The 56184-nt window shown below is 66.9% G+C and carries 54 protein-coding genes (2 of these 54 running past the window's edge); 33 read left to right on the forward strand and 21 right to left on the reverse strand.

The window, feature by feature from the left end; genetic code table 11:
- Positions 1-79: the start of a putative bifunctional diguanylate cyclase/phosphodiesterase gene (locus ACT2B0_RS20755; protein ID WP_473460147.1), read on the reverse strand. The gene continues 1262 nt to the left of window position 1, outside the view; 79 of the gene's 1341 nt are visible here — the first part of the coding sequence; its start codon is at positions 77-79; its stop codon lies beyond the left edge, outside the window.
- Positions 80-261: 182 nt separating this feature from the next.
- Between ACT2B0_RS20755 and gshB the strand changes: the two genes are divergently transcribed.
- The 3 genes from gshB (at position 262) to ACT2B0_RS20770 (ending at position 4223) form a co-directional block, all read left to right on the forward strand.
- The gene (gene gshB, locus ACT2B0_RS20760) at positions 262-1203 is read left to right on the forward strand and encodes a glutathione synthase (protein ID WP_473466150.1); all 942 of its coding nucleotides are present in this window, start codon (positions 262-264) and stop codon (positions 1201-1203) included.
- Between the two features lie 184 nt (positions 1204-1387).
- Entirely contained in the window at positions 1388-2920 is a 1533-nt protein-coding gene (locus tag ACT2B0_RS20765) for a YifB family Mg chelatase-like AAA ATPase (RefSeq protein WP_473460148.1), read from the forward strand.
- 226 nt (positions 2921-3146) lie between these two features.
- A complete protein-coding gene (locus ACT2B0_RS20770; RefSeq protein WP_473460149.1) occupies positions 3147-4223 on the forward strand; it encodes a D-alanine--D-alanine ligase family protein in 1077 nt (358 codons plus the stop codon).
- A 183-nt stretch (positions 4224-4406) separates the two neighbouring features.
- On the opposite strand, the gene ACT2B0_RS20775 is transcribed toward ACT2B0_RS20770, so the two are convergent.
- From ACT2B0_RS20775 to ACT2B0_RS20805, 7 genes are all read right to left on the reverse strand, one after another.
- On the reverse strand, positions 4407-4553 hold the full coding sequence (locus ACT2B0_RS20775; protein WP_473460150.1) for a hypothetical protein: 147 nt from the start codon (positions 4551-4553) through the stop codon (positions 4407-4409).
- A gap of 43 nt (positions 4554-4596) precedes the next feature.
- Positions 4597-5052 carry a DUF411 domain-containing protein gene (locus ACT2B0_RS20780; protein WP_473460151.1) on the reverse strand — a complete coding sequence of 152 codons (456 nt, stop codon included), beginning with the start codon at positions 5050-5052 and terminating at the stop codon, positions 4597-4599.
- 30 nt (positions 5053-5082) lie between these two features.
- Positions 5083-6558 carry a multicopper oxidase family protein gene (locus tag ACT2B0_RS20785; RefSeq protein ID WP_473460152.1) on the reverse strand — a complete coding sequence of 492 codons (1476 nt, stop codon included), beginning with the start codon at positions 6556-6558 and terminating at the stop codon, positions 5083-5085.
- 141 nt (positions 6559-6699) lie between these two features.
- Entirely contained in the window at positions 6700-7014 is a 315-nt protein-coding gene (locus ACT2B0_RS20790; protein ID WP_481658430.1) for a hypothetical protein, read from the reverse strand.
- 60 nt (positions 7015-7074) lie between these two features.
- Complete coding sequence (pmtA, locus tag ACT2B0_RS20795; RefSeq protein ID WP_473460154.1) at positions 7075-7683, reverse strand: phospholipid N-methyltransferase PmtA; 609 nt, start codon at positions 7681-7683, stop codon at positions 7075-7077.
- Positions 7684-7800: 117 nt separating this feature from the next.
- The gene (dnaJ, locus tag ACT2B0_RS20800; RefSeq protein WP_473460155.1) at positions 7801-8934 is read right to left on the reverse strand and encodes a molecular chaperone DnaJ; all 1134 of its coding nucleotides are present in this window, start codon (positions 8932-8934) and stop codon (positions 7801-7803) included.
- 226 nt (positions 8935-9160) lie between these two features.
- Positions 9161-10189 carry a S1 family serine peptidase gene (locus ACT2B0_RS20805; protein WP_473460156.1) on the reverse strand — a complete coding sequence of 343 codons (1029 nt, stop codon included), beginning with the start codon at positions 10187-10189 and terminating at the stop codon, positions 9161-9163.
- Positions 10190-10453: 264 nt separating this feature from the next.
- Between ACT2B0_RS20805 and ACT2B0_RS20810 the strand changes: the two genes are divergently transcribed.
- Positions 10454-11536, forward strand: a complete 1083-nt coding sequence (locus ACT2B0_RS20810; protein WP_473460157.1) for a trypsin-like serine peptidase — start codon at positions 10454-10456, stop codon at positions 11534-11536.
- A gap of 161 nt (positions 11537-11697) precedes the next feature.
- Entirely contained in the window at positions 11698-13509 is a 1812-nt protein-coding gene (locus ACT2B0_RS20815) for an MORN repeat-containing protein (RefSeq protein WP_473460158.1), read from the forward strand.
- On the opposite strand, the gene amrB is transcribed toward ACT2B0_RS20815, so the two are convergent.
- The 5 genes from amrB to ACT2B0_RS20840 form a co-directional block, all read right to left on the reverse strand.
- The gene (gene amrB, locus ACT2B0_RS20820; protein ID WP_473460159.1) at positions 13476-15260 is read right to left on the reverse strand and encodes an AmmeMemoRadiSam system protein B; all 1785 of its coding nucleotides are present in this window, start codon (positions 15258-15260) and stop codon (positions 13476-13478) included. The two genes, ACT2B0_RS20815 and amrB, sit on opposite strands and share 34 nt — an antisense overlap.
- Positions 15257-18256 carry a caspase family protein gene (locus tag ACT2B0_RS20825; RefSeq protein WP_473466152.1) on the reverse strand — a complete coding sequence of 1000 codons (3000 nt, stop codon included), beginning with the start codon at positions 18254-18256 and terminating at the stop codon, positions 15257-15259. The genes amrB and ACT2B0_RS20825 overlap by 4 nt, the downstream gene beginning before the upstream one ends.
- A gap of 114 nt (positions 18257-18370) precedes the next feature.
- A complete protein-coding gene (locus ACT2B0_RS20830) occupies positions 18371-19033 on the reverse strand; it encodes a DUF4760 domain-containing protein (RefSeq protein ID WP_473460160.1) in 663 nt (220 codons plus the stop codon).
- Positions 19030-19440 carry a hypothetical protein gene (locus ACT2B0_RS20835; RefSeq protein WP_473460161.1) on the reverse strand — a complete coding sequence of 137 codons (411 nt, stop codon included), beginning with the start codon at positions 19438-19440 and terminating at the stop codon, positions 19030-19032. Before ACT2B0_RS20835 ends, ACT2B0_RS20830 begins: the two co-directional genes overlap by 4 nt.
- A 32-nt stretch (positions 19441-19472) precedes the next feature.
- Complete coding sequence (locus tag ACT2B0_RS20840; RefSeq protein WP_473460162.1) at positions 19473-21707, reverse strand: caspase family protein; 2235 nt, start codon at positions 21705-21707, stop codon at positions 19473-19475.
- Between the two features lie 224 nt (positions 21708-21931).
- Here ACT2B0_RS20840 and rpe point away from each other — a divergent pair, with 224 nt between their 5' ends.
- The 4 genes from rpe (at position 21932) to ACT2B0_RS20860 (ending at position 24588) form a co-directional block, all read left to right on the forward strand.
- The gene (rpe, locus tag ACT2B0_RS20845; protein ID WP_473460163.1) at positions 21932-22618 is read left to right on the forward strand and encodes a ribulose-phosphate 3-epimerase; all 687 of its coding nucleotides are present in this window, start codon (positions 21932-21934) and stop codon (positions 22616-22618) included.
- Positions 22619-22751: 133 nt separating this feature from the next.
- The gene (locus ACT2B0_RS20850; RefSeq protein WP_473460164.1) at positions 22752-23309 is read left to right on the forward strand and encodes a thioredoxin family protein; all 558 of its coding nucleotides are present in this window, start codon (positions 22752-22754) and stop codon (positions 23307-23309) included.
- Complete coding sequence (locus tag ACT2B0_RS20855) at positions 23306-24010, forward strand: HAD-IA family hydrolase (protein WP_473460165.1); 705 nt, start codon at positions 23306-23308, stop codon at positions 24008-24010. The genes ACT2B0_RS20850 and ACT2B0_RS20855 overlap by 4 nt, the downstream gene beginning before the upstream one ends.
- A gap of 146 nt (positions 24011-24156) precedes the next feature.
- A complete protein-coding gene (locus ACT2B0_RS20860; RefSeq protein WP_473460166.1) occupies positions 24157-24588 on the forward strand; it encodes a Fur family transcriptional regulator in 432 nt (143 codons plus the stop codon).
- Positions 24589-24695: 107 nt separating this feature from the next.
- Here the strand turns inward: ACT2B0_RS20860 and ACT2B0_RS20865 are convergent, their stop codons facing one another.
- Both ACT2B0_RS20865 and polA read right to left on the reverse strand, forming a co-directional pair.
- Positions 24696-25331, reverse strand: coding sequence for a LysE family translocator (locus tag ACT2B0_RS20865; RefSeq protein ID WP_473460167.1), 636 nt, complete (start codon positions 25329-25331; stop codon positions 24696-24698).
- The gene (polA, locus tag ACT2B0_RS20870; protein ID WP_473460168.1) at positions 25332-28265 is read right to left on the reverse strand and encodes a DNA polymerase I; all 2934 of its coding nucleotides are present in this window, start codon (positions 28263-28265) and stop codon (positions 25332-25334) included.
- 478 nt (positions 28266-28743) lie between these two features.
- On the opposite strand from polA, the gene ACT2B0_RS20875 reads away from it, so the two are divergent.
- The 3 genes from ACT2B0_RS20875 to ACT2B0_RS20885 all read left to right on the forward strand — a co-directional run bounded on the left by ACT2B0_RS20875 (position 28744) and on the right by ACT2B0_RS20885 (position 33073).
- A complete protein-coding gene (locus ACT2B0_RS20875) occupies positions 28744-30132 on the forward strand; it encodes a M20/M25/M40 family metallo-hydrolase (protein WP_473460169.1) in 1389 nt (462 codons plus the stop codon).
- Between the two features lie 16 nt (positions 30133-30148).
- On the forward strand, positions 30149-30766 hold the full coding sequence (locus ACT2B0_RS20880; protein WP_473460170.1) for a ribonuclease D: 618 nt from the start codon (positions 30149-30151) through the stop codon (positions 30764-30766).
- Between the two features lie 123 nt (positions 30767-30889).
- Positions 30890-33073 (forward strand): transglycosylase domain-containing protein, encoded by a 2184-nt coding sequence (locus ACT2B0_RS20885; protein ID WP_473460171.1) that lies wholly within the window; start codon positions 30890-30892, stop codon positions 33071-33073.
- Between the two features lie 52 nt (positions 33074-33125).
- On the opposite strand, the gene ACT2B0_RS20890 is transcribed toward ACT2B0_RS20885, so the two are convergent.
- On the reverse strand, positions 33126-33683 hold the full coding sequence (locus ACT2B0_RS20890; protein WP_106570452.1) for a LuxR C-terminal-related transcriptional regulator: 558 nt from the start codon (positions 33681-33683) through the stop codon (positions 33126-33128).
- A 120-nt stretch (positions 33684-33803) separates the two neighbouring features.
- Here ACT2B0_RS20890 and ACT2B0_RS20895 point away from each other — a divergent pair, with 120 nt between their 5' ends.
- The 7 genes from ACT2B0_RS20895 to ACT2B0_RS20925 all read left to right on the forward strand — a co-directional run bounded on the left by ACT2B0_RS20895 (position 33804) and on the right by ACT2B0_RS20925 (position 39836).
- Positions 33804-33992, forward strand: coding sequence for a hypothetical protein (locus ACT2B0_RS20895; RefSeq protein ID WP_473460172.1), 189 nt, complete (start codon positions 33804-33806; stop codon positions 33990-33992).
- 38 nt (positions 33993-34030) lie between these two features.
- A complete protein-coding gene (locus ACT2B0_RS20900) occupies positions 34031-35239 on the forward strand; it encodes a substrate-binding domain-containing protein (protein WP_473460173.1) in 1209 nt (402 codons plus the stop codon).
- Positions 35240-35374: 135 nt separating this feature from the next.
- Positions 35375-36154: an ABC transporter ATP-binding protein gene (locus ACT2B0_RS20905; protein WP_473460174.1), complete on the forward strand. Its 780-nt coding sequence runs from the start codon at positions 35375-35377 to the stop codon at positions 36152-36154.
- Complete coding sequence (locus tag ACT2B0_RS20910) at positions 36154-36876, forward strand: ABC transporter ATP-binding protein (RefSeq protein ID WP_473460175.1); 723 nt, start codon at positions 36154-36156, stop codon at positions 36874-36876. Before ACT2B0_RS20905 ends, ACT2B0_RS20910 begins: the two co-directional genes overlap by 1 nt.
- 7 nt (positions 36877-36883) lie before the next feature.
- Positions 36884-37879: a branched-chain amino acid ABC transporter permease gene (locus tag ACT2B0_RS20915; RefSeq protein WP_473460176.1), complete on the forward strand. Its 996-nt coding sequence runs from the start codon at positions 36884-36886 to the stop codon at positions 37877-37879.
- Between the two features lie 5 nt (positions 37880-37884).
- Entirely contained in the window at positions 37885-39000 is a 1116-nt protein-coding gene (locus ACT2B0_RS20920; RefSeq protein ID WP_473460177.1) for a branched-chain amino acid ABC transporter permease, read from the forward strand.
- A complete protein-coding gene (locus ACT2B0_RS20925) occupies positions 38997-39836 on the forward strand; it encodes an alpha/beta fold hydrolase (protein WP_473460178.1) in 840 nt (279 codons plus the stop codon). The genes ACT2B0_RS20920 and ACT2B0_RS20925 overlap by 4 nt, the downstream gene beginning before the upstream one ends.
- A 6-nt stretch (positions 39837-39842) precedes the next feature.
- Here the strand turns inward: ACT2B0_RS20925 and ACT2B0_RS20930 are convergent, their stop codons facing one another.
- On the reverse strand, positions 39843-40292 hold the full coding sequence (locus ACT2B0_RS20930) for a baeRF12 domain-containing protein (protein WP_473460179.1): 450 nt from the start codon (positions 40290-40292) through the stop codon (positions 39843-39845).
- A 272-nt stretch (positions 40293-40564) separates the two neighbouring features.
- Between ACT2B0_RS20930 and cysG the strand changes: the two genes are divergently transcribed.
- The 6 genes from cysG (at position 40565) to ACT2B0_RS20960 (ending at position 46985) form a co-directional block, all read left to right on the forward strand.
- On the forward strand, positions 40565-41992 hold the full coding sequence (cysG, locus tag ACT2B0_RS20935; RefSeq protein ID WP_473460180.1) for a siroheme synthase CysG: 1428 nt from the start codon (positions 40565-40567) through the stop codon (positions 41990-41992).
- 22 nt (positions 41993-42014) lie between these two features.
- Positions 42015-42323, forward strand: a complete 309-nt coding sequence (locus tag ACT2B0_RS20940) for a DUF2849 domain-containing protein (RefSeq protein WP_473460181.1) — start codon at positions 42015-42017, stop codon at positions 42321-42323.
- A 33-nt stretch (positions 42324-42356) separates the two neighbouring features.
- Positions 42357-44027: a nitrite/sulfite reductase gene (locus tag ACT2B0_RS20945; RefSeq protein ID WP_473460182.1), complete on the forward strand. Its 1671-nt coding sequence runs from the start codon at positions 42357-42359 to the stop codon at positions 44025-44027.
- Positions 44002-44748 (forward strand): phosphoadenylyl-sulfate reductase, encoded by a 747-nt coding sequence (locus ACT2B0_RS20950; RefSeq protein WP_473460183.1) that lies wholly within the window; start codon positions 44002-44004, stop codon positions 44746-44748. The genes ACT2B0_RS20945 and ACT2B0_RS20950 overlap by 26 nt, the downstream gene beginning before the upstream one ends.
- A 2-nt stretch (positions 44749-44750) precedes the next feature.
- Positions 44751-45290 (forward strand): DUF934 domain-containing protein, encoded by a 540-nt coding sequence (locus tag ACT2B0_RS20955; protein ID WP_473460184.1) that lies wholly within the window; start codon positions 44751-44753, stop codon positions 45288-45290.
- Between the two features lie 84 nt (positions 45291-45374).
- Positions 45375-46985, forward strand: coding sequence for a GMC family oxidoreductase (locus ACT2B0_RS20960; protein WP_473460185.1), 1611 nt, complete (start codon positions 45375-45377; stop codon positions 46983-46985).
- 15 nt (positions 46986-47000) lie between these two features.
- Here the strand turns inward: ACT2B0_RS20960 and ACT2B0_RS20965 are convergent, their stop codons facing one another.
- A complete protein-coding gene (locus ACT2B0_RS20965) occupies positions 47001-47705 on the reverse strand; it encodes a sulfate transporter family protein (protein WP_473460186.1) in 705 nt (234 codons plus the stop codon).
- 147 nt (positions 47706-47852) lie between these two features.
- Between ACT2B0_RS20965 and ACT2B0_RS20970 the strand changes: the two genes are divergently transcribed.
- Complete coding sequence (locus ACT2B0_RS20970; RefSeq protein ID WP_473460187.1) at positions 47853-48854, forward strand: adenosine kinase; 1002 nt, start codon at positions 47853-47855, stop codon at positions 48852-48854.
- A 16-nt stretch (positions 48855-48870) separates the two neighbouring features.
- On the opposite strand, the gene ACT2B0_RS20975 is transcribed toward ACT2B0_RS20970, so the two are convergent.
- The 3 genes from ACT2B0_RS20975 to hrcA all read right to left on the reverse strand — a co-directional run bounded on the left by ACT2B0_RS20975 (position 48871) and on the right by hrcA (position 51569).
- Positions 48871-49506, reverse strand: a complete 636-nt coding sequence (locus tag ACT2B0_RS20975; RefSeq protein WP_473460188.1) for a trimeric intracellular cation channel family protein — start codon at positions 49504-49506, stop codon at positions 48871-48873.
- Positions 49507-49684: 178 nt separating this feature from the next.
- Complete coding sequence (gene grpE / locus ACT2B0_RS20980) at positions 49685-50371, reverse strand: nucleotide exchange factor GrpE (protein WP_473460189.1); 687 nt, start codon at positions 50369-50371, stop codon at positions 49685-49687.
- A 127-nt stretch (positions 50372-50498) separates the two neighbouring features.
- The gene (hrcA, locus tag ACT2B0_RS20985) at positions 50499-51569 is read right to left on the reverse strand and encodes a heat-inducible transcriptional repressor HrcA (protein ID WP_473460190.1); all 1071 of its coding nucleotides are present in this window, start codon (positions 51567-51569) and stop codon (positions 50499-50501) included.
- Positions 51570-51750: 181 nt separating this feature from the next.
- Between hrcA and rph the strand changes: the two genes are divergently transcribed.
- The 7 genes from rph to ACT2B0_RS21020 form a co-directional block, all read left to right on the forward strand.
- Positions 51751-52467, forward strand: a complete 717-nt coding sequence (rph, locus tag ACT2B0_RS20990; RefSeq protein WP_473460191.1) for a ribonuclease PH — start codon at positions 51751-51753, stop codon at positions 52465-52467.
- Positions 52468-52479: 12 nt separating this feature from the next.
- A complete protein-coding gene (locus tag ACT2B0_RS20995) occupies positions 52480-52890 on the forward strand; it encodes a VOC family protein (RefSeq protein WP_473460192.1) in 411 nt (136 codons plus the stop codon).
- Positions 52891-53544, forward strand: coding sequence for a non-canonical purine NTP pyrophosphatase (locus ACT2B0_RS21000; protein WP_473460193.1), 654 nt, complete (start codon positions 52891-52893; stop codon positions 53542-53544). It abuts the gene before it with no gap.
- A complete protein-coding gene (gene hemW / locus ACT2B0_RS21005) occupies positions 53541-54701 on the forward strand; it encodes a radical SAM family heme chaperone HemW (RefSeq protein ID WP_473460194.1) in 1161 nt (386 codons plus the stop codon). The genes ACT2B0_RS21000 and hemW overlap by 4 nt, the downstream gene beginning before the upstream one ends.
- A gap of 79 nt (positions 54702-54780) precedes the next feature.
- The gene (gene rsmI, locus ACT2B0_RS21010; RefSeq protein ID WP_473460195.1) at positions 54781-55692 is read left to right on the forward strand and encodes a 16S rRNA (cytidine(1402)-2'-O)-methyltransferase; all 912 of its coding nucleotides are present in this window, start codon (positions 54781-54783) and stop codon (positions 55690-55692) included.
- Positions 55682-56062, forward strand: a complete 381-nt coding sequence (locus ACT2B0_RS21015) for a YraN family protein (RefSeq protein WP_473460196.1) — start codon at positions 55682-55684, stop codon at positions 56060-56062. Before rsmI ends, ACT2B0_RS21015 begins: the two co-directional genes overlap by 11 nt.
- Before the next feature lie 113 nt (positions 56063-56175).
- A protein-coding gene (locus tag ACT2B0_RS21020) for a cyclase family protein (RefSeq protein WP_473466155.1) crosses the window boundary here: on the forward strand, positions 56176-56184 show its 5' end (the start). Its footprint extends 819 nt past the window's final position; the window shows 9 of its 828 coding nt (coding positions 1-9); its start codon is at positions 56176-56178; its stop codon lies beyond the right edge, outside the window.

The raw sequence follows: 56184 nt of genomic DNA on the forward strand, positions 1-56184 counted from the left end.
CGAGCCCGGTCAGGGGATCGGTGTATGCCAGATCACCGCCGTCCCTGTTTTCGTTGATGCGTGGCATAGGCCCGTTCATGAAATTTTCTAGCTTTAGGTATGCCTGTTTGAGCGTATTCTTGCGTAAAACCGTTTAGGAAGCGTATCGCCTGCATGGCCCGGCCACAATCAAGGCGCGTGAACCGGCGGATTGGCATTCGCGCCGGAATTGGATAGATGGCTTCACCCCTTGTCACCTCGGGGCCAGACGCGGAGTTGTCGATGTCCTTGAAAATCGCCTTCCAGATGGACCACGTTTCCACCGTCACGATCGCGGGGGATACGAGCTTCGCCCTGGCCCTGGAGGCGCAGCGGCGCGGCCATCAGCTTTTCCACTACACGCCCGACAGTCTGTCGATGCGCGACGGCAAGGTGTTCGCCTGGGCCGAGACGATGACGGTGCGCGACGTCGCCGGCGATCATTTTTCGCTCGGCGAACCGCAGCGCCTCGACCTTTCCGAGGTCGACGTCGTGCTTCTGCGCCAGGACCCTCCGTTCGACATGAACTACATCACCACCACCCACATCCTGGAGCGCATCCATCCCGCCACCCTTGTGGTCAACGATCCGGCCTGGGTGCGCAACAGCCCGGAAAAGATATTCGTCACCGATTTCCCCGACCTGATGCCCGAAACGCTGATCACCAAGGATCCGCGCGAGGTCGCCGCGTTCCGGCGCGACCATGGCGACATCATCGTCAAGCCGCTCTACGGCAATGGCGGCGCCGGCATCTTCCACCTGCACGAAGCCGACCGCAATCTTGCCGCGCTGCTGGAAATGTTCGGCCAGATGTTTCGCGAACCCTATATCGTCCAGCGCTACCTCAAGGCGGTGCGCGCCGGCGACAAGCGCATCATCCTGATCGACGGCGAGCCGGTCGGCGCCATAAACCGGGTGCCGGCCGAACACGATTCGCGTTCCAACATGCATGTCGGCGGCCGGGCCGAACATGCCGAGCTGAGCGAGCGCGAGCGTGAGATCTGCGCGCGGATCGGACCGGCGCTGAAGGAACGCGGCTTCATCCTCGTCGGCATCGACGTGATCGGCGGCCTGCTGACGGAAATCAACGTCACCTCGCCGACCGGCGTGCGCGAGGTCAAGAATTTCGGCGGCGCCGACATCGCCGCCCTGTTCTGGGACGCGGTCGAGACGCGACGGACCTAGGCGGTCGTGTTGCCGTTCCGTTCAGGGCGATGCAACCGTATGCAACCCCTATACACGCAGAACGCTAGTTCGTTCTTGTAATGTTCTTGCGAGCCATGGCCAATTGTGCTTAATTTGGCGCGAGGGCGGCACCCGGGCAAACGTACCGGTTGCATGCCGCTCCCGTGGTCGGGGAGAAGCGGAGATGGTTTCGCGGGTCAGCACCGTCGCCTTTCAGGGCATCGAAGCGGTTCCGGTCGACGTTCAGGTGATGATCGCGCCGGGCAAGATCAACATGCAGATCGTCGGCCTGCCCGACAAGGCGGTGGCCGAGAGCCGGGAACGGGTACAGGCCGCGCTTCATGCCTCCGGCCTGTCGATGCCGCCCAAGAGGGTGACGATCAATCTCGCGCCCGCCGATCTGCCGAAGGAGGGCAGCCATTACGATCTGCCGATCGCGCTCGGCCTGATGGCCGCGCTCGGCGCGGTGCCGGCCGACGCGCTGCAAGGGTTCGTCGTGCTCGGCGAATTGTCGCTCGACGGCACGATCGCGCATGTGCACGGCGCGTTGCCGGCCGCGATCGGCGCCAACGCCCTGGGCAAGGGGCTGATCTGCCCCCACGCCGCCGGCGCGGAAGCCGCCTGGGCCGACAGCGAGATGGAAATCCTGGCTCCGCGCAGCCTGATCGCGATCGCCAATCATTTTCGTGGCTCCCAGGTCCTGTCGCGTCCCGTCGCCGAAATCCGGTCCATTTCGGGGACGCTGCCGGACCTTGCCGACATCAAGGGCCAGGAGACGGCAAAACGCGCGCTCGAGGTCGCCGCGGCCGGCGGCCATCATCTCTTGATGTGCGGACCGCCGGGTGCCGGCAAGTCGATGCTGGCCCAGCGCCTGCCCTCGATCCTGCCGCCGCTGGCGCCACGCGAATTGCTGGAGGTCTCGATGATCCAGTCGATCGCCGGCGAACTGGCCGAGGGACGCCTGTCGGATCGCCGGCCGTTTCGCGCGCCGCACCATTCCGCCTCGATGGCGGCGATGGTCGGCGGCGGCCTGCGGGTGCGCCCGGGCGAGGTGTCGCTTGCCCATAACGGCGTACTTTTCCTCGATGAACTGCCCGAATTCACGCCCGCCGTGCTGGATTCGCTGCGCCAGCCGATCGAATCGGGCGCGGCGGTGATCGCGCGCGCCAACAGCCGCGTCTCCTATCCCGCGCGCGCCCAGCTTGTGGCGGCGATGAATCCGTGCCGGTGCGGGCGCGCTGGCGAGCCGGGCTATCGCTGCGCGCGCGGGCCGCGTTGCCGCAGCGACTATCAGGCGCGGATTTCCGGGCCGCTTCTCGACCGGATCGATCTGCGGATCGAGGTGCCGGCGGTGTCGCCGCAGGAGCTGTTCCACATCAGCGGCGGCGAGACGAGCAAGACCGTCGCCACCCGTGTCGCTGCCGCGCGCGCGATCCAGCGCGAGAGGTTTGCCCGCCTCGGTACGAAGGATATCGCGACAAACGCCCTGTGCTCGACCCGGCTTGTGGAGGAGATCGCGCGGCCGGACGAGGCCGGCGCGGCGCTCTTGCGCGACGCGAGCGAAAAGCTCGGCTTTTCGGCGCGCGCCTATCACCGCGTCTTAAAGGTCGCGCGGACCCTGGCCGACCTCGACGGCAAGGACGCGGTCGGCCGCATCCACCTGGCAGAGGCGATCTCGTACCGGATGGGCGCGGAAAGCCTGGCCCATGCGGCCTAGAGCCGCCGACCTCGGCAATGCGGCCGGGCCAAACGGCGGAACAGACCGCAAGGCGGCTTGAATCCCACCGGGACGGACCCGGCAGGCCCACATCAACGCGTGCTGCCCCCCCTCGACCGGGTGGGGCCTATCACGGCAGGCAAAAACGCTCTTTCGGCCGGACGTCGCCCGCGCTATCGCAGGAGGCTCGTTGACCCGTCAACTCAGATCATTCCTGGAGCGTTTCGTGACCCCATCCTCAAGCAGACTACGCATCGCCGTCTTATTCGGCGGACGTTCCGCCGAGCATGACGTGTCGGTGCTTTCGGCGACCAATGTCATGCGTGCGCTCGCGCCGGCGCGCTACGACGTGGTGCCGGTCTTCATCACCCGCGCGGGGCGGTGGCTGCTGAGCCGTCTCGAGGATGGCGCGCTGGCGCGGCCGTCGCGCGGCACGCAGCTTTGCCTGGTGGCTGGCGGAGAAGGACAGATGCTGGCGATCCCGGCCGAGGGCGCGCCCTACGCTTTGCCGAAGATCGACATGCTGTTTCCCGTGCTGCACGGGCTTCATGGCGAGGACGGCTCGGTGCAGGGGCTGGCGGCGGTGGCGCGGGTGCCGCTTGCCGGCTGCGATATTCTGGGATCCGCGGTCGCGCTCGACAAGGACATCGCCAAGCGCCTGCTCGCCGAGGCCGGCGTGCCGACCGCGCGCTCCGTTACGATCGCACTCGACGACGTGCCGGCATTCGCCGCGCTGCAGCGCGATCTCGGGCTGCCGTTCTTCGTCAAACCGGCGCGCCAGGGGTCCTCGGTCGGAGTGAGCAAGGTGGCGAGCGCGCAAGACTATCAGGCCGCGCTCGCCGAGGGCTTCGACAACGACCGCAAGCTGCTTGCCGAAGAGTTCATCGACGGCCGCGAGATCGAATGCAGCGTGCTGGAGGACGCCCAGGGCGGCCTGTTCGTCTCGCGTCCCGGCGAGATCGCCACGGCGCAAAGCCACGGCTTCTACAGCTACGAGGCCAAATATGTCGACGAGGACGGCGCGACGCTGACCGTGCCGGCGGTGCTGCCGGAGGCGGTCGAAAGCGAGCTGCGCGCGATGGCGGCCAGGGCCTTCCGCGCCGTCGGCTGCGACGGCATGGCGCGGGTGGATTTTTTCCTGACCGCAGACGAGCGCTTGTTGGTCAACGAGCTCAACACCATTCCAGGCTTCACCGACATCAGCATGTATGCCAAGGCGATGGCGGCGAGCGGCGTGAGCTATCCCGAGATACTGGACCGGCTGGTGGCGCACGGGCTGGCGCGGGCCGGCCGCGCGACGTAGAGCGGCGGAGGCGCGCACGAACCCGAGGCGCCGGACGTTCCGATCCGGCACCGGTCTTAGGACCTCGATGCCCAGACAGCATGGCGTTCCGGAAGCGGGATCGAGCGCCCGCCCTTCAGGACATGCCGGCGGTTGACCGCGCTGACATGCCGGGCCGACGCGTCGCGCCGGCCCGGCGGCAGGTCATCTATTGTTGGGAGAAAAGAGATATTTCACCAGCGCGGCGGCGCCCAGCACCAGGACGACGATGACCAGAAGCCACACCAGGCCCATGCCCCACATCGCCATTCCGCCCATGCCGTCCCACATATAGTCCTGACCATTCATCATCGTTTCACTCCTTTATCCGTGTGATTGTCGACGCTTGCGCGCCCTATCGACGGGCATAGACGCCGGTGACGACGCCGGATTGCGAGACTTGGAGAATCTCGAATGGCGCCGCCTTCGTCCCGCCCATGCCCGGAGAGCCCCGCGGCATGCCGGGCAGGGTCAATGCCTTGATGTCGGGACGTACGCCGAGCAGGCGCCTGATCACGTCGACCGGCACATGGCCGCTGACGGCATAGGTCTCGATCATCGACAGATGGCACCCCTGCACATCGTCGGCCAGGCCGACGCCGCGGCTCATGGCGGCGAGGTCGTGGGTCGGTTTCACGGTCACGATGAAGCCGTATCGCCGCAGATAGTCGGCATAGGCCTCGCAGCAGCCGCATTGCGGGTTCTTGTAGAGCATGACGGCCTGTGCCGCGGCCGGGCGCGGCAAAAACAGATAGGCCGCCACGCCGATAATCACGGCGGTCGCCGCCAAGGCGTGGATCGATCTGCGCATGGTTGCTTCTCCTTTCGGTTCGATCCGGCATCAGGCGACGCGAATGACGCCCATCATTCCCGACATCTGGTGTTCGAGAATGTGGCAATGGAACATCCAGTCGCCGGGATTGTCGGCCACCAGGGCGATCTCCACGATCTCGCGCGGCGCCATCAGCACCGTGTCCTGCCATTCCCGATAGGGCGTGGGGTCGCCGTTGCGGGAGACGACGCGGAAGGAATGTCCGTGCAAATGGATGGGATGGGGCCAGGCGGTGGCGTTGGTCATCGCCAGGACATGGCTGCGGCCGCGCTTTAGCGTCAGCATCGGCTCGAGCACGGGCCCCTTGGCCGCGACGCCGTTGATCAGCCAGATGCCGTCGCCATGCATCATGCCCATCATAGAGCGCATCCGGCCCATCATGCCGCCGCCGGGACCGTCGCCTCCGGCGCGGCCGGCCATTTCCTCCATCACCATGCGGCCCATCATGCCGCCGGTAAAGAGCACCTCGTGACGGGTGGCGGCGGCGATGTCGGGCTCGGCGAGCGGATTGGCGGGAAGCGCCACCGGCCACTCGGGCGCGGCGTCGCGCAACGGCTCGGCACCGTAGGCAAGTTCGACCAGGTCGTATTCCAACCCGTCATAGAAGCGGTCGACGACCCTGGCGCGGCTCCCGACGGGGCCGGTGCAGTCGAGCACGAGGTCGGCGCGCATGGCCGGACCGAGCACGACCCGCCCGCTGGCGGGCCGATGCGGCGTCACCGGCTGGCCGTCCAGCGCGACGACGAGTGGCGCGTGGTCGGTGAAATCGAGCGCGAAAATCCTGGCGTTGGCGGCATTGATCAGCCGCAGCCTGATGCGCTCGCCCCTGCGGACCGCGAAATCGTCCGCCACGCGGCCGTTGATGGTGACGACGTTGCCGATCCGGCCGGCATGCATCATATCGGACCGGCTGCCGAAATCGTCAACGATCGCCGCGTCCTCGCCAAGGCGCCAATCGTCCAGCACCCAGGTGACGTCCCGGTCGACGCTAGGCGGTTCGGCCTCCTCGACGATCAAGGGGCCGTAGAGGCCGCGGCCCACCTGTTCAAAGCTGCGCTGGTGGGGATGGTACCAGAAGGTTCCGGCATCGACCGCGTCGAACTCGTAGAGGAATGTTTCGCCCGGGGCGATCGGCGGCTGGGTCAGATCGGGCACCCCGTCCATGGCGTTGGGCGTGCGCACGCCGTGCCAATGGACCGTGGTGCCCTCATCAAGGCCGTTTTCGACCGCAATGCGCAGGCGCTCACCCTGCCGCACGCGGATTTCCGGGCCGGGAACGGCGTCGTTATAGCTCCACACCGGCGTTGGATCGCGGGGAGCGGGCAGCAGCGGCGACCGGCCCGGGGCGGGGCGCAAGGCGAAATCGCGAACGACCGGCGCCCCGGCCAGGCCGTGCCGGACCGGCAGAAGCGTGGTCGCGACGGTTCCCGCCATGCCGGCGAGCAGGTTCCGACGCGTCAGCGTCGGTGCAAGAAAATTGGACATGTCCATATCCCGAAACGTGATTGAGATCGCGCACATGGCGGCGAAACGGTCGCCCGTGCGCCTCGACCATCCGCGGCGCTGACGCCGTCGATGGCCGTTCCGGCGGGGCCGGATCAGATCCGGCCCGTCAGAGCGGGATATTTATTGCGGCGGCTGCTGTTCGGGCGGACCGGCGCGGCCGGTGATGACGCGCGCGAGCGGGCGGGCGATCTTGCCGGCCAGTCCATCGGAGAACGCAGCATCCAGCGGCGGCAGCGCCGTCAACGGCTGGACGCAGGCCTGATCGCAATCCATGGCGGCGGCATCCACATCGACGCAGCAATCGGCCGCGGCTTCATCGATGCCGGCCATCGGCATGCCGACGGACATTCCGGTCGTTGCAGACGCATTCGCCACACTGCCGGCCACGAAAGCGGCGAGCAGGAAAAACGTGAGCATACGCAGGACGTTTGGCATCGCAACAAGGCTAATCCCGCCGAAGGGCGCTGTCTACGGCTCGATTGCCGCAGGTGCGCCTCATGCCTTCAACGGACGCCGATAGAGCCACAACTGCGCCGGCGGCAGGTTACGAACGATGAAATCCAGATGCTTGACCGTGTAGTTGCCGCGGCGCGGCGGCACCGGCGACAGCGGGCCATAGGTGATCTGCACCATCGGCCGGCCGTCGGGAAGCCTGTCCAGCACCTGCTCGACAAAATCGATGCGCTGCTGGACAGGGAAATTCAAAAGAGGAACGCCGGAGACGACCGCGTCGAACATCATGCCCGGATAGGGCGACAGCACGGTGTCGAGATCGAAGGCGTCGCCATGCAGGATGTTGACGGCGGGAAATCGCGTGCGCAGATGATCGACGAAATCGGCGGCGTATTCGACCGAGAACAGATCCTGCGGCTTGACGCCGTGGTCGATGATCGCCTTGGTGATGACGCCGGTGCCGGCGCCGAGTTCGAGAACCGGCAGGCCAGAGCCGCAGTCGATGACGGAGGCCATCTTGCGCGCGGTGACGGAACTGGTCGGCACCACCGATCCGACGGCCTTCGGCTTGTCGATCCAGCCTTTGAAGAAGCGGATTTCCTCGTCGAACCGTTCCGTCAGCGCCCTGCGCTTGTCTGTACCGCGCATCATCTCTCCAATTCCCGGGCGCATCGGCCGCGCCCCAGCCATTGATAGAATAGAATAAACCGAGACCGTAGTCGAAACCTCACCGTGGTCGGGGACGGAAATGCCCGGCAGCGGGCGTGCCTAGTCGCTGAAGGATTCGAAGAAATCCTTCATGCGCGCAAAAAAGCCGCTCGACTGCGGACTGTTGTCCTTGGAGGAAAGCTTTTCGAATTCCTCGAGCAATTCGCGCTGTTTCTTGTTCAAATTCTGGGGCGTCTCCACGGACACCTGGATGATGAGATCGCCCATGGCGGGCTGGCGCAGCACCGGCATGCCCTTGCCACGCAGGCGGAAGCGGCGGCCGTTCTGGGTGCCCTCGCCCACCTTGACCCGGGCCTGGGACCCGTCGAGCGTGGTGACCTCGAAAGCGCCGCCAAGCGCGGCCGTGGTCATCGAGATCGGCACGCTGCAATAAAGGTTCTCGCCGTCACGCTGAAAAAATTCGTGCGGCGTCACCGACAGGAAAATATAGAGGTCGCCGGACGGGCCGCCGCGCAGGCCGGCCTCACCCTCTCCGGCAAGCCGGATGCGGGTTCCGTCCTCGATGCCGGCGGGAATGTTGACCGACAGCGAGCGCTCTTCCACCACCCGGCCCTGGCCCGAGCATTTCTTGCAGGGATCGGCGATGGTCTGGCCGCGGCCCTGACAGGTCGGACAGGTCCGTTCGATCGAAAAGAAGCCCTGCGCGGCGCGCACCCGGCCCGACCCCGAGCACATGGTGCAGGTGACGGGTTGGGTTCCCGGCTCGGCGCCGGAGCCCGAACACTCGTCGCAGGCCACCGAAGAGGGCACGCGGATCTGGGCCGTCTTGCCGCTGAAGGCCTCCTCGAGCGAGATCTCCATATTGTAGCGCAGATCGGCGCCGCGATCGCGGCCGCCGGACGAGCGCCGCTGACGACCGCCCATCATCTCGCCGAAGATGTCCTCGAATATGTCCGAAAACCCACCCCCGCCAAAGCCGCCGAAACCGGGCCCACCGCCGGCGCCGCCATTTTCGAAGGCGGCATGGCCGAAGCGATCGTAGGCGGCCCGCTTCTGCGGGTCCTTCAGAACCTCGTAGGCCTCGTTGATCTCCTTGAAGCGACGCTCCGCCTCGCTGTCGTCCGGATTGCGGTCGGGATGGCACTGCATGGCCAGCTTGCGAAAGGCCGCCTTGAGGTCCTTTTCGTTGGCCTCTTTGCTGACTCCGAGGGTCTCGTAAAAATCGGCCTTCATTTCGTCCCGCAATTAATCCTGCTGACAAGCGTCGTGCGATGCTGCTGGTGTGACGGCATGCCTCCGATTTAGGGAGGCCCGGCCGGCAGCGCCATAGCATGTCTGGCCTTGCATGCAAATTTTTCGCCGGTCTTTGCCGGCGCGCGCGGCGAAACGCGATGGCGCAGACAGCAAAAACCCCCGAACCGGCGGCCCGGGGGTCTGATGATACGGCCGGCGGAAAAACCTACCGCGCGCCCGTCTTCTCGGCCACCCAGCCGTGGAACTCGGACAAGCGGGTATAGACGCCATAGGCGTTTTCATGCCCGCAGGCGATGTTGGAGCTCAGCGGGCCTTCGCCCCAGCTCACGATACCGACCTGAACCGGGCCGGCATCGCCGGTGGTGAAAAGCGGGCCGCCACTGTCGCCGTTGCAGGCATCGCGGGCGCCGCTCGGCACGCCGGCGCAGATCATGTTGCCGGTCAGCGGATCGGCCATGGTCTCGGCGATCAGCGAGGTCGCCCGCTCGATCCCGTCCTGCGAAATGCGCATGCGCCGGCCATAGTCGCTCAGCACGAGCTTCAGATCGCGCGCATAGATATCCTTGATGCCGGCATTGCAGGCATCGTTGGGAAACAGCTCGACATCGGCCTGCATCAGCGTGTCGGGAAAGCCGCCATTTTCCATCTTGCCCCAGCCGATCACCCGCGCAGCGCCGGTATCGAGGTTCTCGCTCGTCATGCGGATCGGCGTCTGACTCGCCGGCCGCGCCAGACGGATCAGGCCGACATCATTGTCGAAAGCCTGCGGATCGTAATTTTCGTGCGCGATGATTTCGGCAACCTCGATGCGCTCGCCCTCGACCAGATCGGTCGCGCCGACCAGCGCGGTGACGCTGTCGGGTTTGACGAGCTCGCCGAACTGGAACAGGCAGTGCGCCGCCGTCAAAACCCACTCCGGCGCGACCAGGCTGCCGCCGCAGAACTGGGCGTCGAGTTGCGTCCGCGGGTCGGGGTCGAGCAGGCCGCTGCTCAGCAGCGCGACCTGGAACGGATAGGCGTCTTTTTCGGCCGCGGTTCCGCCGATCACCCGCGAATCCTCGCCGCTTTCGCGCTGGGCCTTGCGCAGCTCCGGCACCCGGCCGAGCGGCGAGGTTTCGGCTTTCGCACCCGCCCGCGCGCCATCCTGTGCCAAAGCCGGCCCCGCCGGCGACAGTGCGGACAGGCTCAGCACCGTGGCCGCTGCGAAAGCGAAAAATCCCTTGTCGCGTTTCATTTCAATCTCCCGAGACGATCCGGCGCGCGGCCGGCAAATTTCTTCCAAGCCCGTCCACATCTAATGCGCGGGCCGGGCCAAACAAAAGCGATTTCTTGGCCCGATCAGGGAAATATTGCGGCGACACGAACCCGCGCCATCGCCGCCCGGCGGATACGGAACGCCCGAAACCGCCAGCCGGCCGATCGCGGCGCGCCGACCACGATATAGACATTTTTTGTCTGTTGTGTTCGATTTCTCATTGGGCTTGGGAGCTTACTCAACATGACAAAGAACTTTATCGCAATTCTTGCCGGAACCTTCCTGGTGACGGCGGGTCTACCAGCCACCGCCTTTGCCGACAGCGTATCAGGCGGCCAGGGCAGCGGCGAATCCGCCCGCGGCGCGCTCGACGAGATGCCTGATCTTTCCAGCCGCAGCATCGTCGACCTGAAACCGCCGCGCATCAAGACGGACGAGGCCAGCCGCGACTTCTCCATGCCGACGGAAGAGGAGTTGCAAAAGGCGTTTTCGACGCGCTCGCGCTCCGGCGACGGCAAGGTCACGCCGCCGAGCGAGGAGCTGAAGGAGATCATTCGCGGCCTCGTCAACGGCGACGGCGCGGATGCCGGCGACGCCCGCGAACCGGCGGACGATCCCGTGCTCGACGAAGCGTCGCGCCAGGTGATCGGCGAAGACGACCGCGTGCAGATCACCCAGACGAAGAAATATCCGTTCAACGTGATCGGCCAGATCTGGTCGCAGACCAAAGACGGCGACTGGGGCATCTGCACCGGCACGCTGATCGGCAAGCGCGCCGTCTTGACGGCCGCGCACTGCCTGTACAATCACGATGCCGGCGGCTGGCTCGCCCGATACGAGTTCTTTCCCGGCCTGAACGGCCAGAACGATGCGCCCTACGGGCGTTACAGCTTCGTCGACGCCTATATCCTGGAAGGCTACATCACCAATTATCAGGGCGTGTACGGCTCGGTCGTGCCGTGGGATCTGGGCATCCTGATCCTCGACAAGCCGGCCGGCGAGGAAATCGGCTGGCTCGGCTACGCCACCTACGACCCGCCCTATCCGTTCACCGCCAACATTATCGGCTATCCGGGCGACAAGCCGCAAAGCACGATGTGGCAGGCGAGCTGCGACGTCGATCCGGGCACCGCGACGCAGAACAATTTCTCCTATCTGTGCGACACCTATCCGGGCTCGAGCGGTAGTGCTGTCTACCACTATGACGGCAAGACGCAGGAGCGCTACATCGTCGGCGTCAACATTGCCGAGACCGAGAAGGAAAACATCGCCCTGAGGCTGAACGGCCCCTATTTCAACTGGGTGCGCAGCATCGCCCAGGAATAGGGCTTTTCCGCCAGATTACCTTCCCAGAGCGGCGGCCGTGTCATAGCGGCCGCCGTTTTCTTTGGCGGGCCGCCCGGCCACGCGACGCAATAGCCGGTTGCCTCCACTATCCGGCGCGGTCTTTAATAGAGCGCGATGCCGCGTATCAGGGGGAGCAAGACATGATCCGTTGGCGGATGGCGGGCTTTGCCGCGTTTGTGGCCGTCCTGTGCACTGCCCCTCTGGCAGTGGCCGGCGCGCAGCAGGGGCAATGGAGCGAGCGGGCGCAGGTCTTTTTCGACAGCGCCACCGGCACCGTGTTTCGACGAACCGTCCGGGCCTGGGATATCCATCCGCAAAAGAATCTCGATTTTCTCTGGCACCCCGCCGCCGGCACCGATGTCGCCCTGGGCGAGGACGGCGCGATCAACGGGCGCGGCAAGCTCGTGTGGCGGGTGCGCGGCGCGGCCAGCTACGATCCCGCGGCGGTGTTTGCCACCTATCAGGGCATGTTGGCCGGGGGCCGGCCGCACGGCCGGGGACGGCTGGTCTATCGCAGCGGCGAACGTTTCGAAGGCGACTGGTCAAACGGCGCGCTCGACGGGCACGGCATGCATGTCGACGAACGGGGCAACCGCTACGAGGGCGAATTCCGCTCCGGCGTGCGCACCGGCCAGGGGCGCCTGCTTCTGGTGACCGGCGAAATCTACCAGGGGCCCTTCGCCGACGGCAAGCGCCATGGCGAGGGGCGCACCACGCTGCCCGGCGGCACCAGCTATACGTCACTTTGGGAAGAGGGCCACGAGATCGGCGAGCGCCCGGACATGGTCGCCGACGCGGGTGCCGGCGGCCTGATCAAGGTGCAGACCGGCGAGGACGCGGCCGCGCGCACCGAGTTCGCGATCACGGTCGACGAGCGCATGAACCAGCGCTCCGAGGCGCGTTATGTCCATTTGATGCGCGACGACGATATCGCCATCTATCCCGAAGCGCAGGAGATGAACGACGCCTGGAACGGCACCGGCGAGATTTCCGAGTTCGGCTATGCGTTCACCGGCATCGACTGGGATAATTCGCCGGTGTTCGTGGAGGCCGAACTCACCACGACCGACAAATCGCGCGTGCGCGTCGATTCCATGGCGCTGGAAGTGGCCGACAGTCTCGCCTACCGCAAGCCGATGCTGGCGATCCAGGGCCACCGCGGCTGCGTCGGCTTCCGGCCGAGCTTTTCCTTCGTCAACCATGGCTGGGGCCGGGCAGAAAACGCCACGATCTCGGTGCGCTTTGCCGAGGAAAAAAGCTACGCGGAAAACCCGCCGCCGCAAAAGACGACGCGGGAATTCACCGGCGCGATCGCCGATTTCGACGAGGGTGTGGACGTGTCGTTGCGCGCCATGCTGGCCGAGGCCGGGGTCGACGTGGAGGCGCTGGAAAGCCGGCGCTTTTCCTGCCCGTCGATCGACAGTCTGGCCGTGTGCAAAAGCCAGGTGTTCAATGCGGTCGGTTTCGGTGAGCTGACCGACGTGGTGTGGGGCGACCGGTTCCTGTCGACCCGGGCCGTCGGCACCGTCAGCTATGACTGGTCGGACGATCGCGGCAACCGGCAGCGCGCCGAAGAGGCGTTTTCAGTGGACGTGTCGCTGGCCGTGATCGAAATGGACGAAAGCACGGCCGAATGCGGCGACGGCTTCGGCGGCTCGCCCGAAGCCTTGCGTTATATCGACGTCGAGCTTCCGGTCGAACGGCAGAACTACGCCATCGATATCCCGATGCGCGGCAACCGCAACCTGCGCAGCTACACCGCGCGGCTAAAAATGTCGGCCGCGATGTCGTCGCTGCACCAGTTCCGCGCCGTGGCGCGTTTTGCCGACGGCAGCGTGCGGCGCAGCAAGCCGGTGTCGCTGTTTTATTTCCGGCCGCGCCAGGTCGACTATCTGCCGACGGTGCAAACGCCGGCCTGCTACCTGTCGGACGACGATCTGCCGTCCTGCTGAGCCCGGGCCTGCGTGCGTGCCAACTCGAACAGGTTGGGCAACGGCATCAGCCGGGCAAAGATCGTGCCCTGGTCGAAGACGGTGAGTTCGACGAGCGCGCCGGAGGCCTTGTCCGCGCCCTGGTCGAACAGGAAATTGCCGAGCGAAAATAGCTGCAGCGTGTCGCCGCCGGCCAGCGCCTGCATGGCCGGGCTGGCGGCATGCGAATGGCCACCGAACAGGCCGGCGACCCCGCGCCGCGACAGCTCCTCGGCGAGATAACGCTCCCGCGCGCCGGGATCGGTCGCATATTCGCGACCCCAATGAACCAGCGCGACCAGCGGCCGCCCGGCCGGCCGGCCCGACAGCCGGTCGAGCATGTCGGGCGTGATCAGGTCGTTGCGGTAGGAGCCATTGACGTCGAGGTCGGTCAGCGCCACCAGCTCGACGCCTTCGATCGCGGTCAATTCACCCTGGCCGAGCGCGACGATGCCGGCGGTTTCGAGCGCGCGTCTGGTTTCGGCGAGCCCGGTCTCGCCCAGATCGCGCGCGTGATTGTTGGCCAGGCTCACCGCCGCGACATTCAGGCGCTTCAGCCAGGCAAGCGTCAGATCCTGCGGCATGGCGAGCGTCATGTGGCCAAGCCCCTCCGGCAGGTTGGGCAGGACGACGCCCTCCAGATTGACGACCAGCGGCCGACCCTCGGTACGCTGCAGGATTTCGGTTTCGAGGCGCGCGCTCGCCCGCTCGTCAAGCAGCGCCTTGATCATCGCGCGGCCGAAACTGGTGTCGCCGCCGAGATAAAGATGCCGGGTGCCGCGCCGGGCGGGGACCGGTTCGTCCATCGGCATGGGGCCGAACAGCACCACCATGTAACTGGTGGTCTCCTGCGTCGGCAGCGGATCGTATTGCTGCGAGTTTTCGTTGGCCGCGACCAGCGTCGCCGCGCCATAGACCTCGCGCTGCAATTTGAGCTGGACATAAAGCGCGCCGAGCGAATCGACATGTTCGGGCTGGCGCAGCCGCGCGATCTGGTCGAACGTGCCGGCGACGAGCAGCGCGAGCGTCTGCTGGTCGTGGGCGCGCGCGGCGTGGTGCGGCAGATAATGCGAAAAATCGGTCGACTGGACGATCAGCGTGTCGGCGTCGGCGAGCGGACCGAGAGCAGCGGCGAGACGCTCCCAGTCCTGGCGGCGGCTTGCGATCGAGACCGCGACCGGGACGACGCGCACACCGGGCAGGAAACGGCTGAGGAAGGGCAGGATCGCCTGCAGGCCATGGTCGCGGCCAAACAGGCACGAGCGCGCGTCGATCACCTCGCCGCCCCGCGCAAGCAGACCGGCAACCGCCTCGCCGTCGATGGCGAGGCGGCCGAAAACCGTGTCGAAATCGCGCCGGGTGGTCGCAAACATCGTGTCGGTTTGCCGGAAATGGTCGGGGAACAGCACGACCACGCGCTTGTAGCGCTGGCCCGACGCCGCCTTGATGCCCTCGGCAATCAAATGGCCGGCCAGGAGATGGTGCGGAACCGTGACGCCGCTCAGCCGGCGAGCGGAGACGGGCGCGTTTTCGGCATCGGCAAGCGCGCGCCGGAAGAGGTCGTCGCGCTGGTAGAGCGAGGCGAAGGCCGGGCCGTCACCGCCGCAATCTTCGCCTGCGGCATAGGCTGCCGGCGACAGCAGCGCGGCGAGCAGGACGGCAAGCAAGGCCAGGACGCCGCGCAAAAGCGCCGCCGCGATCCTCCCGGCGAGGCGGAGAACGGCGGCGTTCACGGCTTGGCCACGACGAAATTGTCGATCTTGGCGATGTAATATTCCGGCACCTGGCGGGCATTGGTGAGCCGGCGTACTTCCCGGTCGATATAGTCGGCCAGCGCCAGAAGCCGCACGCCTTCGCCGGTCGGGTCGGCGCCGCCCTTCAGGCCGGCAAGCAGCGAGTGGGTGAAGACGCCATGGCCGAGTTCCGGCAGCTCGGCGGCGGTGTTGTTGGCCGCGGTCGCCGAAAACACGATGATGCGCGCGTCCTCGGCGTCCTTTTCCAGACGCGGGTTGAACGCATTGGCCGCGTGGCAGGTGTCGAGCAGCATGAAGCGGCGCCCCTTGGCGCGCTCGACGCCGCGCTGGATCGTCTCCCAGTCGACCAGCGAGCTGCGGCGCCAGCGGTCGTCGCGCTTGCGGCCGTCGGTGGGGATGAAATAATAATCCTCGTCGATATTGATGCCGTGACCGGCCACGAACACGATCGTAGTGTCCTGCGGGCCGGCCTGATCGAGAAAATCCTCGATCTCGTCGAGAATGGTGTCGCTTTCCGGCTCCAGCACCCTGGTGCCGGCGGGCAAGGCCGAAAGGGCGGCGTCGAGTTCCGGGCTTTCCTCCAACACCGAGCGGTTGACGAAGATCTGCGCCTTCATGCGCTCGTAAAGCGGGGCGGCCTTGTCCGCGACCAGGCGCGCGAACTGGACCGCATCGTCGACCGGATAGGCAAGGTCGCAGGCGCGCCCACCGCAGGCCGTCGGCAGCAGCGGATAGGACTCGACCCCGATCGCCAGCAGGTAGAGCGTGCCGGCGCGCTGCTTTCCCTGCGCCTTGCGGCCGACCGCCTTGACCGAACGTTCGGTCAGATAGCCGTATTCGTTGACGCCCGAGATGACGATCTCGTTGTCGCCGTCCTCGACGGGAACCTCCACGACGATGGCGTCGCCGCCGCCCGCCGCCGAGCGGGTGGCGAAGGACGCGACCCGGCGCGCATTCGACAGGATCGCGAAATCGGCCACGCTGGTGCCGGCCCGCTCGGCGCCGCTGATTTCGATCGACACGAAACCCTCGCGCGCCTCGTCCTGGTTGTCGACAAGCCGGACCTGGAATTCCGGCGGCTTGCGTGCAAGCAGCCGGTCGAGCTCGGCGTCGGTGCCGCGCAGTTCCCTGACGGCGGCGGCCGAATCGGCAAGCACGATGGCGCGACGCACGATTTCGGGACTGAACAGATATTGCTTGAGCTGGCGCGCCCTGACGAAGCGGGCCTCGCTGTCGGGACCCTGGTTGACGTGCCAGCCGACCAGCGCGTCGCCGCCCGGCGAGGAATAATAATAGCCCTGCGGCACCCAGATGATCCATTCCGCCTCGGCGAAGAACATGCTGGCGATCAGCGTACGGGTCTTCAGGTTCCACAGGCGCAGGGTCTGGTCGGCGCTGCCGGTCAAGAGAAGTCCGGCCTCTTCCGCCTCGGCGATGGCATGGATCTCGCCGGTATGGCCGTGTGAAAACTCGCCGCGATACCGGCCGGTCTGAAGCGCGTAGTCGATCAGCGTGCCGTCCGTGCCGCCTGTGACGAGCCCGGTTCCGTCGGCAAGCAACGAGAAGGCGGCATGGGCGAAACCGGTGGCGGCGTCGTTTTCGATCCCGTGCAGCGCCGCGCCGTCGCGCTCGATGTCGAGCACGGCGTTTGCAAGCCCGGCGTCGCCGCCGGCACTGGCGGAAAGCCGCCAGGCGCCGGCCTCGTGCACGGCGCGGACAAACCGCGACAACGCCTCGCCGGCCGGCGCCGGCCGCTCGAAGAACCGCTCCCCGGTCGGCAAGAGGAGCCGGTCGGTCAGTTCGCCCTGCTGTTCGGGGCAGGCAGTGCGATCGGGACAGGGATCGGCGTTGCCCCAGGCGATCTCGCCGCCATCGCCGGTGATGCCGACCGCGGTGACCGGGCGGCCGACACCCAGGAGCCGCGCCCTGGCCTCGCCGCCTTGCGGATCCCAGACGTGGATTTCGTGGCGCGACCCGCCCGCGGTGGCGACCAGGTCGAGAGCCTGCGAGGCAGCGCTGGCATAGACGGTGCCGTCATGGCCGCGATAGTCGAACAGCGTCTCGCCAGTGCCGCGCGCGATCACCTGCTGGCCGTCGCGGCCGGCGCAACGATACCCGCAGGACGCGACCAGCCGGGCGCCGTCGGGCGAAAAGGCCAGCGCGGCGACCAGATAGTCGCGCCGCGGCAGGGCGCGCTCCAGACCGCCATCGGCCGCGCGCCAGATATGCAGGTCGCCTGCATCGCTGCCGGTGGCGAAGCTGTCGCCATCGGGGGAGACGGCCAGCGCGCGCAGCGGCACGTCGCGCAGCGCCTCGGCCTGTGTGGAGGCAAGCGCGATCTCGGAGAGATCGCCCATGTCCCACAGCCGGATGCCGTTGTCGGCCGTCGCCGCGACCAGGCGCGCGCCGCCCATGGCGAAGGCGATTTTTTCGATGCGGAAGGAATCGGCGTCGAGACGCGTTTCCGGCTGCCAGCCGCCCGCGTCTCCGGCCTTCCACAGATAGACGAAACCGTCCTGCCCGCCGGCGGCCAGACGTTTGCCGTCGGGGGAAAAATCGAGATCGTAGACGACATAGTCGTGGCCGGACAAAACCGCCGTCAGCGCGCCGCTTTTCAGGTCGAACAGGCGCACATCGCCGAAAGGCGGCTCGGCGCCCGCGCTGTCGCCATACCAGCCCGCCACCGCGAGCGAGCCGCCGTCGGGCGAGATCGCCAGGGCGAAATTCTTGCCGTCCTGCCCCGCGCCGATCCGACCGCGAATGGTGCGGATGGTCACGCCGGCGCGCCAGTCCCACACCCGCACGGTCTTGTCGTCGGACGCGCTGATGAGCAATTCGCCGTCGGGCGTAAACGCCAGATCCTTGACGAAGGCGCGGTGGCCGCCAGTGTCGAGATCGAGGAAGAAATCCGGCCGCTCCTGCGCCAAAAGCGGCGCGGCGACAAGGAGCATGATCGCCAGGCCGAGCACGAGCACGGCCGGCAACGCCGCGCCGGGCCCGACGGCCGCGCGGGCCGAAAGGCGAAGAGCGGCCCTTGCGGCCGCGTGCGCCCTTGCGTTGTTCCCCGCGTCGCTCACCGCGAGCCCCCCCTATCGTTCGGCGGTCACGTAATCCTCGATGGCGCTGGCGAAATTCGGCGCGCCGCGCTTGCGCTGTTCGGCCACGAAGCCGCCGAAATAACCCCAGAACGATTTGGCGAAATCGAGGAAATAGGCATCGGCGACCGCCTGCGAGCACAGATTGCCCTCGACGCAGAACGACAGCCGGTTGAGGAAATAGACCAGCCGGTCGAAAGCCTCGCGGAAGTCCTCGGCCGGCATCGTCCCGCCTTCCGGCTTCATCGCCTCCAGGCCGATGCGCTCGTAATAGATCGCGATCTCGGCCTGGCTCGGGCTGTTGCCGAGCAGGCCGGCATGTTTTTCGTTCAACGCGCCCAGCCGCTGCTTGAGCGCGCGCTGGGCATCCTGATATTCGGGCCGTTCCCACAATTCGACCAGCTGCAGCGTGCGCTCGATGCGCTGTTCCTCGCGCGCCTGCATGTATTGATAGACCGAAAAGATCGCCGCGAGCACCAGAACGATGCGCAGCGTGAAGCCGGTCCAGGCATAACCCAGCATGCGCCAGTCGGGATCGTTGAAGGGGTTGGGCTCCTCCTTCAGCTCGTGGGCCGGCACGTCGGGAAAGCCGGTGACCGTTTCCGGCAGTTTCCTGCGTTTCTTGCGGCCTTCGCCGCCCCCTCCGGCCTCGCTCATCCGCAGGTGTCCAGATCGATCCTAGTGACGGGATCGCGCACCAGGCCGGGCTCTTCGAGGCGGCTCTTGAGGCAATCGAGCTGGGGACGCGACAACATGAATTTCAGGTCCGGCTCGTCGGGTTCGCCGCCGACGGCCGGCAGCGCCTCGACGATGCCGCGCTCGGTTTCGCAATCGCTCAGATCGACGGCGATCACGCCATTGCCGCTGGTGGCGAGCGTGGCGTAGCGGTCGAGCAGGCATTGCGCGAGCGGCGGGTTGATCGCGACGGCCGCCGCGCAGAGGCCGCAGGGCTCGGCCGCCGGCGCGGGCGCGACCGCGAAAAGCCCGGCAAGCAGCGCCGCGACCGGCCGCAGGCGCGGCACGATGCGCCGTGCGCCAGACCGGTTTGAACTCCTGCCCATCATCGCCGACAATCCTCGCCTATCTCCCTCGCGCCTCATCCCTTGGGCACGGTCAGCACCGGGAAGAAGCGGACCGACCCTCTCGCCTTGCGGCTTTGCGTGCCGCCGACCGCCTTGGCCGCGCGAGTGGCGCCGCCCATGCCCATCGCCCGGATCGCGTCGGCGATCGAGGCGCCGCCGCCGCGCATGGTCTGTTTCAGGCCGTCCTGGGCCAGGAAGCCGAGATCCTCGGTCTGGGTGCCGTCGAACGCCTCGGTGAAGATCGCGACCATGGTCTCACGGCCGAAACTCTCGTCGGTGAATTCCAAAAACACCTCGTCATAGGTCGCCGACGGCTGCAGCCGCTCCTTGGCCATGTGGGTGATGGAATAGTCGCTGCCGATGTAGAGAATGTTCAGGTCGACCAGATTGTCGGTGTTGTTGGTCGCCGTCACCCGCACCCGGTCCTGCGGCACGGCGCGCGGGGCGGCCGTCGCGCTGATTTGTTCCTCCTTGCCGCTCGCCATGCGCTGCAAGGTGAAATCGACCGTCACCTCGTCGGGGCCGTAGTCGGAGCCCTGGCTGATACGGGCGAGATTGGTCGCGCGATAGATGCGCGACAGATAATAGGCCAGGGCCTCGCCGACCGCATCATCGTCGCCGCTTTGCATGATGATCGAGGGCGGACGCCGGCCGTCCTCGAGCGTCATCGTGCCGGCCTCGGGCAGGAACCATAGGCCGGGGGCGGCGCTGGCGTCGAAAGCCGCGTCCGGCAGGCTCGCCTCCGAAAACACGGCCAGCCTCAGGTCGGCCGGCTGGCCGGGATCGACGAGTTCGACGCTCATCTGCCGCGTGTCGTCGCCGGCGATGTCGTCGAGCAGCGCATTGACGCCGGCGACCGCCTCGGGGAATTCGCCCGACGGCTCCGGACGGGCGACCCTGAGCACGAAATCGAACCGGGTCTCGACCAGCCGCGCGAAGGCGTTTTCGGGAATTTCGGAAACGGTCCTGATCGCGGCGCGACCGGTCTCGTCGGCGGGTTCGGCGGTCGCCGTCATGTCGCTGGTGTCGGCGGTCTCGGCCGCGTCGTCCGGGCCGGCGATGACAAGCCGGCTCTTGAACGTGTCGAGCGACGTCACCTCAAGGTAGCCGATCGCCTCCTCCTCGCTCGCGCCCGGCTTGTCGAGGATCGCCAGCCGCGCGCCCTCGCTCAGACCGTGGATGCGCCCGGCCGGTATCTCCACGCCGCGCTCGCCGATCGCGATCGGCCACTGCGGAATGAAGTCGTCGAGTTCGGTGCCGAACACCGGCACGTCGAGGTCGCCTTCGAAAAGCGGCGTCGTCGAAGACCGGTTGATGGCCGCATAATGCTGCAGGATGCCCTGGGCGAGCTGGCGGTAGCTGACATTGGGATTGGCGCCGAGCTGCGAAAACAGCGTGTGGGTGAACAGCCCGTATTTCGGCGCGCCCTTCGCCCCGCGCGGCAGCGGCATTTCGGGCGTGGTCTCGTCGGTCTGCGCGGCGAAGAAGGCGACCATGCCGCCCATCTCGGCCGTCTCGGACGGCGCCGTGTCGATCTCCATCGGCGCGGCCGCGGCCGCCTCGCCCGACAGGCTGCGCGAGCCGTCCGCCGGGATCAGGATTTCGGCCGGCATCCCGACCGCCTCGGGATCGATCTTGCGCTCCTGCACGTCGTCTCCGGGCGCGGCGCGGGTGGCGGTGCCGGAATGACAGGCGTCGAACACCACCCAGACGAAGGCGCCCTTGGCGCGAATTTTGGTCAGCGCCTTGCCGACCTCGTCGTCGACCAGCGCGTTCGGCATGCCCTTGGCCCGGTCGACCCAGCGTCCGGTGTCCTTGGGCAGGAAAATCTCGTCGAGCCCGTCGGTCTCCGTGCTCGGATCGGCCGCCGTCTGCTGAAACCCGTGGCCGGAAAACTGCAGATAGACGAAATCGTCGGGGCCGGCCTTTTCGGCGATCTCGTCGAGCGATCCCAAAATGCCGGCAAGCGTCGGCTCCCTGCCGCCCTCGACGTCGTCGGCCAGCACGAACACGTTCTGCGGCTCGAAGGGCACATGCGCCTGGGTGGTCAGAAAGTCGCGCACCAGAAGCGCGTCGTTGCGCGGCCCGACCAGCCAGTTTCGCTTCGGCAGGTTCGGATAGGCCGTCACGCCGACGACCATGGCATAGTTGGTGCGCGCCAGCGCCTGGCCGATGCCGGCCGTGAACACGGCCACCAAGGCCGCCGTGCCGACGGCAAGCAGCGTCGCGCGATGCAAGATCCGCTTCATCGAACTTCTCCCAAGCCCAGTCCCTCGCCCACAGAGGTCGCCCAACAATGGGGCGGTTTTTGGAAAACTACCCAAGCTGCGGCCAAGAACAAGCAAAACCCGCTTGAACGGGCCGCTGCCGGGGATGACGCCCATCCGACCGCGCCTGCCGTGTTGACACGGAGCGCGCGCCACTGCAATCCGGTTCGCATCGCCGCAGCGGCCGCACGAAAGGATCTCGCACCATGCCGATGAAGTCGATCATTGCCCCCTCGGTGCTGTCCGCCGATTTTTCGCGGCTCGGCGAAGAGGTGGAAGCCGTCGCGGCGGCGGGTGCCGACTGGATCCATCTCGACGTGATGGACGGCCATTTCGTGCCCAACATCACCTTCGGACCGACCGTCATCAAGGCCGTGCGCGCGCGTACCGACAAGGTGTTCGACTGCCATTTGATGATCGCGCCCGCCGACGCCTATCTGGCCGCCTTCGCCGAGGCGGGCTGCGACATCATCACCGTCCACGCCGAGGCGGGCCCGCATCTCGACCGGTCGCTTCAGGCGATCAAGGCGCTCGGCAAGAAGGCGGGCGTGTCGCTCAACCCGTCGACGCCGGAAAGCGTGATCGAATATGTGCTCGACCGGCTCGACCTCATCCTCTTGATGACCGTCAATCCCGGGTTCGGCGGCCAGGCCTTCATCCCGGCCGTGGTCGAGAAGGTCCGTCGGATCAAGGCGATGATCGGCGAGCGGCCGATCGATATCGAGGTCGATGGCGGCGTGACGCCGCAAACGGCGCCGCTGGTGGCGGCCGCCGGCGCCACCGTGCTGGTCGCCGGCTCGGCGGTGTTCAAGGGCGGCACCCAGGCCGCCTATCGCGCCAATATCGACGCCATCCGCACCGCCGCCGACGCCGCGCTTGCCAAGGCGGCGTGACAGGACGCGTCGGCCTGAGGCATGATCGGCCGAACTGGCGGCCGGGTCGCGCACGGGGACGGGCCGCAACGAGACAACGGATATGACGCGACCGCGCCCGGACGCGCCCCGACCCGGCTGAGGAGAGTGCCCCATGGCTGCGATACCCCCCGTTTGCGAATTCGGCTGGCCGGCCGTCGATGCGATCCTGCCGGGAACGGACGGCAACAAGCATCAGCTTTCCGACCTGGCCGGGCCGGGCGGTCTGGTGGTGGCCTTCATCTGCAACCATTGCCCCTACGTGAAGGCGGTGATCGGACGCATCGTGCGCGACGCCAGCGACCTGCGCGACAACGGCATCGGCTTCGTCGCCATCAACTCCAACGACGCCACGAGCCATCCCGAGGATTCGTTCGAGAACATGAAACGGTTCGCCGAAAGGCACCGGTTCTCCTTTCCCTATCTGCACGACGAGGACCAGTCGGTCGCGCGCGCCTATGGCGCGGCCTGCACGCCGGACTTTTTCGGCTTCAACGCCGACCTGAAACTGCAATATCGCGGCCGGCTGGACGCCTCGCGGCGCGAGGAGGGGCCGGCCGACCTGCGCCGCGATCTCTATGAAGCAATGCTCCAGATCGCCCGGTCCGGCGAGGGCCCCCGCGAGCAGATCGCCTCGATCGGCTGCTCGATCAAGTGGAAGGACGCCGCGTGAGGCGCAACGGCAAACCAGCCGGCGGTCTTGCCGTACTGTTCGATCTCGACGGCACGCTGATCGATTCGGTGGCCGACCTCGCAACCGCCGTGAATTCGGTGCTGGTCGCACACGGCGCGCGGCCGCTCGGGGTGGCCGACGTGCGCGGCATGGTCGGCAACGGCGTCGCCAAGCTGGTGCAACGCGCCTTCGAGGCACGCGGCCGGCCGCTCGACGCCGCCGGCCGGGCCGCGGCCACCGACGCCATGATGGCGGCCTATCGCGACGGCCTGACCGCACAGACCACGCTGATGGCGGGCACGGCGGAAGTTCTCGGGCAGCTGCGCGCCATGGGCGCCGCGCTCGCCGTCGTCACCAACAAGCCGCAGGAGGCGACGGAGGCGATCCTCGATCATTTCGGCCTGTCACAGGCGTTCGGCGCCGTGGTCGGCAGCCGGCCGGGCCTGGCGAGCAAGCCGGAGCCCGACATGCTGTTTGCCGCCCTGGGCGCGATCGGCGCCACGGCGGAAACGGCGGTGATGGTCGGCGACAGCGCCGTCGATGCCGAGGCGGCGCGCGCCGCCGGCCTGCCCTGCGTGCTGGTGCGCGGCGGTTATGCCAGGCAGGCGCTGGAAACGCTCGGCGCCGACGCGGTCATCGACGATCTTTCCGGCCTCGCCGACGCGATCACGGCCGTGCAGAAAGCGCCGGCCGCCGGCTGACGGGACGCCCGGCCGACGGCCGCAGGGACAGTATCGTCCCCGGAAGAGGGACGGCGATCGGTATGCAAGTCGCGGGCGCGACACGCCTGCGACTTGCACCCGAGGCGCGGCTGGCGCACAAAGTGTGCCATACGGCAGGATATGAGATGAACGCCAAGGCAGAACTCACCCGCAACCAGGCGCTCGTTCTCGAAAAGCTCGAGGGCGCGGCAGGGCCGCTCAGCGCCTACGCGCTGCTCGACCTGTTGCGCGACGACGGTTTTCGCGCGCCGCTGCAGGTCTATCGCGCGCTCGACCGGCTGATGAAGGACGGGCTGGTGCACCGTCTCGAAAGCCTCAATTCCTTCGTCGCCTGCACCGGCGACCATGCCCATGTGCATGGCATCACCGCTTTCGCGATCTGCGAGAAATGCGGCCAGGTGGCCGAGTTCGCCGATCCGGTGGTCGGCAAGCGGCTGGAAAGCTGGGTGGCCGAAAGCGGCTTCCGGCCGAACAAGGCCGTGATCGAGTTTCGCGGCCTGTGCGCGGCCTGCGCGGCGGCAGAAGCCGACGAGCGCCTGCGCGGCAACGCAGTCTAGAGCATCTAGAGCCGTTCTGCTTTTCGCGGAATCGCAGACCGGCTCTAACTCATTGTTTTGACGCGTTTTTGAACGGCGAACCGGCTTCCACGTCGCCTGGAAACGCTTTAGCGCGCGGTCGACCAGCCGAACCACACGGCGACCAGCGCAAGCAGCCCCGACAGGACCCGGCGGGCCAGACGCTCGCGCCGCGCATTGTTGAGCAACGGCTCGAGCGCGCCGGCAAGCGTCACGATCAGCACGTGCACCAGTGTCGCCACGACAACATAGGTCGTCGTCAATGCCAGCGTTTGCGCCAGGGGCGGACGCCCCGCTTCCAAAAAGGTCGGCAGGACGGCGACGTAGAAAACGGCCGCCTTGGGGTTGAGCAGGTTGGTGATCAGACCGCGGGCGAAATATTTCTCCCCGGCAGCGGGCCGCCCCGCCTCGGCGACCACGTCGACGCCGCCACGCCAGCCGTCCCAGGCCAGAAAAAGCAGGAACAGGACACCGGCCCAGCGCAACCCCTCATAAAGCAGGGGAGAGGCCTGGACGACCTCGGCGACACCGAAGGCGGCGGCAAAGCCGATCACGGCCAGCCCGAGCGCGACACCGGCCACGGTGGCATAGCCCTTGCGCCGGCCCTCCTGCGCGGCGACCAGCGCCAGATAGGTCATGTTGGGACCGGGCGTGAGCTCGATCAGGAACGAGGCCAGCGAGAACGACAGCAATGTCGTGACGGAGAGCGGGAGGAGACTATCCACTCAATGCGCCTCGTCCCAATTGTCGGCCGCACGCGCGTCGACACGCAGCGGCACCGCCATCGAAACCGCCGGCATGGCCGCGTTTTCCATGATGTCGCGGATCACCGGAATCGCGGCTTCGACATCGCTCTGCGGCGCCTCGAAAATCAGTTCGTCATGGACCTGCAACAGCATCTGCACGCTGTCGAGGCCGGCATCGGCCAAGGCCTTTTCCATACGCACCATCGCGCGGCGGATGATGTCGGCCGCCGAGCCCTGGATCGGCGCGTTGATGGCCGCGCGTTCGTTGAAGGAGCGCTGGTGCGGATTGGGAGAGCGGATTTCGGGATAATGCGCGCGCCGGCCGAAGATGGTCTCGACAAAGCCGTTCTCGCGAACCTGCGCCTTGGTCTTGTCCATGTAGTCGCGAATGCCCGGGAAGCGCTCGAAATATTTCTTGATGTAGCTGCTCGCCTCCTCGCGCGGGATCGAGAGCTGGTTTGCCAGCCCGAAGGCGGAGATGCCGTAGATGATGCCGAAATTGATCGCCTTGGCGCGCCGGCGCACCTCCGACGGCATGCCCTCGACCGGCACGCCGAACATTTCCGACGCGGTCATGGCGTGAATGTCGATCCCGTCGGCGAAGGCCTGTCTGAGCTGGGGAATGTCGGCGATATGGGCCAGCACCCGCAGCTCGATCTGGCTGTAGTCGGCCGAGATCAGCTTGCGGCCGGGTTCGGCGATGAAGGCGGTGCGGATCTTGCGGCCCTCGACGGTGCGGATCGGGATGTTCTGCAGGTTCGGGTCCGAGGACGACAGCCGCCCGGTCGAGGTCGAGGCGAGCGCGTAGGAGGTGTGGACGCGCTTGGTCTGGGGGTTGATGAAGCCGGGCAGCGCGTCGGTATAGGTCGATTTCAGCTTGGTGAGCTGACGCCAGCCGACGATCTTGCGCGGCAGTTCGTGTCCCTCCGCGGCCAGATCCTCCAGGATCTGGGCCGAGGTCGACCATTGGCCGGTGGCGGTCTTGCGCGCGCCCTCCAGTCCCATCTTACCGAACAATATGTCGCCGAGCTGCTTGGGCGAGGCGATGTTGAAGCGTTCGCCGGCAAGCTCGTAGATCTCTTCCTCGACGCCGGCGGAAGCCTGCGAGAACTCGCCGGAAAGCCGCGACAGGATCTGGCGATCGACGGAGATGCCGCGCGCTTCCATGCGAGCGATGACGTCGATCAACGGGCGCTCGAGGCGCTCGTAGACGCTGACCAGCCCATCGGCCGCCAGGCGCGGCTTCAACACCCGCCACAGTCTCAAGGTGATGTCGGCGTCCTCGGCGGCATAGGCGGTAGCCTTGTCGATATCGACCATGTCGAAGGTGACGGCGTTGCGCCCGGAACCGGCCACCTCCTTGTAGGGGATCGGCACATGGCCGAGCCAGCGTTCCGACAGCGCATCCATGCCCTGGCCGCCCTTGCCGGCATCAAGGACGTAGGAAATCAGCATCGTGTCGTCGACCGGCGCCATGGCGATGCCGTGCTGGTAGAGAAGCAGCCAGTCATATTTGATGTTCTGGCCGATCTTGAGCACGGCCGGGTCGGTCAACAGCCCGCCGATCGCCTGCACCGCCTCGTCGAACGGAATCTGGCCCTCGGCAAGCCCGCCGCCCAGAAGGTCGCCGGCGCCCTGTTTGTGGCCAAGCGGCACATAAGCCGCCCGTCCGGGCGCGGTGGCGAGCGAAAAGCCGACCAATTCGGCCTGCATGGGATCGAGCGAGGTGGTTTCAGTGTCGAACCCGACAATGCCGGCCTCCCGCGCCTCGGCGATCCAGGCCCGCAAGGTCTCCATGTCGCGGATGGTGACATAGGCGGACCGGTCGATCGGTGCGGCGGCCGCCGCCTCGGCCCGCCTGGCGGCAAGCGCGGCCGGGGTCGGCTCGTCGGCGGTTCGTTGGCCTTTTTCGTCCCTGACCTGATCGGCCGGCGCCTGCCCGGCGCCGGCATCCAGATCCGGGCCGCGCGCGCGCGCGGCGTCATCCACCTCGACGGAAGCCGGCTCCACCTCGGCCGCGTCGGCGCCGGTCGCCTCCGCGACCCGGCGCGTCAGCGTGGTAAATTCCAGCGCCTTCAGGAAGGCGATCAGCCTGGGCCCGTCGGGCGGCTGCAGAACCAATTCGTCGAGCGCCTCGCCGACCGACACGTCGTCGCGCAGGCGCACCAGGTCACGCGATATCCGCGCCTTGTCGGCATTGGCGATGATCGATTCGCGGCGCTTGTTCTGCTTGATCTCAGAGGCCCGCTCCAAAAGCGTGTCGAGATCGCCGTATTCTTCCAGCAACTGTGCGGCGGTCTTCGGCCCGATACCCGGAACGCCCGGGACGTTGTCGACCGAATCGCCGGTCAGCGCCTGCAGGTCGATCATCTTCTCGGGCGGCACGCCCCATTTCTCGATCACTTCGGCAACGCGGATCTCGCGATCCTTCATCGGGTCGTACATCGTCACCTTGTCGCCGACGAGCTGCATCAGGTCCTTGTCGGAGGAAATGATGGTGGCGTCGGCGCCTGCCTCGCGGGCGAGCCGGGCATAGGTGGCGATCAGATCGTCGGCCTCGAAGCCCTCCATCTCGATGCAGGGCAGGTCGAACGCCTTCGTGGCCTGGCGGATCAGGCCGAATTGCGGCACCAGATCCTCCGGCGGCTCCGAGCGGTTGGCCTTGTATTCGGGATAAAGCTCGCTGCGGAAGGTCTTCGCCGAATGATCGAAAATCACCGCGAAATGACTCGGGGTCACGCCGACGGAGGTGTCGCGGGCGCTTTGTATCAGCTTCCAAAGCATGTTGCAGAAGCCCGCCACCGCGCCGACCGGCAGACCGTCGGATTTGCGCGTCAGCGGCGGCAATGCGTGATAGGCCCGGAAAATGTAACCGGAGCCGTCGACAAGGAACAGATGATCGCCTTTTTTCATGGCGAGAAGGGATAGCGCGGGCCGGCCGCGAAATCCATGTGAAAGAACCGTTTCGGACAAGCTGCTGCCAGCCACGCCGGGCACCGGGTCCTTTCACGGGTTTGTTACAGACTTGTAATCTTCGTGCCCTTGAATCGCCATTTTCAAAAACCATTTTGAGTCCATCGGCAATTATCGCCGAGTTCGGTCAAAGGCCCGTCCCCCGCCTCGCCGGACAATGCGGCGGCCGCATCCCCCCCTCTCCGGGCTGCCGCACACAAAAGGCCACCGTGGTTCCCCCCTCCACCACGGTGGCCGTTTTCGTTGGTCGTGCGCTCTTCCCCAGCGATTTCACCGGACTAGAGCCGTTCTGCTTTTCGCGGAATCGCAGACCGGCTCTAACTTATTGTTTTGACGCATTTCCTAACGGCGAACCGGCTTCCACTTCACCTGGAAACGCTCTAGGTTGCGCGGCGAACGCGTATCCAGGGGAAAACCCATGTCCAATCTCGATTCCGTCCTCGGCGCCATCGACGCCGATCTCGACAACAGCCTGTCGCGGCTTTTCGAGCTGCTGCGCATCCGCTCGATCTCCACCGATCCGGCCTACAAGGCGGATTGCCGCCAGGCGGCGGACTGGCTGGCCAAGGATCTGGAATCGTTCGGCTTTCAGGCCACTGTGCGCGATACGACAGGCCACCCGATGGTGGTCGCCCATCACCAAGGCGCCAGCGCGGACGCGCCGCATGTGCTGTTTTACGGTCATTACGACGTGCAGCCGGTCGACCCCTTGGATCTGTGGCACGACGACCCGTTCGCCCCGGCGGTCAAGACCGGCGAAACCGGCCGCAGGATCATCACCGGGCGCGGCGCCGCCGACGACAAGGGCCAGTTGATGACCTTCGTGGAAGCATGCCGGGCCTGGAAGTCCGCCACTGGCGGCCTGCCGTGCAAGGTGACGATCCTGTTCGAGGGCGAGGAGGAATCCGGTTCGCCGTCGCTAAAACCCTTCCTGAAGGCCAATCAAGCGGAGTTGAAGGCCGATTTCGCGCTGGTGTGCGACACCGGCATGTGGGACGTCGAGACCCCGGCGATCTCGACCGCCCTGCGTGGGCTGGTCGGCGACGAGATCACGGTCAGGGCGGCCGACCGCGACCTTCATTCCGGCCTCTATGGCGGCGCGGCGGCCAACCCGATCCACATCCTGGCCAAGGTCCTGGCCGATCTGCACGACGATAGCGGCCGCGTCACCATTCCCGGCTTTTACGACGGGGTGGAGGAAACACCCGCCGATGTGCGCGCGACCTGGGAAAAGCTCGGCCGCGGCGCCGACACGTTCCTGTCGGATATCGGCCTGTCGATCCCGGCCGGCGAAAAGGGCCGCTCGGTGCTCGAACTGACCTGGGCGCGGCCGACGGCCGAGGTCAACGGGATTTCCGGCGGTTACGAGGGCGAGGGCTTCAAGACGGTGATCGCGGCCGAGGCCTCGGCCAAGGTTTCCTTCCGGCTCGTCCACAGCCAAGACCCGGTCAAGATCCGCGCCGGGTTCCGCGATTTCGTGCGCGCCCGCATCCCCGCCGACTGTTCGGTGGAATTCACCGAGCACGGCTCCTCGCCGGCGATTCACCTGCCCTACGATTCGCCGCTTCTGCAAAAGGCCAAGACCGCGCTGTCGGAGGAATGGCCGAACGAGGCGGTGATGATCGCCATGGGCGGCTCGATCCCGATCGTCGGCGACTTCCAGAAGATGCTGGGCATGGACTCGCTGCTGGTCGGGTTCGGCCTGCCGGACGATCGCGTGCACTCGCCGAACGAGAAATACGAGATGTCCTCCTTCCATGGCGGCCAGCGCTCCTGGGCGCGCATTCTCGACGCCCTTGCCCGCTAAAGCGCCGGAGACCATCATGACCATCCGTTTTCACCGCAACGACCTTGCCGACCTGTCCAACTACGATGTCGACGCGATCGCCATCGACACCGAGACGCTGGGTCTCAATCCGCATCGCGACCGGCTGTGCGTGGTGCAATTGTCGCCGGGCGATGGCACCGCCGACGTGATCCAGATCGACAAGGGGCAGAAAAAGGCGCCCAATCTGGTCAGCCTGCTGAAAAACCGCAAGATCACCAAGATCTTCCACTTCGCGCGCTTCGACCTGGCGGTGCTGTCGCACGCGTTCGGCGCGATGCCGCAACCGGTGTTCTGCACCAAGATCGCCTCGCGGCTGACCCGCACCTATACCGATCGGCACGGGCTGAAGGACATCTCAGCCGAACTGCTCGGCGTGTCGCTGTCGAAGGCGCAGCAGAGCTCGGACTGGGCGGCCGAGACGCTGAGCGAAGAGCAGCTCGAATACGCCGCCTCGGACGTGCTTTACCTGCATCGGCTGCGCGCGGTTCTGGCCGAGCGGCTGGAGCGCGAGGCCCGGACCCGGGAGGCCGAGGCCTGTTTCGGCTTCCTGCCGACGCGGGCCAGGCTCGACCTGATGGGCTGGCCGGAGGCCGATATTTTCGCCCATAGCTGAGTCTATCGCGGCGGGCGGGTGCGGCGGACGCCGGCCCCCCGCCGCGCCCGCTTAACCCGGCCTTAAACCGCGCGGCCTAGTTTTCCGAGCAACGCCCGAGCGACCGGGCGGCGCGGACATCTTATGGCCAAAGCAAAGACCCCCAGACGGATCGAGCCGACCTTCGGCGAGACGAAGGCCAGGTCCCGCACGTCCGGCGCCGGCAAGCGGGGCGGCGGGGCGGCCAAGAAGCCGGGCCCGCGGCCAAAGAAATCCGTTCAGTCCAAATCCGCCGCCCGGCGCAGGCCGGCAGCCGGCAAGGCGCGGCGGCGGCGGCGCGGCGCGCTGTTTTCGCTGCTGCGCGGCGGCGCCTACTGGTCGCTGGTGCTGTCGATCTGGGTCGGGATCGCCGGTGTCGGCCTGATCGCCTTTTACGGCGCACGGCTCCCGAGCGCCACGACCTGGTCGATTCCCGACCGGCCGCCCAACGTCAAGATCCTGTCGGTCAGGAACGAGCTGATCGCCAATCGCGGCATGACCGGCGGCGAGGCCGTCGGGCTGCACGAGATGTCGCCCTATATCCCCCAGGCGGTGATCGCGATCGAGGACCGGCGCTTCTATTCCCATTTCGGCGTCGACCCGATCGGGCTGGCGCGCGCCATGCTGGCCAATCTGGTGAATGGCAGGCTTGTCCAGGGCGGGTCGACGCTGACCCAGCAGCTTGCCAAGAACCTGTTTCTGGAACCCGACCGCACCATCGAGCGCAAGGTCCAGGAAGTGCTTCTGGCGCTGTGGCTGGAACAGCGCCACACCAAGGCGCAGATCCTGGAAATGTATCTCAACCGGGTCTATTTCGGCTCCGGCTCCTATGGTGTCGAGGCCGCGGCGCGGCGCTATTTCGGCAAATCGGCGCGCGAGGTCAGCCTGCCGGAGGCGGCGCTGCTGGCCGGCCTGCTCAAGGCGCCGTCGCGGCTTTCGCCGGCGCGCGATCCCAAGGCGGCCGAGGCGCGCGCGCAGACCGTGCTTTCGGCGATGAACGATCAGGGCATGATCAACGGCCGCGAAATGACGACGGCGATGAGCGCGCCGGCGACGCGAGCCGCCGCCTACTGGTCGGGCGCGGAACACTACGTGGCCGACCGGGTGATGGAAGAGCTGCCCGGCCTGATCGGCGACGTGCGCGCCGACGTCATCGTGGAAACGACGATCGATCTCACGCTGCAGAAACGCGCCGAAGGCTCGATCCGGCGCCTGATCGGCGAAAACGGCAAAAAGCTCAGGGTCAGCCAGGGCGCGCTGGTTTCGATCGACGGCACCGGCGCGCTACGCGCCATGGTCGGCGGCTACGACTACGCCAACAGCCAGTTCGACCGCGCCTCCGAGGCCCGTCGCCAGCCGGGTTCGGCTTTCAAGCCGTTCGTCTTCCTGGCCGCGCTGGAACAGGGCCGCACACCCGAAAGCACGCGCAACGACGCGCCGGTGCGGATCGGCAAATGGACGCCCGACAATTACAAGGGCAAATATTACGGGCAGGTGAGCCTGACGACGGCGCTGGCGAAATCGCTGAATTCGGTCGCCGCGCAGCTTGCCATGGAGGTTGGCCCGCGCGCGGTGGTCGAGGCCGCCCATCGGCTTGGCGTGGAATCGCAGCTTTCCGCCAACACCTCGATCGCGCTCGGCACCTCGGAAGTGACGCCGCTGGAACTCACCGCCGCCTATGTGCCGTTTGCCAATGGCGGCTATCGCCCGCAAATCCACGTCGTGCGCCGCGTTAGCACCGTCGGCGGCAAGGTGCTTTACGAGCACAGGCCCGGCGCGGTGCCGCGCGTGCTCAAGCCTGATATCGTGGCGATGATGAACGCGATGATGGCCGAGACGGTTCGTTCCGGAACCGCGCGCAAGGCCGCGTTCGGCTGGCCGGCCGCGGGCAAGACCGGCACCAGCCAGAAGGCGCGCGACGCCTGGTTCATCGGCTACACGGCCAATCTGACCACCGGCGTGTGGTTCGGCAACGATGACGGCACGCCGACGAAAAACGTCACCGGCGGCACCCTGCCCGTGCTTGCCTGGCGCGAGTTCATGGAAGCCGCGCATCGCGGCGTGCCGGTCAAGATGCTTCCCGGCGCCGGCTGGCGGCGCGCACCGGCTCCGGATCAGCCACCGAGGCCGGCGCTGCCGGTCGCCGCCACGCAGGACGGCGCCGGCGAACCCTCCGTGCCTGCGGTCGAGAAAACCAGCACGGCGTCGATCCCGCGGCCGAAGGCCGGGCTCGGGGCGTCGCGCGAGGACGCGCCGCGCTCGATCGTCGACATCATTTTGGGACGCTGACGCGCCGCGCAGCCGGGCTTGCACTGCATTGGTCCGGCCGGTGAGGCCGTGGTCAATGCGGCATGCCGCTCAGGCCGGCGAGCAGTTCGGCCACGTTGGCGGCGTGATATTTCTTCAACAGCCGGGCGCGATGCGCCTCGACGGTGCGCGGCGACAGCGACAGCAGCCGGGCGATGTCCTTGCTGGTGCGGCCTTCGCCCAGATGCATGACGATCTGGCGCTCGCGCGTCGTCAGCCGGGTGACGGGACGCGAGGCCGACAGGTCGGCGAAGGTCCAGACCGCGCGCGCCAGCGGTTCGTCGCGGGTGAAGGAATGGCCGCGCACCCGGCACCAGAACAAGGAGGAATCCTTGCGCGCCATGATCCGCTCGTCGGAATAGCGGTTGGTCGCCCTGAGCGGCTCGACGCCGACATCGCGGATGCGCACGAACTCCTCGAAAGAGGGGTAGAGGATGGCGAAGGACTGGTCGACCAGTTCGCCCCGGCCGTAGCCGAACATGGCGGCAAAGGTGACGTTGCAGGCGCGGATGACGCGGTTTTCCGTCAACACGATTCCCACCGGCGCGTGCTCGAAGGCCAGTTCCCGCAGCGTGTCTTCGCGATCGATCATGCGTATTTGTACGATATTGCACCAAGTCCCGGCCAGTCGGATAGTACCAAGGCGCGCGGCTTCGCAACACCGCAACGGCATATGGCCACTTTTTTGCGCGCACTTGGGAGGAAAACCGGCATGAACCTGGCCACCTGGCTGGTCAGAACCGCTCGTCTGTGCCCGGACCGGCCCGCGCCGATGCGTGGCGTCGCACCGGTGGCGGATCATAGCGCGTCCGCCGGTGCGCCGAACATCACCTGCCACAACGGGTCGACTGCCGGGATACGCACGCAAGCGGCCCGGCGTCGCGAACGGAACGCGGCCTGACCGCGCCGACAGAACCGGACTTTGAAGGAGGAACCCCGATGAAAAAGCTACTCTCCACCTTATCCCTCGCCACGGCACTGGCCGTGGCCGGTGTGGCCAGCGCGCCCGCCCAGGAGGACCCCGTCAAGATCGCGCTCGTGCACGGCCTGTCCGGCTCGCCGCTCGAGGCGTTTTCCAAACAGACCACCAATGGCTTCACTCTCGGTCTCGAATACGCCACCAACGGCACGATGGAGATCAAGGGCCGCAAGATCGAGGTGATCGAGAAGGACACCCAGTTCAAGCCGGACGTCGCCCGCTCGGTGCTGGCCGAAGCCTATGGCGACGACGGGGTTCTGATCGCCGTCGGCGGCACCTCCTCGGGCGTGACCACCGCCATGCTGCCGATCGCGGCCGAATATGAGCGCATCCTTTTGGTCGAACCGGCGGTCGCTGATTCGCTCACCGGTCCGGACTCCAACCGCTACGTGTTCAAGACCTCGCGCAACTCGTCGATGGACATGCAGGCTCAGGCGCTGGCGCTGAAGCCCGACGAGACGCTGTTCGTGGCGACGCTCGCCGAGGACTACGCTTTCGGCAAGGACGGCATCGCCGCCTTCAAGACGGCGCTCGAAGGCACCGGCGCGACCCTGGTGGCGGAGGAATACGTGCCGCTGAAAACCACCGACTACACGGCGACCATCGAACGGCTGTTCAATGCGCTCAAGGACAAGGACGGCCGCAAGGTGGTGCTGATCTACGTCGCCGGCTCCGGCGATCCGATGGGGGCGCTGGTGTCGGCCGATCCGTCGCGCTACGGCATCGAGATCTCGACCGGCGGCCACATCCTGCCGGTGCTGCCGACCTACAAGCGCGTGCCCGGCATGGAAGGCGCGATCTACTATTATTACGAAAACCCGGACAACGCGATCAACGACTGGCTGGTCGCAGAGCACAAGAAGCGCTTCGACGCGCCGCCGGACTTCTTCACCGCCGGCGGCATGGCGGCCGCGCTCGCCATCGTCAAGGCGCTGGAAACGGCCGACGACTGGGAGACCGAGACGCTGATCGCCACCATGGAAGGCATGAGCTGGGACACGCCGAAGGGCATGATGACCTTCCGTCCCGAAGACCATCAGGCGCTGCAGTCGATGTATCATTTCAAGATCAAGGTCGACGATGCCGTCGACTGGGCGATCCCGGAACTGGTGCGCGAGATCAAGCCGGAGGAAATGAACATTCCGATCGGCCGCAACAACCAGGAGTGACGGGTCTGCCTTCCCCGCTCGCGGGGAGCGGCACCGATGATAGGGGGTGCGGACATGCCGGCGACGATCTGCCCGCACCCCTTCCTTAATCGTCAACCAAGCAGCATGCCCGCCTGACGTCAGGACCCCTTGCCGATGTCTGACCGTTTTTCCCTGCGCACCGAAGACCTGACGATCCGCTTCGGCGGCCACGCCGCCGTCGACGGCGTGAGCTGCGCCTTTCGTCCCGGCGAGCTGACGGTCATCGTCGGCCCCAACGGCGCCGGCAAGACGACATGGTTCAACCTGGTTTCCGGCCAGCTTCGACCCACAGCCGGCCGTGTCTTCAAGGACGGGCGCGACATCACCGCGCTGTCGCCGTCGGCGCGCGCCAAGGCCGGGATCGGCCGCGCCTTCCAGCTCACCAACCTGTTTCCGCAGCTCTCCGTGCTGGAAAATGTCCGCCTGGCGGTGCAGGCGCGCCAGGGCGCTGGAGCGAGCATCTTCCGCCGGGCGGCCGGCCTGGATGCTATCCGCGAGGAGGCAGCACAGCATCTAACAAGCGCAAGGCTTGCCGCCGTCGCACATTATCCGGCAGCCGCCCTGCCGCATGGCGACCAGCGCAAGCTCGAAGTGGCGATGCTGATCGCCATGCAGCCCGACATCTACATGTTCGACGAACCGACCGCCGGCATGTCGGTCGACGAGGCGCCGGCGATCCTCGACCTGATTGCCGAGATCAAGAAGGACGCCGCCAAGACTGTGCTTCTGGTGGAGCACAAGATGGACGTGGTGCGCGCGCTCGCCGACCGCATCGTCGTGCTTCACAACGGCGAGCTGGTCGCCGACGGCGCGCCGGACACGGTGATGACGCTGCCGATCGTGCGCGAGATCTATCTGGGCGTCGGCGCCGACGACGAAGAGGAGGTCGCCTGATGAGCGATGCCATCCTGCGCCTCGACGACGTGCACACCGATATCGGCCAGTATCATATTCTGCACGGCGTCTCCTTCGACGTCCCGGAAGGCGGCGTGCACGTGCTTTTGGGCCGCAACGGCGCCGGCAAGACGACGACGCTGCGCACCATCATGGGGCTGTGGCGCGCGCGCAAGGGCGCGATCGTCTTTCGCCATCACGACATCACCGCCCTGGCGACACCGGACATCGCCCGCCTCGGCATCGCCTACGTGCCTGAGAACATGGGCATATTCGGCGGGCTGACGGTCGAGGAGAACATGCGGCTTGCCACCGGATCGGGCCAGTTCGACAAGGACCGGCTCGACCGGGTGTTCGCGCTGTTTCCGGCGATGGAAAAATTCTGGACCAAGCAGGCCTTCGCGCTGTCGGGCGGCCAGAAGCAGATGCTGGCGATCTCGCGCGCGATCATCGAAAAGCGCGAAATGATCCTGATCGACGAGCCGACGAAAGGTCTGGCGCCGGCGATCATCCGCGCGATGATCGCCGCCTTCCGCGAGATCGCGGCCGACACCACCATCCTGCTGGTCGAGCAGAATTTTCTGTTCGCCCGCGCGCTGGGGCGCGGCGTGACGGTGATCGACGACGGCCGCATCGTGCATGACGGCGACATGGCCGCGCTCGCCGCCGACGAGGGCCTGCAGACGAAGCTCCTGTCGCTCAGCCTGGACGCGCAACAATAGGACGATCATGACCGCGATTTCCTCACATCTGAACCGGCTCGGCGGCGTCTACCTGCTGCCGGTCGCGATTGCCGCGCTCGCCTTCGCGCTGATCGGCGTGCCGTCGACATGGGTGACGCTGACGGTTGCGGGGCTCGCCATGGGCATGATGATCTTTCTGATGGCATCGGGCCTGTCGCTGATCTTCGGGCTGATGGACGTGTTGAATTTCGGCCATTCGGCCTTCGTCTCCTTCGGCGCCTTCATCGCCGCGTCCACGCTCGCCGCGCTGGCCGGCTGGGTGGCCGGCGACAGCGCCATCCTCAACATCGCCGCCCTGCTGCTCGCGGTGGCAGCGGCCACCGCCTTCGGCGCCGCGGCCGGCTGGTTCTTCGAGCGTGTCATCGTCAAGCCGGTCTACAAGGACCATCTGCGCCAGATCCTGATCACCATCGGCGCGCTGATCGTGGCCGAGCAGTTGCTGCTGGCGATCTGGGGCGGGGCGCCGGTCGCCGTGCCGCGCCCGAAAGTGCTCGAGGGCTCGCTGATCATCGGCGACGTGGCCATCGAGATCTATCGCATCTTCGCCTTCCTGCTCGGCCTCGCCGTCTATGTGGCGATGCATTTCGCGCTGAACCGGACCCGTATCGGCCTGTTGATCCGGGCCGGGGTGGAAAACCGCGAGATGGTCGAGGCGCTCGGTTTCCGCATCGACCGGCTGTTCATTGGCGTGTTCATGGCCGGCTCGGCGCTGGCGGCGATGGGCGGCGCGATGTGGGCCGGCTATCAGGGGCTGATCACGCCGGCGCTGGGCGGCGAACTGATGATTTTGGTGTTCATCGTCGTCATCATCGGCGGGCTGGGCTCGATCGAGGGCTCGCTGCTCGGCGCCATTCTGGTCGGTCTCCTGGCCAATTACGTCGCCTTCCTGTTTCCCAAACTGTCGCTCGCCTCCAACATGCTGTTGATGATGATCATCCTTTTGTGGCGTCCGTTCGGCCTCAAGCCGGCGATCAAGGGGTAAGCACGATGTCGAACCCGTCGATCACTTCCCCATCGGCCACATCCGGCGAGCGCCGGCGTGTCCCGGCCGGCCGGCTGATCGTCTACGCCGTCGCGCTGGCGATCGCGCTCTGCCTCGCCTTCGCGCCGTTCCTGTTTCCCGACGTGCGCGCCCAGGAAGTCGCCGCGCGCATCTGCGTGTTCATCGTGCTGGTCGCCAGCTACGATCTCCTGATCGGCTATACCGGCATCGTCTCCTTCGCCCACACGATGTTTTTCGGGCTCGGCGCCTACGGCACGGCGATGATGCTGAAGGCCTGGGGGCCGGGCTTCGACGCGATCCTGGTCGGCGGCGGGCTCGGCGTCGCCGCCGCCCTGGTACTGGCGGTGCTGATCGGGATGCTGTCGCTCCGGGTCAAGGCGATCTTTTTCGCCATGGTGACGCTGGCCGCAGCCTCGGTGATGATGGTGCTCGCCAACCAGCTGTCCGACTTTACCGGCGGCGAGGACGGTTTCACCTATCAGGTCCCGCGCCTGTTTTCGCCGGCCTTCAAGCTGGCAACCGATGCCGACGGCAAGGTGCTCCGCCTGTTCGACGTGCCGCTGAACGGCAAGATCGCCGCCTATTATTTCGTTTTCCTGGGCTGTGTGGTGCTGTTTCTGGCGATGATGCGCGTCGTCGCCTCGCCGATGGGCACGGTGCTGCAGGCGATCCGCGAGAACGAATTGCGCGCCGAGGCGATCGGCTATCGCGTCGTTCGCTACCGCACCGCGATCTTCTGCATTTCGGCGGTGATCGCCGCGCTGGCCGGCGTGCTACGGGCGGTGTGGCTGAAATATGTCGGCCCGGAAGTGGTGCTGTCGTTCGCGATCATGATCGACATCCTGTTGATGGTCGTCATCGGCGGCATGGGCACGCTGGTCGGGGCGCTGATCGGCGTCGTCCTGATGAGCCTGGCGCAGTTCTACCTGAAGGATGTGATGGAGGTCGCGGCCGAGGCGACGGCCGGCGTGCCGCTCTTGCCGGATCTGCTCAATCCCGACCGCTGGCTCTTGTGGCTCGGACTGCTCTTCATCCTGCTCGTCTATTTCTTCCCCGCCGGGATCGCGGGAACCCTCATGAAAAAGGGACATCGTCGATGACCAGCCCCCGCTCGACCTATATTGCCGCCGGCGGCCACGAACTGCATGTGAGCGAATGGGGCGACCCCGGCCGGCCGGCGCTCGTCATGTGGCACGGGCTGGCCCGCACGGGCCGCGATTTCGACGAGGCCGCCGAAGCGCTGAGCGACAGCTATTTCGTTCTCTGTCCCGACACGCTCGGGCGCGGGCTGTCGAGCTGGTCGCGGCCGGGCGGCGCCGACTATTCCTACAAGAGCTTCGGCGAGACCGCACTTGCCATGCTCGACCACTACCAAATCGACAGGCTGCGCTGGGTCGGCACCTCGATGGGCGGGCTGATCGGCGTGACGCTGGCGGCCGGGGCGCTGAAGGAGCGCATGAGCCACCTGGTCATCAACGATATCGGCCCCGACATTCCGCAGGCCGGCAGCGGCCGGATCGTCTCCTATGTCGGCAACCCGCCGGTCTACGACACGGTCGGCGAGCTCGAGGCCTGGCTGCGGACCAACTACGCGCCCTTCGGCCGCAACACGGACGCCTTCTGGCGGCGCATGGCCGACACGTCGATGCGCCGCACCGACAACGGCAAGGTGACCGTGCATTACGACCCGGCGATCGTCACCCAGTTCACCCTGCACAAGGGCGATCTCGACGTGTGGGACAAATATGACGCAGTGAGCGCCAAAACCCTGCTTCTACGCGGCGAAGCCTCCGACGTGCTGTCGCCGGAGGTTGCCGAAGCGATGACCCGGCGCGGCCCGGCGCCCAAACTCGTTACCTTCGCCGATTGCGGCCACGCGCCGACCCTGGCAAGCGAGGGCGAAATCGCGCTGTTGCGCGACTTCCTCGCCGGGTAGCGCCGTTCAGTCCTCGATCAGCACCTTCTCGATTTCATCGAGCGCGTGGTTGGTGAGCGTTTTGGCGACCTCCGCCGTGACGCGCGCGCTGACGTCCTTGTGCAGGCTCTTGCGCATTTCGCCCAGCACGTGAGGCTGCGCCACCAGCACGATACGCTTGAACGCGTCCTTCTGCGCCAGCCGGTAAAGCTTGTCCGCGATATCGTCGGCAAAGCGATCCTTGGCGATGCGGTGCCAATCGGTATCGGCGACCGCGCTGCGATGCCGGTTGGGCCCGTCATTGAAGCGTCCCGGTCGGTCCGTGCCCTGGTCGCGGGTAGCCGGATTGTCCTGGCGGGCCTCGTCGACCACCACCAGCGCCGGCTCGAAAGCCGTGCCCTCATTGCGCAAGAACAATGCCTTCTCGCCGTCGGCGACCAGCACCCAGGTTCCGCGTTGCAGTTTCGTGAGGGTCATCGAAATCTCCTGTTGCTTGGTCGAGGGCATAAGCAGCCGAACCGCCGTCCGAAAAGGCCGCGATCGCAATCGGTGCCGGTCGAAAACACCGTATCGCGAAGCACTGCGTTCCCGATAGGGCGGTGACGGGCCGGTCTGAGGGAATTTTATTCCGTGGCCGGGTGCGGCCGTGAAAAAGCGATTGCGCGCCCTGGCGGCGCGCGCGAGCCCATTTCTTCTGATCCGGCGTCGCCGCGCCGACAATACCGGCAACACAATGGAGATTGGCCGTAATGGCTGCGTATGCCGGCAAGCTCAACACTTTTCCCGTGTTCATGCGGGTCAAGGACCGGACCGTCGTGATTGTCGGCGGCGGCGAGGAAGCGCTCGCCAAGGCCCGGCTGGTCGCGCAATGCGACACCGCGATCCGCATCGTCGCCGACGCCCCCCTGCCGGCGCTCGCCGCCTTCGCCGCCGAGCAGGGCGCGGAGTTGCTGCGCGCGCCCTACGAGGCGGCGCAGATCGACGGCGCCGTGCTGGTGTTTGCCGCCACCGGCGAGGAAGCGCTGGACGCGCGCGTGATCGCCGACGCCCGGGCGCGCAACATTCCCGCCAACGCCGTCGACCGGCCGCAGCTTTGCGACTTTCTGACGCCGGCAATCGTCAACCGCGCCCCGGTCACCGTGGCGATCGGCACCGAGGGCGCCGGCCCGGTGCTGGCGCAGATCATTCGCGCCCGCATCGACCGGATGCTCTCGCCTGCGCTTGGACCGCTGGCCCGGCTCGCGGCCGGGCTGCGCGATACGGTTGAGGACCTCGTGCCGCGCGGCAGCGCGCGCCGGCGCTTTTGGACCGACTTTTTCGACGGCGAGCCGGCCCGGCTGATGGAGATCGGCCATATTTCGGAAGCGCGCGCGGCGGCCGAACGCCTGCTTGGCCAGGACGCGCCGACGCGCGGCCATGTCGCCCTGATCGGCGCCGGGCCGGGCGCCGAGGACCTGTTGACGCTGCGCGCCCAGCGCCTGTTGATGCAGGCCGACGCGATCCTGTTTGACGCGCTGGTGCCGACGGCGATCGTGGAGATGGGCCGCCGCGACGCCGAGCGGATCGCGGTCGGCAAGCGCAAGGGCTGCCATTCCAAGGCGCAGGGCGAGATCAACGCGCTGCTGGTCGAGCTGGCGGCGGCGGGCAAACGCGTCGTCAGGCTGAAAAGCGGCGACCCGCTGATCTTCGGCCGGGCCGGCGAGGAAATGCAGGCGCTGCGCGATGCCGGCATCGCCTACGAGATCGTGCCGGGCGTGACCGCCGCCTTCGCCGCCGCGGCCGATTTCGAACTCCCTTTGACGCTGCGCGGCGTGTCGTCGTCGATGGTGTTCACCACTGGCCACGACCTCAAGGGATCGACCCTGCCGGACTGGGCCCGGCTTGCCATCAGTGGGGCGACGGTCGCCGTCTATATGGGGCGCTCGGTGGCCGCGGAGGTGGCCGGACGCCTGATCGAGGCCGGACTGTCGCCGGAGACCGCGGTTGCGGTGGTCGAAAACGCCAGCCTGCCCGGCCGCCGGCTTTTGCACGGCACGCTCGCCGACCTGCCCGCGCTTCAGCGACGCGACGAGCTGGCCGGACCGGTGATGACCATCATCGGCGATGCCGTCGCCGGCGCCAATTTCGACCGCTCGCAGCCGCTCGCAGCGGCCGCTGCGACCGCGCTTGCCGCGTAATGCACATGATCGGGACCCAGCCATGAAGATCTTGACCGCCAACCGCCTGCATGACGGCGAAGCCGTTTGGTTCGGAACCAACGGACACTGGAACGAGGCGCTTGCCGGCGCCGCGATCGCTGTCGACGACGAGGCCGTGGCCGCGCTCGAACGCATCGGCGTCGAGGCCTATGAGAACAACCAGGTGGTCGATGTCGAACTGATCGACGTCGCGCTCGCCGACGGAGAGATCCTGCCGAAAAGGCTGCGCGAACGCATCCGCGCCGCCGGCCCGACCAATCGCAGCGACCTGGGCAAGCAGGCGCGCCCGATGATTTCGCGCGCCGCCTGAGACGGGTCGCGCCGGCCAACGAGAACCGAAGCCATGTATCGCTACGACGAATTCGACCGCAGTTTCGTAAACGCCCGCGTGGCGCAGTTCAGCGACCAGGTCGAGCGCCGGCTGGCCGGCGAGATCACCGAGGACCAGTTCAAGCCGCTCAGGCTGATGAACGGCGTCTACCTGCAGCTTCATGCCTATATGCTGCGCATCGCGGTGCCTTACGGCACCTTGAACGGCCGCCAGATGCGCAAGCTGGCCCATGTCGCGCGCACCTACGACAAGGGCTATGGCCATTTCACCACACGGCAGAACATCCAGTTCAACTGGCCCGCCCTGTCGGACATTCCCGCGATCCTGGAAGAACTGGCGAGCGTGGAGATGCACGCCATCCAGACGTCCGGCAACTGCATCCGCAACGTCACGGCCGATCATTTCGCCGGCGCCGCGGCCGACGAGGTCGCCGACCCGCGCCCCTATGCCGAGATCCTCAGGCAATGGTCGTCCGTGCACCCGGAATTTTCCTACCTGCCGCGCAAGTTCAAGATCGCGGTGACCGGCGCCGAACGCGACCGCGCCGCGATCCAGGTGCACGATATCGGCCTGCATCTGAAGAAGGATGCGGATGGCCGGCTCGGCTTCGCCGTCTATGTCGGCGGCGGCCAGGGCCGCACGCCGATGATCGCCAAGAAAATCCGCGACTTCCTGCCGGAAGAGGACCTGCTGTCCTATACGACGGCGATCGTGCGCGTTTACAATCTTCACGGCCGTCGCGACAACAAGTTCAAGGCGCGCATCAAGATCCTGGTGCACGAGACCGGCACGGAGGAACTGACCAAGCAGATCGAGGCCGAATTCGCCGCGCTGCGGGACGGCGAACTCAAACTGCCGGATAAAGACATCCGCGCCATCGAAACCTATTTCGCGCCGCCGCCGCTGACGCCGCGCCCCGAGGGCGACGACGCCGTGCGCCAGGCGCGGCTGGACTCGAAGGATTTCGCCGACTGGCTGGGCCAGAACGTGACCACCCACAAACATGCCGACTACGCGGCGGTGACGATTTCGCTGAAGGCCATCGGCGAGGCGCCGGGCGACGCCACCGACCAGCAGATGGAGGCGGTCGCCGCGCTCGCCGAGCAATACGGTTTCGACGAGATCCGGGTGAGCCACGAACAGAACCTGGTGCTGCCGCATGTCGCGCGCGCCGACCTGAAAGCCGTCTACGACCGGCTGGTGGAGACCGGCCTGGCGACGGCGAACTCCAATTTGATCAGCGACATCATCGCCTGCCCCGGGCTCGACTATTGCGCGCTCGCCAATGCGCGCTCGATCCCGGTCGCGCAAGAAATTTCGCGCCGCTTCGCCTCGCTGGAGCGGCAGCGCGAGATCGGCGAGCTGAAGCTCAAGATCTCCGGCTGCATCAATGCCTGCGGCCATCACCATGTCGGCCATATCGGCATTCTGGGGGTCGAGAAGAAGGGCAGCGAGCTCTACCAGATCACGCTTGGAGGCTCGGGCGACGAGACGAGCTCGATCGGCGAGATCGTCGGCCGCGGATTCGCGCCCGACGCGATCACCGACGCCATCGAAACGGTGGTCGAGACCTATCTCGGCATTCGCAGCGACCCGTCCGAACGCTTCATCGACGCCTATCTCCGGGTCGGGCCGGCGCCGTTCAAGGAGGCGCTTTATGGTCGCGAAGCCAGGGCGGCCTGAGGCCGAGGCGCGCGCCCGCGCCGCCGAGCTCGAGGCACGCCATGGCGGGCTTGCGCCGATCGCGATCGTGGAAAAGGCGGCGCGCGCGCTTTTTGCCGGCGAGATCGCGGCAGTCTCCTCCTTCGGCGCCGATTCGGCGGTGCTCTTGCACATGCTGGCGGCGGTCGATCCCGCCGTTCCGGTGCTGTTTCTCGATACCGGCAAGCATTTTTCCGAGACGATCGCCTATCGCGATCTGTTGGCCGACGATCTCGGCCTCGCCGATCTCAGGGTGATTACGCCGCGCGACGATCTGCTTGCTGCCGGCGATCCGGACGGCACGCTGCACCGGCGCGACACGGATGCCTGCTGCCACATCCGCAAGGTCGAACCGATGGCACGGGCGGTCGAGCCGTTTGCGGCCTGGCTGACCGGGCGCAAGCGCTTCCAGGCGAGCTCGCGCGCCGGCCTGCCGGTGTTCGAGGCGGTGGGAACGCGGATTCGCATCAACCCGCTCGCGTCGTGGACCACGCACGATCTCGCCGCCTATATGCGCGCCAACGACCTGCGGGAAAATCCGCTCACCGCCTACGGCTATCTGTCGATCGGCTGTTTCCCGTGCACGCAGCCGGTCAAGCCCGGCGAAGACGCGCGCAGCGGACGCTGGGCCGGTTCGGCCAAGACCGAATGCGGCATCCATCTTCCCGGCATGAGCGCCGCCGCCCCCCGAATGCGAGGTTGAGAATGAACGACCAGGCATCCGCTTCCAATTGCCGGCTGTGGACACCGGACGGGTTTCGCGACGATTTCTGGCGCCATTCAGACAGCGCCGAGGCGCTTGCCGGCAATGACAGCGTGATCCTGCCGCTCGCGGCGTGGCAGGCGCTGGATGCGACCACGCGCCGGGCCGAAAGCGGCCGCATCGGCGTCCAGATCGCACCCGGCGACGACATCGCCGCGATCGTCGGCGAGCTTGCCGACATTCCCCTCGTCGCGCTCGCCTTTCCCGGCTTCGCCGACGGCCGCTCCTATTCGAAGGCCGCGCTGCTGCGAGAGCGCCATGGCTATCGCGGGCGGCTGCGGGCGACGGGGCAGGTGCTGATCGACCAGATCGCCCTGATGCTGCGCACCGGCTTCGACGAGTTCGAGGTCTCGCATGCGACCACGCTGGCGCGGCTTGAAGCCGGACGCACCGGCGGGCTGCCCGTGCACTACCAGCCGGCGGCAAAGGGCGCACCGGCCGCGGCCGGTTATGCCTGGCGGCGCCTGCCGGCGGCCTCGTAGCCGCCACGCTCCCGCTTTACAGCGCGCCATCGACTTGCTCATATCCTTCAAAGCCGGGAAACCGGCGCGCGGGAGGACGCGGGCATGGCTTACGACTATGTGATCGCCGGCGGCGGCTCGGCCGGCGCCACCCTGGCGGCGCGGCTTTCGCAAGACCCGGCCGTCTCGGTGTGCCTGGTCGAGGCGGGCGGCGACGGGCGCGACCTCTTGATCCGCGCGCCGGCCGGAGTGGTCGCGCTCTTGCCGGGGCGGCCGAAACTCAACAACTGGGCGTTCGAGACCGTCCCGCAGGCGGGCCTCAACGGCCGGCGCGGATACCAGCCGCGCGGCAAGGCGCTCGGCGGATCGAGCGCGATCAACGCCATGCTTTACGTGCGCGGCCACCCCGGCGACTATGACGACTGGGCCGAGGCGGGTTGCGCAGGCTGGTCATGGGACGAGGTGCTACCCTATTTCCGGCGGGCGGAGGGCAACCAGCGCGGCGGCGACGCCCTGCATGGCGGCGACGGTCCGCTGAAGGTCGGCGAACAGCGGGAACCGCGTGCGATCAGCCACGCCTTCGTCGAGGCCTGCGCCCAGACCCAGATCCGCCGCAACGGCGATTTCAACGGCCCCGAGCAGGAGGGCGCCGGGCTCTACCAGGTCACCCAGTTCTGGGACGGGCCGCGCACGGGCGAGCGCTGTTCGGCGGCGGCGGCCTATCTGCATCCGGCGATGGAGCGGGCGAAGCTGACCGTGGTCACCAAGGCGCACGCGACGGGCATCGTCTTCGACGGCAAGCGGGCGACCGGCCTGCGCTACCGGCGCAAGGGCCGCGACGAGCTGGTCGAGGCCCGGCGCGAGGTCGTGCTGTGCGGCGGGGCGTTCGGGTCGCCGCACCTGCTGCTTCTTTCGGGAATAGGACCGAGGGACGAACTTTCCCGGCACGGCATCGCGACGCTGCACGAACTGCCCGGCGTCGGGAAAAACCTGCAGGACCATCTCGACTTCATCCAGTCCTGGAAATCGGACGAGACCGACCTGTTCGGCATCGGTCTGCGCGGAACGGCGAAGCTGGTGCGCCACATGCTGCGCTGGCGGCGCGACGGGTCGGGCATGATCGCGACCCCGTTCGCCGAAGCCGGCGCGTTCATCAAGTCCGACCCGGCGCTCGCCAGGCCCGACCTGCAGCTTCATTTCGTCATCTCGGTCGTCGACGACCATGCCCGCAAGCTGCATCTGGGATACGGATTTTCCTGCCATGTCTGCGTGTTGCGGCCGCATTCGCGCGGCACCGTCAGCCTGGCGAGCGCCGATCCGCTGGCGCCGCCGGCGATCGACCCGGCCTATCTCGCCGACGACCGCGACGCGGCCTTGCTCTTGAAAGGCGCCAAGATGATGCGCGCCATCCTGGACGCGCCGGCGCTGGCGCGCTATCGGCGCAAGCAGCTTTATCTCACCGGCGGCGAAACCGACGCCGAACTGATGCAGCATATCCGCGCCCGCGCCGACACCATCTATCACCCGGTCGGCACCTGCCGCATGGGCACCGACGCGATGGCGGTGGTGGATCCGCAATTGCGCGTTCACGGCGTCGACGGTCTCAGAGTGGTCGACGCCTCGGTGATGCCGACCCTGATCGGCGGCAACACCAACGCGCCGACGATCATGATCGCGGAACGGGCGGCCGAGATGATGCGGGCCGCGCATGGCTGAAGGCGGGCCCGCGCCTCACGGCGCGGATCGTGCCGACAGGGCCTTGTGCAGATGGACCATCATCGCCGCCGCAAACAGCGGCGTCAGAAGGTTGAGGAGCGGCACCGCGAGGAATGCCGCAATCACCAAACCGGCCATGAACACCGTGCCGGCATGGCGCCGGCGCAGCGCGCGCGCATCCTCTTCGGAGCGGAAGCGCAAGGCGGCGAATTCGAAGAACTCACGGCCGAGCAGATAGCCGTTGACCAGGAAGAAGGCGGCGATGTTGACGCCGGGAACAAGCAGCAGCAAGAGCGCGACCAGATTGGCCAGGATCACGACGGCGAAGAATTTCAGCGACAGCCACAGCGCGCGCATGGCCGGCAGCGGCTGGCCGGGCGGGTCCCGCGGATAGTCGGCGGCCTCGACGATCTCGGCGACATCGTCGAGAAAAAGCGCGGCGATAAGCGCGGTGACCGGGGCGACCAGGAGCGCAAGCCCGATCGCCAGCCCGAGGCCGAACAGCAGCGCGGTCACGAAGCCGAGCCAGCCGGCCCATGCCGGGAATCCGGGCAGCAGCTCGTCGATCCACGGCATGGCGAACGTGTCGAAAAGGCCGCTCAGGCCGAACCACAACGCCACCAGGGCCAGAAGCGTCAGGCCGAGCGACTTCAGGAAAACCTGCCGGAATTCGGCGGTGAACAATTGCGCCGCCGCCGCGCGCGCCGCGTCAAGGATCATGGTCTGCTCCGTCGTGCCCGGCGCAGATAAGAACCCCCGCGCCGATTGGCAAGCATGAGCGGCGCGATCCGGCGGGGGCTTGTCACGCCCGGCAGATGCTTTAAACCGGCAACGAATCCTCCCCGAAACAATCCAGCGGAACCTAAGGTGACCTCAGCCAAGCCATTCGACGTGTTGTGTATCGGCAATGCCATTGTGGACGTGTTCGCACGTTGCGATGACGATTTCCTTGTCGAAAACGGCATCGTCAAAGGAGCCATGAACCTGATCGATGCCGAACGCGCCGAGCTGCTCTACAGCCGCATGGGTCCGGCCATCGAGGCATCGGGCGGAAGCGCCGGCAACACCGCCGCCGGCATTGCGAGCTTCGGCGCGGCCGCGGCGTTTTTCGGCAAGGTGGCCGACGACCATCTCGGCAAGGTCTACGCCCACGACATCCGCGCCCAGGGCGTGGCCTTCGACACGCAGCCGCTCAATGGCCAGACGCCGACCGCGCGCTCGATGATCTTCGTCACACCGGACGGCGAGCGCTCGATGAATACCTATCTGGGCGCCTGCGTCGAACTGGGTCCCGACGATGTCGAGCGCGACAAGGCCGAACGGAGCAAGCTCGTCTATTTCGAGGGTTATCTGTGGGATCCCCCGCTGGCCAAGGACGCCATCCGCCTGACCGCGCAACACGCCCACGCGGCGGGCGGCGAGGTGTCGATGACCCTGTCGGATCCGTTCTGCGTCGACCGCTACCGCGACGAGTTCCTGGACCTGATGCGCTCGGGCACGGTCGACATCGTGTTCGCCAATGAGAGCGAGTTGAAATCGCTTTATCAGACCGCCTCGTTCGAGGCGGCGCTGGAGGCGATCGGCAAGGATTGCAAGCTCGCCGCGGTGACCCGTTCCGAGCACGGCTCGGTGATCGTGCGCGGGGCGGAAACCATTGCGATCGACGCGGTCGAGATCAACGAGCTGGTCGACACGACCGGCGCCGGCGACCTTTATGCGGCGGGCTTCCTCTACGGCTACGTGACCGGGCGCGATCTGGTCGATTGCGGCCGTCTGGGATCGCTCGCCGCCGGCATCGTCATCCAGCAGATCGGCCCGCGCCCGCAGAAGAACCTGCGCGAGGCCGCCCAGCAATCCGGTTTGCTGTAGCGCGATCGGTCATACACTACGGAATGTCCTCCGGGCGGCGGCCCGGGCGGCTGCGATAGCGCGGAAACGCCCAGCCGAAGCGCAGCGCCCCGCCGCGCACGGCGAAGGCCACGGCAAAGGCGGCGAACGCCGCCAGGGCCGGGCCGATGCCGGCAAGGTCGAGCGCCACGAAGGCGGCCGCGCCGCCCAGCGCGGCGGTGACGTAGATTTCGGGACGAAGCAGCACCGACGGCTCGCCGGCAAGCAGGTCGCGCAGAATGCCGCCGAAGGTCGCCGTCATGATGCCGGTGACGATGGCGACCAGCGGCGAGGCGGCGACCGCAAGCCCCTTGGCCGCACCCATCACGCAATAGGCCGAAAGGCCGAGCGCATCGAACCACAGGAGCAGCCTGTAGCGCGATTCGACCAGCGGCGCGGTGAAGAAAACCAGAACGGCGACCGCCCCGCAGACCAGAAGATAGGCCGGGTTCACCACCCAGAACACGGGCAGCTCGCCCAGCACGAGGTCGCGCAGCGTGCCGCCGCCAACACCGGTCACGCCGGCCAGGAACAGGAAACCGATAATGTCGGGCTCCTTGCGCGACGCTGCCAAGGCGCCGGTGGCGGCAAACACCGCCACGCCGGCATAATCGAGCAATAGAAGCGGATTCATCGCAGCGTCCCCGCGGGCCGGCTACGCCCCCGAAGACCGGGCATCGGTCTTCGAGAAGAGGCATGCCATGACGCAACGATAGAGCACGATCGGGCTTCGGCGAAGCGTCTTCGCAAACCGGGCCGGGTCGTCCAAAGCTAGTCGGCCGCCGGACGCGCGGAACGCGGCCCGCGCGGGCTCAGGCGTCCTTTTCGGCCTGTTCGTTGACCGGGCCCGGTTCGGCCGCTTCGTCCCTGGCCGCGGCCTTGGGGCCGCCCTTGGCCACCCCCACCATCGCCGGGCGCAAAACGCGGTCGCCGATGACGTAACCGCTCTGCACAATCTGTACCACCGTGCCGGCGGCAATGTCGGGGTTCGGTACCTCGAACATGGCCTGATGAAAATTCGGGTCGAATTTCTCGCCATCGGGTTCGATCTTCTTCACCCCATGGCGCTCGAGCGTGGCGTGCATGGAGCGCTCCGTCATCTCGACGCCGTCGATCAGCGCGACAAGACCCGCCTCGCCCCGCTCGCGCGCCTCTGCGGGCACGGCGTCGATCGCCCGGCGCAGATTGTCGGAGACCGTCAGCATGTCGCGGGCGAAATTGGCGATCGCATAGGAGCGCGCGTCCTGGACGTCGCGCGCGGTGCGCCGGCGCAGATTTTCCATGTCGGCGGCGAGGCGCAGGGCGCGATCCTTCAGTTCCTCGTTTTCCTTGGCAAGCTTCAGCAACGCTTCCCGCTCGGCGGCGAATGCACCGTCCTGCTCGGTGTCGGGCGCATCGGCCTCGCCGCCCATTTCGGCATAATGGCTTTTCGCCGTTTCCATGTCGGGCGTGGCGGCCTGGTCGTCGGCGCCGCGTTCATTCTTCGGATGGTCGTTCATCGACTGATCCCGTGTGTTCCAGAGTTCTCGGAGTTGAGCCCGATATCGATGCTTGCGACCGGAAAATCAAGAGGCGTGATCGTCGACGGCCCGTCGGGCCGATCCGGCGGACGAACCCGGCGCGAGCCTATTTCATCAGCCGCGACAATACCTGCGCGGTATAATCGACCATCGGCACGATGCGGGCATAGTTGAGCCGGGTCGGCCCGATCACGCCGAGCGCGCCGACCACGCGCGCGTCCTTGTCGCGGTAGGGCGCGACCACCAGCGACGAGCCGGACAGGGAGAACAGCTTGTTCTCCGATCCGATGAAGATGCGCACGCCGGAGCCTTCCTCGGCCAGGTTGAGCAGCTGAACCAGCCCTTCCTTGGTCTCAAGATCGTCGAACAGATGCTTGAGCATCTCGATATCGTCGGGCGCGGTCAGGTTTTCCAGGAGATTGGCGCGTCCGCGCACGATCAGCCGCGCCGGCAGACCGGCATCGGCGCCGGCCCATACGGCCAGACCCTTTTCGACCAGGTCCTGGGACAGGGTGTCGAGGGCGGCGCGGGTCTCCTCGAGCAGGCGGGCGATGTCGGAGCGCGCCTCGGCCAGGGTCTTGCCGCGAATATGGGCGTTGAGGAAGTTGGAGGCCTCGTGCAACTGCGCCGCCGTCACGCCCGCCGGCAGATCGACGATGCGGTTTTCGACGTCGCCGGATTGCGATACCAGCACCGCCAGCGCCTTGGTCGGCTCGAGCTGGATGAATTCGATATGTTTGAGCGCGGTTTCATGCTTGGCGGCCAGCACCAGCCCGGCGCCGCGCGACATGCCCGACAGCATCTGGCTTGCCTCGGTGAGCATGTGTTCCAGCGAGGCGTCGCTGCCCGAGGCCTTGACCTGGGCCTCGATCACGCGCCGCTCCTCCTCCGAGAGGTCGCCGATCTCCATGAACGCGTCGACGAAGAAGCGCAGCCCTTTCTGGGTCGGAAGCCGCCCGGCCGAGACATGCGGCGCGTAGACCAGGCCGAGATGTTCCAGGTCGCTCATGACGTTGCGTACGGTCGCCGGCGACAGCGAGGACGGCAGCATGCGCGACAGATTGCGCGAGCCGACGGGTTCGCCGTCACGCAGATAGGTGTCGACGATCAGCCGGAATATGTCGCGCGAGCGCGCATCGAGATTCTGCAAGGTCTTGTCGATCAAGGGTTTGGTCATCTCCGCAGCACGATCTGCCATGCCTATGAGAACTGTTAACATATAGGCGCGCCCGCCGGCGGAGCAAAGTGCCGACGAGGCATTGCCGACAAAACCCGGCCGAAGCCGGATTTTCTTTGCGTCGCGGGTTGGGGCTCGCTACAAGCCCTTTTCTTACAGGAAAAAAGCGGAAAACAGAGTGATGCGTCCTTCCAAGCGGAAGCCCGACGAAATGCGCGCCGTGAGCTTCGAGCGCGGCATTTCCAAACATGCCGAAGGCTCCTGCCTGGTCAAGTTCGGCGACACCCATGTGCTGTGCACGGCGAGCCTGGAGGAAAGGGTTCCGCCATGGTTGCGCAATGCGGGCCGGGGCTGGGTCACCGCCGAATACGGCATGTTGCCGCGGTCGACGGGCGAGCGCATGCGCCGCGAATCGACGGCCGGCAAGCAGGGCGGGCGCACGCTGGAGATCCAGCGTCTGATCGGCCGATCGCTGCGCGCGGTGGTCGATCTGGAAGCGCTCGGCGAAGTCCAGATCACCGTCGATTGCGACGTGCTGCAGGCCGATGGCGGCACCCGCACCGCATCCATCACCGGCGGCTTCATCGCCCTGCACGACTGCCTTTCCTGGATGGAAGCGCGCAGCATGGTGTCGGTTTCCAAGGTGCTGAAGGATCAGGTCGCGGCGATCTCCTGCGGCATTCACGACGGGCAACCGGTGCTCGATCTCGACTATGTCGAGGATTCGGCGGCGGGCACCGACGCCAATTTCGTCATGACCGGCAAGGGCGGCATCGTCGAGATCCAGGGCACGGCCGAGGGCGAGCCGTTCTCCGACGACCAGTTCCAGGAACTGATGCGGCTTGCCCGCAAGGGGATCGGCCGGCTTGTCGAGTTGCAGAAGATGGCGATCGGATAGATAGGACGGACAGTGCGACCGGCGGCGATTCTTGAATCCGCGCTCTATGTCGACGACCTCGATGCCGCCGAGGCGTTCTACGGCGATCTGCTCGGTCTCGAGCGTATTGCCAAGGACGAGGGCCGGCACGTCTTTTTCCGCTGCGGTAGAGGCGTCGTGCTGCTTTTTTACGCCGCAGCCACCGAGGTGCCGCGCGCGCCGGGCGCCGGTCTGCCGGTGCCGCCGCACGGCGCCCATGGGCCTGGTCATCTCTGCTTTTCGGCGTCGGCGGTCGAGATCGAGCGCTGGAAGGCGCATCTTGAGGCCGCCGGTGTGACGATCGAGGCCGATTTCGAATGGCCGCAGGGCGGCCGGTCGATCTATTTCCGCGATCCGGGCGGCAATTCGCTGGAATTCGCGGAACCGAGAATCTGGGGGTTGTGAATGAGACGACTGGCCGACAGAAAACTCGTCGTGGCGACCCACAACAAGGGCAAGCTGGCCGAGATTTCGGAACTGATCGCGCCCTATGGGCTGGAAGCGCGTTCGGCCGGTGACTATGGCCTGCCGGAACCGCCGGAAACCGGAACCAGCTTTGAGGAAAACGCCCTGACCAAGGCGTTGGCCGCGGCCGCCGCGACGGGCCTGCCGGCGCTGTCGGACGATTCGGGCCTGGTGGTCGACGCGCTCGACGGCCAACCCGGCGTCTACACCGCCGACTGGGCGGAACGACCCGACGGCTCGGGCCGCGACTTCCTGATGGCGATGCAAAAGGTCGAGGCGCTGCTGCAGGACAGGGGCGCGACCACGCCGGACCGGCGCACCGGCCGGTTCGTCGCCGTTTTGTGCCTGGCCTGGCCGGACGGCCATGCGGAATATTTCCGCGGCGAGGTCGAGGGCACGCTTGTGTGGCCACCGCGCGGCGACAAGGGGTTCGGCTACGATCCCGTGTTCAAGCCCGACGGCTACGACCAGACCTTCGGCGAGATGACGGCGGGCGAGAAACATGCCTGGGAGGCCGGGCGCGGCGATCTCGGCCTGTCGCACCGGGCGCGCGCCTTCGCGCGCTTCGCCACCGCGATGCTGGAGACCGCATGAGCGATATCGACCGCTCGCCAGGTTTCGGGGTCTATGTCCATTGGCCGTTCTGCGCGGCCAAATGCCCGTATTGCGACTTCAACAGCCATGTGCGCCATCAGCCCGTCGACCAGCAGCGCTTCGTGCGCGCCTTCGCAGCCGAGATGGCGCATATGCGCGCCCGCACCGGTCCGCGCACGGTCACCAGCATCTTTTTCGGCGGCGGTACGCCGTCACTGATGGAACCGGCAACCGTCGGTGCGATACTCGAATCGATCAATCGCAATTGGAGCGTCGACGACAGAGCCGAGATCACGCTCGAGGCCAATCCTTCGTCGGTCGAGGCGGAGCGCTTTCGCGGCTATCGCGACGCGGGCGTCAACCGGGTCTCGCTCGGCGTGCAGGCCCTCAACGATCCCGACCTGCGCTTTCTCGGCCGGCTGCACGATGTCGCCGAGGCCCGCCGGGCGATCGAGATCGCGCGCTCGACCTTCGCGCGGCTGTCCTTCGACCTGATCTATGCAAGGCCCGGCCAGACGTCGGAGGCTTGGGGCGCCGAGCTCGACGAGGCAATCGGGCTCGCAGCCGACCATCTGTCGCTCTATCAACTGACCATCGAACAGGGCACGCCGTTTTTCGCCCTGCATCAGGCGGGAAAGTTCGCGGTGCCGGAGCCGGGCCAGGCGGCCGCGCTCTACCGGCTGACGCAGGACGTGACGGCAGCGCGCGGCCTGCCGGCCTACGAGATTTCCAATCATGCCAGGCCCGGCGCCGAAAGCCGCCACAATCTCGTCTACTGGCGCTACGGCGAATATGTCGGGGTGGGACCGGGCGCGCATGGCCGCTTCGTCGAAGAGGGCGCGCGCACGGTGACGATTGCCGAGCGCCTGCCGGAAAGATGGTGCGCGCTGGTCGAGGAAAACGGCCACGGCGTCGTCGACGGCGAAGTGCTTTCCAGATCGCAGGAAGCGGACGAATTCCTGCTGATGGGGTTGCGGCTGGCCGAAGGCATCGATCTTGCCCGCTACGAGGCGCTCGCCGGCAGGCCGCTTTCGCAGGCGCGCATATCCGTCCTGCAAGGCGAACACCTCGTCGCCCCGATCGGCAATTCCAGGCTGCGCGCGACGCAGGCGGGCATGATCGTGCTCGACGCCGTGGTCGCCGATCTGGCACGGTAGGGCCGGCCCTGGACGGTCGGGGTCACGCCGCCGAGGCCTGGTATCCAGCGCCCGGCCGGATGGACAATCGGGAACGACGATGAGCGATCGACCACAGCCAGAGCGCACATTCGTGATCGGCCAGGCCACGCTGACGGCCCGTGCGCCGGAGCCGGCGCTTTATCTCGTCGCCACGCCGATCGGCAATCTCGCCGACATAACCATCAGGGCGCTGGAAACGCTGGCGGCGGCCGATCTCGTCGCCTGCGAGGACACGCGCATAACCCGCCGCCTGCTCGAACGCTACGCGATCCGGCGCAAACCGATCGCCTATCACGAACACAATGCCGCCGAGGCCGGCCCGAAGCTGCTTGCCGCGCTCAAGGAAGGCCGCTCGGTGGCGCTGGTCTCCGACGCCGGCACGCCGCTGGTGTCGGACCCGGGGTTTCGCCTCGCGCGCCAGGCCCTCGGCGAAGGCTGCAAGGTCGTGCCGATCCCCGGCGCCTCGGCGCCGCTGGCCGCGCTGGTCGCCTCGGGACTGCCGTCGGATTCGTTCTTCTTCGCCGGTTTTTTGCCGGCTAAGGCCGGCCAGCGTCGTACAAGGCTTGCCGCGCTTGCCCCGGTTCCGGCAACGCTGATCTTTTTCGAATCGCCGCGCCGCCTCGCCGACACGCTGGCCGCGATGGCCGAGACGCTGGGTGCGTCGCGGCAGGCGGCCGTCTGCCGCGAGCTCACCAAGGCTTACGAGGAGGTGCGGCGCGGCACCCTGGCCGAGCTTGGCCAACACTACGCCGAAGCCGGAGCGCCGAAGGGCGAGGTGGTGGTGTGCGTTGCGCCACCCGAGGACGCCGCGCCACATGCGCCGGAGGATGTCGACGCGCTGTTGCTCGAGCTCGCCGCCGAGATGCCGGCAGCGAAGGCCGCCGGCGAAGCCGCGCGCATGACCGGCGGCACGAAGACCGATCTCTACCGCCGTCTGATTGCGCTCAGGGCCGAAGCCGATGGCCGATGAGTCCTCCTCGCGGCGGCAACGCGCCTATCGCCGGGGCCACCGCAGCGAGTGGCTGGCTGCATTCGCCCTGACACTCAAGGGTTACCGGATCGTCGCGCGCCGCTACCGGACGCGGCTCGGCGAGATCGACCTGATCGCCCGGCGCGGCGATCTCGTCGCCTTCGTCGAGGTCAAGGCGCGACCGACGCTCGCCGCGGCGATGGAGGCGGTGGGCCCGCTCGCGCAACGACGCATCGAGGCCGCCGCCGACATATGGCTGTCGCGGCAGACCGATTTTGCCCGGCTGTCGATCCGCTTCGACCTGGTCGCGGTATTGCCGCGGCGCTGGCCGGTGCATGTCGAAAACGCGTTTTTCGGGCGCGGCCGGTAGGCCCGGCCGTTGCAAGGCCCAGGCAGGACGGCAGAAGCTTGCCTTGCGTCATCCCGAACGCCGGATCATTCTTGAGCGAATGCGGCGACTTCATTCTCAAGGGAGGAATGACCATGTGTCAC

This window comes from Nitratireductor sp. J20-h4, assembly GCF_056780505.1.

Excerpts from the sequence above, each read along its gene's own strand:
- gshB (WP_473466150.1), top strand. The coding sequence starts at position 262 with ATGTCCTTGAAAATCGCCTTCCAGATGGACCACGTTTCCACCGTCACG.
- ACT2B0_RS20765 (WP_473460148.1), top strand. The coding sequence starts at position 1,388 with ATGGTTTCGCGGGTCAGCACCGTCGCCTTTCAGGGCATCGAAGCGGTT.
- ACT2B0_RS20775 (WP_473460150.1), bottom strand. The coding sequence starts at position 4,553 with ATGATGAATGGTCAGGACTATATGTGGGACGGCATGGGCGGAATGGCG.
- ACT2B0_RS20780 (WP_473460151.1), bottom strand. The coding sequence starts at position 5,052 with ATGCGCAGATCGATCCACGCCTTGGCGGCGACCGCCGTGATTATCGGC.
- ACT2B0_RS20785 (WP_473460152.1), bottom strand. The coding sequence starts at position 6,558 with ATGTCCAATTTTCTTGCACCGACGCTGACGCGTCGGAACCTGCTCGCC.
- ACT2B0_RS20790 (WP_481658430.1), bottom strand. The coding sequence starts at position 7,014 with ATGCCAAACGTCCTGCGTATGCTCACGTTTTTCCTGCTCGCCGCTTTC.
- pmtA (WP_473460154.1), bottom strand. The coding sequence starts at position 7,683 with ATGATGCGCGGTACAGACAAGCGCAGGGCGCTGACGGAACGGTTCGAC.
- dnaJ (WP_473460155.1), bottom strand. The coding sequence starts at position 8,934 with ATGAAGGCCGATTTTTACGAGACCCTCGGAGTCAGCAAAGAGGCCAAC.
- ACT2B0_RS20805 (WP_473460156.1), bottom strand. The coding sequence starts at position 10,189 with ATGAAACGCGACAAGGGATTTTTCGCTTTCGCAGCGGCCACGGTGCTG.
- ACT2B0_RS20810 (WP_473460157.1), top strand. The coding sequence starts at position 10,454 with ATGACAAAGAACTTTATCGCAATTCTTGCCGGAACCTTCCTGGTGACG.
- ACT2B0_RS20815 (WP_473460158.1), top strand. The coding sequence starts at position 11,698 with ATGATCCGTTGGCGGATGGCGGGCTTTGCCGCGTTTGTGGCCGTCCTG.
- ACT2B0_RS20830 (WP_473460160.1), bottom strand. The coding sequence starts at position 19,033 with ATGAGCGAGGCCGGAGGGGGCGGCGAAGGCCGCAAGAAACGCAGGAAA.
- ACT2B0_RS20835 (WP_473460161.1), bottom strand. The coding sequence starts at position 19,440 with ATGATGGGCAGGAGTTCAAACCGGTCTGGCGCACGGCGCATCGTGCCG.
- ACT2B0_RS20840 (WP_473460162.1), bottom strand. The coding sequence starts at position 21,707 with ATGAAGCGGATCTTGCATCGCGCGACGCTGCTTGCCGTCGGCACGGCG.
- rpe (WP_473460163.1), top strand. The coding sequence starts at position 21,932 with ATGCCGATGAAGTCGATCATTGCCCCCTCGGTGCTGTCCGCCGATTTT.
- ACT2B0_RS20850 (WP_473460164.1), top strand. The coding sequence starts at position 22,752 with ATGGCTGCGATACCCCCCGTTTGCGAATTCGGCTGGCCGGCCGTCGAT.
- ACT2B0_RS20860 (WP_473460166.1), top strand. The coding sequence starts at position 24,157 with ATGAACGCCAAGGCAGAACTCACCCGCAACCAGGCGCTCGTTCTCGAA.
- polA (WP_473460168.1), bottom strand. The coding sequence starts at position 28,265 with ATGAAAAAAGGCGATCATCTGTTCCTTGTCGACGGCTCCGGTTACATT.
- ACT2B0_RS20875 (WP_473460169.1), top strand. The coding sequence starts at position 28,744 with ATGTCCAATCTCGATTCCGTCCTCGGCGCCATCGACGCCGATCTCGAC.
- ACT2B0_RS20880 (WP_473460170.1), top strand. The coding sequence starts at position 30,149 with ATGACCATCCGTTTTCACCGCAACGACCTTGCCGACCTGTCCAACTAC.
- ACT2B0_RS20885 (WP_473460171.1), top strand. The coding sequence starts at position 30,890 with ATGGCCAAAGCAAAGACCCCCAGACGGATCGAGCCGACCTTCGGCGAG.
- ACT2B0_RS20890 (WP_106570452.1), bottom strand. The coding sequence starts at position 33,683 with ATGATCGATCGCGAAGACACGCTGCGGGAACTGGCCTTCGAGCACGCG.
- ACT2B0_RS20895 (WP_473460172.1), top strand. The coding sequence starts at position 33,804 with ATGAACCTGGCCACCTGGCTGGTCAGAACCGCTCGTCTGTGCCCGGAC.
- ACT2B0_RS20900 (WP_473460173.1), top strand. The coding sequence starts at position 34,031 with ATGAAAAAGCTACTCTCCACCTTATCCCTCGCCACGGCACTGGCCGTG.
- ACT2B0_RS20905 (WP_473460174.1), top strand. The coding sequence starts at position 35,375 with ATGTCTGACCGTTTTTCCCTGCGCACCGAAGACCTGACGATCCGCTTC.
- ACT2B0_RS20910 (WP_473460175.1), top strand. The coding sequence starts at position 36,154 with ATGAGCGATGCCATCCTGCGCCTCGACGACGTGCACACCGATATCGGC.
- ACT2B0_RS20915 (WP_473460176.1), top strand. The coding sequence starts at position 36,884 with ATGACCGCGATTTCCTCACATCTGAACCGGCTCGGCGGCGTCTACCTG.
- ACT2B0_RS20920 (WP_473460177.1), top strand. The coding sequence starts at position 37,885 with ATGTCGAACCCGTCGATCACTTCCCCATCGGCCACATCCGGCGAGCGC.
- ACT2B0_RS20925 (WP_473460178.1), top strand. The coding sequence starts at position 38,997 with ATGACCAGCCCCCGCTCGACCTATATTGCCGCCGGCGGCCACGAACTG.
- ACT2B0_RS20930 (WP_473460179.1), bottom strand. The coding sequence starts at position 40,292 with ATGACCCTCACGAAACTGCAACGCGGAACCTGGGTGCTGGTCGCCGAC.
- cysG (WP_473460180.1), top strand. The coding sequence starts at position 40,565 with ATGGCTGCGTATGCCGGCAAGCTCAACACTTTTCCCGTGTTCATGCGG.
- ACT2B0_RS20940 (WP_473460181.1), top strand. The coding sequence starts at position 42,015 with ATGAAGATCTTGACCGCCAACCGCCTGCATGACGGCGAAGCCGTTTGG.
- ACT2B0_RS20945 (WP_473460182.1), top strand. The coding sequence starts at position 42,357 with ATGTATCGCTACGACGAATTCGACCGCAGTTTCGTAAACGCCCGCGTG.
- ACT2B0_RS20950 (WP_473460183.1), top strand. The coding sequence starts at position 44,002 with ATGGTCGCGAAGCCAGGGCGGCCTGAGGCCGAGGCGCGCGCCCGCGCC.
- ACT2B0_RS20955 (WP_473460184.1), top strand. The coding sequence starts at position 44,751 with ATGAACGACCAGGCATCCGCTTCCAATTGCCGGCTGTGGACACCGGAC.
- ACT2B0_RS20960 (WP_473460185.1), top strand. The coding sequence starts at position 45,375 with ATGGCTTACGACTATGTGATCGCCGGCGGCGGCTCGGCCGGCGCCACC.
- ACT2B0_RS20965 (WP_473460186.1), bottom strand. The coding sequence starts at position 47,705 with ATGATCCTTGACGCGGCGCGCGCGGCGGCGGCGCAATTGTTCACCGCC.
- ACT2B0_RS20975 (WP_473460188.1), bottom strand. The coding sequence starts at position 49,506 with ATGAATCCGCTTCTATTGCTCGATTATGCCGGCGTGGCGGTGTTTGCC.
- grpE (WP_473460189.1), bottom strand. The coding sequence starts at position 50,371 with ATGAACGACCATCCGAAGAATGAACGCGGCGCCGACGACCAGGCCGCC.
- hrcA (WP_473460190.1), bottom strand. The coding sequence starts at position 51,569 with ATGACCAAACCCTTGATCGACAAGACCTTGCAGAATCTCGATGCGCGC.
- rph (WP_473460191.1), top strand. The coding sequence starts at position 51,751 with ATGCGTCCTTCCAAGCGGAAGCCCGACGAAATGCGCGCCGTGAGCTTC.
- ACT2B0_RS21000 (WP_473460193.1), top strand. The coding sequence starts at position 52,891 with ATGAGACGACTGGCCGACAGAAAACTCGTCGTGGCGACCCACAACAAG.
- hemW (WP_473460194.1), top strand. The coding sequence starts at position 53,541 with ATGAGCGATATCGACCGCTCGCCAGGTTTCGGGGTCTATGTCCATTGG.
- rsmI (WP_473460195.1), top strand. The coding sequence starts at position 54,781 with ATGAGCGATCGACCACAGCCAGAGCGCACATTCGTGATCGGCCAGGCC.
- ACT2B0_RS21015 (WP_473460196.1), top strand. The coding sequence starts at position 55,682 with ATGGCCGATGAGTCCTCCTCGCGGCGGCAACGCGCCTATCGCCGGGGC.